Here is a 55,758-nt window from a genome sequence, read left to right as displayed (position 1 = left end):
TTCGTGTTCATGGCCTCCGACGCGGCGTCCTACGTCACCGGCCAGGTGCTGGCGGTCGACGGCGGCATGGTGATGTGATGACGCAGTCAGGTCGGGGACCGCTGGCCGGGATCACCGTCGTGACCCTCGAGCAGGCGGTGTCGGCGCCGATGTGCACGCGCACGCTGGCCGACTTCGGCGCCCGCGTCATCAAGGTGGAGCACCCCAACGGCGGCGACTTCGCCCGTCACTACGACGATGTGGTGAACGGTCTTGCGGCGCATTTCGTCTGGTGTAACCGCAACAAGGAATCGGTGGCGATCGACCTGAAAACCACCGAGGGGATAGACATCCTGCATCGGCTGCTGGATCGCGCCGACGTGCTGGTGTCCAACCTGGCGCCGGGTTCCACCGGCAGGCTCGGCATCACACCGACCGACATGGAGACCCGTCATCCCGGTGTGATCGCGGTCGAGATCGACGGGTACGGGCCGGGCGGCCCGTTGTCGCACAAGCGGGCCTACGACCTGCTGGTCCAGGCGGAGTCGGGCACCTGCGCGGTGACCGGCGGTGCGGGCGCGCCCGCCAAGCCGGGCCCGCCGGTCGCCGACGTGACCGCCGGACTGCAGTCGGCGCTGTCGATCATGGCCCTGCTCTATGCGCGCGACACCGCAGGCGATGACGCCGGGCCGCGAGCCGGAAACAGCGTGGCGGTCAGCCTGTTCGACACCATGATGGATGTGATGGGCTACCAACTGACCTACACCCAGCATTCCGGCGTCGACCAGGTGCCGCTGGGCATGAGCTCACCCGCGGTGGCGCCCTACGGCTCCTACCGCACCGCCGACGATCAGGTGGTGGTGTTGGGAACCACCAACGACCGGGAATGGCAGCGACTGGCCCGGGAGATCCTGCAGCGCGACGATCTGGCCGACGACGAACGCTTCGCCACCAACGCCTTACGGGTGGCCAACCGCGCCGAGCTGGACGAGGTGATCGCAAGCTGGTGCGCTCAACACGATCTCGCGCACGTGCAGAAGATCGCCGACGCGGCGGGAATCGGAAACTCGCGGTACAACCTGCCCAGCGAGGTGGTCGCCCACCCGCATCTGACCGCCCGGGACCGCTGGCGTGAGGTTCAGACGTCGCAGGGTCCGATCCAGGCGTTGCTGCCGGCGCCGGTCATCAAGGACTACGAACAGCCGATGCGCGCGGTTCCGGCGCTGGGTCAGCACACCGACGCGGTGCTGGCCGAGCTCGGATTGACCGAGGACGAGATCGCCCTGCTGCGCGGCCGAGGCGTGATCGGCGCGGCGCCGGCCTGATGACCGTGTCCGATCCGAAGGTGCTGTTGTCCGAAGACCGCGACGGTGTGCGGACCCTGACGCTGAACCGGCCCGAGCGCAAGAACGCGATCAGCCCCCGGTTATGGGAGGAGCTGGCCGACGCACTGCGCGCCGCCGCGGGTGACACCGACCTTCGGGCCTTGGTCATCACCGGCGCCGGTGGCGCCTTCTGCTCGGGCGCCGACATCGCCGTGCCCGAGGACATCCATCCCCAGCACAAGATGCGCAGGCTCACCGACGTCGCCCTGGGCCTGCACGAACTGGCGGTGCCCACGATCGCGAAGGTGACCGGCGTGGCCGTCGGCGCCGGCTGGAACCTGGCGCTGGGGTGTGACTTCGTGGTGGCCACCCCCGAATCGCGCTTCAGCCAGATCTTCGCCAAGCGGGGGCTGTCGGTCGACCTCGGCGGCTCGTGGCTGCTGCCGAAGCTGGTCGGTCTGCAGCAGGCCAAGCGACTGGTGCTGCTCGCCGACATGATCGACGCCGAGGAGGCGCACTCGCTCGGCCTGGTCACCTGGATCAAGGCGGCCGACGAGATCGACGGTTTCGTCGCCGATCTGGCGGCCCGGCTGGCCGCGGGCCCGCCCATCGCGCTGGCGCAGAGCAAGGCGCTGCTCAACGACGGCGCCGATGCGACGCTACGCGAGGCGCTGGCCAACGAGGCCCGCGCGCAACCGACCAATTTCGCCACGGCAGACTCGACGGAGGCGTACGCGGCGTTCGCCGAGAAGCGGGACCCGGAGTTCACCGGCCGCTGGGCCGTGCGCGCACAGGCGAGCAGCACAACAGGAACCAGATCGGAGAAAGACAATGCGTGAGACCGTGATCGTCGAGGCCGTGCGCACCCCCATCGGGAAACGCAACGGTGGGCTGGCCGAGGTGCACGCGGCCGACCTGTCCGCGATCGTGCTCAACGCGCTGGTCGAGCGGGCAGGAATCGACCCCGGCATCGTCGACGATGTGATCTGGGGCTGCGTGTCCCAGGTCGGCGACCAGTCCAGCAACATCGGCCGTTACTCGGTGCTCGCCGCCGGGTGGCCCGAACACATCCCCGGCACCACGGTCAACCGCGCCTGCGGGAGCAGCCAGCAGGCGCTGGACTTCGCGGTGCAGGCGGTCATGTCGGGTCAACAGGACGTCGTGGTGGCCGGCGGGGTCGAGGTGATGAGCCGGGTGCCGCTGGGCGCGGCTCGGGCCACGGGCATGCCGTTCGGGCCGAAGGTTCTCGACCGTTATCGGGACTTCTCGTTCAACCAGGGCATCTCGGCCGAACTGATCTCCGAGAAATGGGGGTTCTCCCGCACCCGGCTCGACGAGTACTCGGTGCGTTCACACGAACTGGCGGCCGCCGCACAGGACAGCGGCGCGTTCGAGACGCAGATCATGCCCGTGTTCACCGGCGCGGAGCCGGTGGTCGCCGACGAGGGGATACGGCGGGGGAGCACCGTGGAAAAGCTCGCCGGCCTCAAACCGGCGTTCAAGGACGACGGCGTCATCCATGCGGGCAACTCGTCGCAGATCTCCGACGGCGCCGCGGCCCTGCTGGTGATGACCGCGGAGAATGCGGTGACGATGGGGCTGCGGCCGATCGCGCGCTACCGCGCGGGGGCGGTGACCGGCGCCGACCCGGTGTTGATGTTGACCGGTCCGATACCGGCCACCGAGAAGGTGTTGAAGAAGGCCGGCGTCAAGCTCGACCAGGTCGGGGTGTTCGAGGTGAACGAGGCGTTCGCCCCGGTGCCGCTGGCGTGGCTTGCCGAGACGGGTGCCGACGAGGCGAAGCTCAATCCGCTGGGCGGGGCGATCGCAGTAGGCCATCCGCTCGGTGCCTCCGGGGCGCTGCTGATGACGCGCATGCTCAATCACATGCGGGACAACGGGATTCGTTACGGGCTGCAAACCATGTGTGAAGGTGGCGGCACCGCCAACGCCACGCTGGTCGAACTTGTCGCATAACCGGACCGAGGAGCCCACGATGCGCAGAGACCTGTTCACCGAAGATCATGAGGCATTTCGCGAACTGGCCCGCGACTTCGTCGAGAAGGAGGTGGTTCCGCACTATCCCGAGTGGGAGAAGGGCGGACGGATGCCGCGCGAGGTGTTCAAGCGGATGGGGTCGCTGGGCATGCTGGGCATGGCGATCCCCGAGGAGTACGGCGGGGGAGGCGCACCCGACTACCGCTACAACGTGGTGATGCAGGAGGAGGCGGCCCGAGCGTTGGTCACGCTGTCGACGGTGCGCACCCAACTCGAGGTGATCCTGCCGTACTTCCTGCACTACGCGAACGCCGAACAGCGCAAGCGCTGGTTTCCCGGCCTGGCCGCCGGCGAGTTGCTCACCGCGGTGGCGATGACCGAACCGGGCACCGGGTCTGATCTGGCGGGTATGCGCACCACCGCGGTGCGCGACGGCGACGACTGGATCCTCAACGGCGCCAAGACGTTCATCACCGGCGGGATGCAGGCCGATCTGGTGATAGTGGTGGCGCGCACCTCGACCCACCCGGACAACCGCCGCAAGGGGTTGACGCTGTTCGTCGTCGAGGACGGCATGCCCGGCTTCACCCGCGGCCGCGAGTTGGAGAAGATGGGCTGCAAGGTTCAGGACACCGCCGAGTTGTCGTTCGTCGACGTGCGGGTGCCGTCCGCCAACGTGCTCGGTGAGCTCGACGAGGCGTTCGGCTACCTCGGCCACAACCTGCCGCAGGAACGGCTGACCGTCGCGGTCGGGTCGGTATCGCAGGCCCGCTCGGCGATCGCCGCTGCGATCGACTACACCAAGAACCGCAAGGCGTTCGGCACCCCGGTCGCGTCGTTCCAGAACACCAAGTTCGAGTTGGCCGCTTGTTCGACCGAGGTCGAGGCCGCCCAGGCCATGGTGGACCGTGCCGTCATGCTGCACGTGGACGGTGACCTCTCGGCCGCCGACGCCGCCCGGGTCAAACTGTTCTGCACCGAGATGCAGGCCCGCGTCGTGGACCGGTGTCTGCAGTTGTTCGGCGGCTACGGCTACATGATGGAGTATCCGATCGCCCGGCTCTACACCGATGCTCGCGTCGCCCGCATCTACGCGGGGACCAGCGAGGTGATGAAGGTGATCATCGCCAAGTCGCTCGGCCTCTAGCGCCGGGTGTTTTCGGCGTGGCGGGTCGCGCTGAGCGCGACTGCGCACCCCGAAATCGCGACCTGAGCTGCGGTGTGACGGCAATCTAAACCCAATTTCGGTGAGACGCTTGTCACAGCGGCCAAACCTACCTACTGTGTGTTCACTAGGTTGGTTGAACGAAGGGTTTCGGTGTCCGAAATCGAACCGTCGCGTCCGTACGCGACGCTGCTTGCCAAGGGCGAAGATCGCCGTCAACGGATCCTGTCCGTTGCCGAGCGCCTGCTGGCGCGCAACGGCTGGCGCAACACCTCGCTGGCCCAGATCGCCAAGGAGGCCGGGGTGACCCCGGCCGGGCTGCTGCACCATTTCGAATCCAAGGAACAGTTGCTCAACGCGGTTCTCGACGCCCGCGACACCGACGACGAGGTGCACGCCGACTACCGCTCGGGTGACCTCGTCACCGAACTCTGCCGGGTTCCGGAGCGCTTCGATCGTGCGCCCGAACTGGTCGGCACGTTCACCGTGCTGCTGGTCGAGAACATCGCTCCCGATGCCCCTCTGCACAACCGCCTGCTCAAGCGCCAACGCGACGCGGTCGACATCATCACGTCGATCATCGAACGCGGTCGGCAGGACGGGAAGTACCGCCGGGATCTCGACTCGGTCAGCAAGGCCGTGGAAATACTCGCCTTCATCAATGGAATGGAGACCGCATGGTTACTCGATCCCTCGATACCGCTAACGGAAGTGTTCAAGGGGTACGCCGAGTCGCTGGCTCGCGACCTGGCGCCAAGGAGCGAGATATGAGATACCGGCTCGACGTCGTCGCGCCCTCCGTGCTCGACGCGGTGACCTATGCCGGCGGCTGGATCTACGACCGCGCGACGGCCGGCTGGGATGTCACCGTCCTGGTCGGCAGCCACGACGATCTGCGACCGCTGCAGATCCTGGGCGCCGACACATTGGATCTGGAGAGCGTCCTGGAGACCTGGGAGGCCAGGCCTCATCCGCAGACCGTCGCCGTCGCGGCGGCGCTCATGGACCGCGACCCGCGGGTGCTCTCGCACGTGCGCAACGCGCTCGATCAGGGGGCCACCGAGGTGACCCTGTGGGGCGAGTGTCTGCCCGCCGAACTCGACCACAGCGTCGATTCGGCCGAGCACCACCTGAGCGCGGCCGCGCGCGCGTTCAAGGCACGCGCCCTTGCGGCCGCCGCTGCCGGCGCCGCAGCCGTGAGCCGCACCGAGACATTCCGGTGCGGGATGATGGTGTCGGTGGCCGCGGATCTGGTGCGCGCGAGCTGATCTCGGGGCCCCTTTCCGTCCCGCGAGCAGACGCAAAAGTCGCCGACACGCCGCAGAATGTGCGGACTTTGCGTCTGCTCGCGCTAGGAAAGGGTCGCGCTAAGAAGGGCGGTAGTCGCTGGTCTCGGCGAGTTCGGCCGCCGAGCGCATCAACTCGACGATGATCGGCCCGTAGGCAAGCAGTTTCTCGTCGTCACCGGCGCGCTGATAGCCCTGCTCCAGCACGATCGCGAGCTTCCATTTGGCCAGCACCAGGTAGTAGTCGAGGTCGTCGACCTGGCGGCCGGACACTCGGCTGTAGTGCTCGACAACGGCGGTGCGCGAAGGCATTGCGCGCATGTCGACGTAGCTCATCTCCGACGGCCCCGGCGCGTCGGTGTCCTGCGGCCAACTCTGCACCATCCAGCCCAGGTCCAGCTTCGGATCGCCGACCGTGCCCATCTCCCAGTCCACGATCGCGGCCAGCCGTGCGGGCGCGCCGTGCCGGTACATGACGTTGGCGAACTGGTAGTCACCGTGCATCAGACCCGGAATGAAGTCCAGCGGTCGACGGTCGCGCAGCCACGCGGTGGCGACCTCGCGGCCCTCGATCTCGCGGCCCTTGATGCGGTCGAAGAAACCGGTCCACCGATCCACCTGACGCTCGTGGTAGCCGTCGGGACGGCCGAGATCAGCCAGGTCCTTAGCCTTCCAGTCCACCTTTGACAGCAGCGCGATGCCTTCGGCGAGTTGGTAGGCGAGCCCGGCGCGTTGCTCCAGATCGCTGTCGAACGGCTCGGGCCACCGGCGTTGCTCCAGATCCATCGGTGACCAGCCGTCGACGTACCCCATCAGATAGAAGGGCCGGCCGAGGACGGAGGCGTCCTGGCATACCGCGACCGCCGTGGTGTGTGGCACGTCGGTGCCGTCGAGCGCCTCGATGATCCGCCATTCCCGCAGAATTCCCTTGTCGCGGTCGGGCGGCGCGCCCGGCGGCGGCATGCGCAACACGCATTCCTCCTCGCCGCGACGAATCCGATAGATGACGTTCTGCGTGCCGCCGGACAGCAGGTTCGCCTGCAGCGGTTCGCCCTTGCCGGGCAGGGCGGCGTCATCCATCCACGCGGCGAGCTGTGCGGTGTCGAGGCCGGGTCCGCTCACAGGTTGCCCACCTCGTGGTCGAGGAACTCGGCGTACTTCGCCCGGGCGGCCTCGCGTTTGCGCGGCACCCATTCGGTGGGCCAGGTGTCCTCGGTGGGCTGATAGTCACGCAGCACCTGCTTGGCCACCGTCGCCTTGTGCACCTCGGTCGGGCCGTCGGCCAGCCCCATCACCGCGGCTCCAGTGACCATCCCGAGGAACGGCATCTCGTTGGTGACGCCCAGCGCACCGTGCACCTGCATTGCGCGCCAAGCGATGTCGTGCAGCACCGAGGGCATGGCCACCTTCACCGCGGCGATGTCCTTGCGCACCTTCTTGTAGTCGTTGTACTTGTCGATCTCCCACGCGGTGTAGAGCACCATCAGCCGGAACTGAAGCAGCTGGGCGTAGGAGTCGGCGATGTAGCCCTGCACGAACTGCTTGTCGGACAGACGGCTGCCTTGCGTCTCGCGACTCAACGCGCGCTCGCACATCATGTCCAGCGCCTTGCGGGCCAACCCGATGGTGCGCATGGCGTGGTGGATGCGGCCACCGCCGAGGCGGGTCTGCGCGATGACGAACGCCTGGCCCTCCCCGCCGAGCAGTGCGTCGGCGGGCACCCGCACGTTGTCGTAGTGGATCAGCGCATGCGAGCCGTGGCCCTCCGGTTCACCGTGCAACCCGATGTTGCGCACGATGTTGACCCCCGGCGTGTCGGTCGGCACCAGCAACATCGACATGCCCTGGTACGGGCTGACGTCGGGGTTGGTCACCACCATCACGATCAGGAAGGAGGCGGTACTGGCGTTGGAGGAGAAGAACTTCTGCCCGTTGATCACCCACTCGTCGCCGTCGCGCACCGCGGTGGTCTTGAACAGCGTCGGGTCGGCGCCGGCGTGCGGTTCGGTCATCGAGTAACACGAGAACAACTCACCGTCGAGCAGCGGCCGCAGATACCGTTGCTTCTGCTCCTCGGTGCCGTAGTGCGCGATGATCTCGGCGTTGCCGGTGTCGGGCGCCTGGCAGCCGAACACGATCGGTGCCCACTGCGAACGACCGAGGATCTCGTTGAGCAGCGCCAGCTTGAGTTGTCCGTAGCCCTGCCCACCGAGGTCGGCACCCAGGTGGGTGGCCCACAGCCCGCGACGGCGCACCTCCTGCTTGAGCGGCTCGACCGCGTCGCGGCGCTTACCCGCCAGCGGCACGTACTCCTGGTTCGGGAAGGCCAGGTCCAGCGGTTCGACCTCCTCGCGAACGAATTCGTCGGCCCAGTCCAGGATTTTCTGATACTCCGGATCGGTCTCGAAATCCCATGCCATGGCGGCGCTCCTCTCGGGTGGAAACGATGACGAACGTCATCGGCTTGCTCGCACGTTGTGGCCGGCGATCAGCGCGGCGATGTCGTCGGTGACGACCGTGGCGAACGACCGGTCGCCGAAAGCTCCACCGGCCCAACGGCGCACGCCCTCGCTGACATGCATCTGGGCCAGGCGGGACAGGTGGTCGACGTCGACTCCGGCCGCGATCTTGCCGTCGGCCTTGGCGCGGGTGAACAACTCACCGAACATGTCGGCGTCGGAGTCGTCGTGCTCGTCGGCGGCCAGTATCCGCTGCTCTTGCCGGTAGCCCTCGAGAACGGTCTCGAACACCAGATCGCGGGGGTTGCGGGCCATCGACCGCTCGAGGCTGCGCAGCGCCTCGGAAATCACCGCCTCGACGTCGTAGTCGGCGCTTCGCAACAACGACTGCACTCGCCGCTGCGCCGCGCGGGTGGACAGCACGCCGACCTCGAAGAGCACGTCCTCTTTGGCGGGGAAGTAGAAGTAGAACAGCGCCCGGGAGACACCTGCGGCCCGGCAGATGTCGGCGACGGTGGTTTTCGCGTAGCCGTTCGTGCGCCACAACGCCATCGCGGCCTGCACCAGACCGCGTTTGGTCTCGTGCGAGCGGGCCCGCTGAAACGACGCCCGCCGTTGACCACCGTCAGCAATGTCAGACGTGGTGGTCTTGCGCACAGCAGCACCGTAACAGCTGAACAGGCGCGTGCATATAGTTGACGGCCGTCTAACTAACTGTGGCTGAGTTCGTCCACGAGCGAGGCCACGAACTCCTGCGTGCGTCGTCGCGACGCCTGGCGCACCGCGGCGTCCTGACCCAGCGGAACCACCCGCACCGCAAGGTCGGTCACACCGGCGTCGCGGTAGCGACGCAATCGGGCCAGTACGGCCGATTCGTCGCCCGCCGCCATGGTGTCGCCGATGTCCTCGGCGTCGCCGTGTTCGAGCAACCGGACGTAGTTGGGGGAGAAGTCGGCGTGGCCGAGCACCTCGCTGGCGTAGGCCTGCGCGGCGGCCACCTCGCCCGGATTGCACAGCGCGACCGGAACTCCCGCGACTACGCGGGGTGCGGGACGGCCCGCGGCGTCCGCGGCCTGCCCGATGCGGGGGACGACGTAGTCGCCGATGGCCCGCTCATCGGCCATCCACAAGATGGTGCCCGCGGTGCGTTCGCCGGCAATCCGCAGCATCGCCGGGCCCAGTGCCGCGATCAGCACCTGCGGACCGGGCGCGTCGGTGACGTCGACCGGGCTGTGCACCCGATAGCTGTCGTTGTCCACCGCAACCGATCCCGGACCGGCACACGCCGCGTCGAGCACCTCCAGGTAGTCGCGCACCAGCGCCGCCAGCCGGTCGTAGGGCAGACCGAGTTGGTCGGCGATGATCCAGTGATGTGAGGGTCCCACGCCCAGGGTGAACCTGCCCGAGCAGGCGAGGTGGGTGGTCAGCGCCTGCTGGGCCATGATCATCGGATGGCGGGTCTGGATGGGCACGACCGCCGTCCCGATCTCGATGCGGTCGGTGACCTGCCCGAGCAGCGCGACCGATGTCATCGCGTCGAGATAGCCGGGCACCTGGGGCATCCAGAATGACGCGAAACCCTGACGCTCGGCGGCCTTTCCGTCGTCGAGCAGGCCGGCCAACCTGTCGGCGCGGGCGCGCTCCTTGTCGGAGCCGACCATCAACCCGATGCGCATTCATGCCTCCCGGGGCAGGTAGCGATTCCATTCGTGGGGCACCACGGGGTAGAACGGCGCGGCAAGCATCGGTTCGGTGCCGGCATCGGCCCACCTCTTCTCCAGCGCGGGCCGCAGCGCCTCGGCGGTGTCTACCGGGTCGGCGTCGAGAAAGCAGTACGAAAGCGTCTGGCCGGCGGTGGCGCTGGCGAGTCGGGCCTCGACATCCATCGCCGCTGCCGACCACACACCGGCGACACCGTCGACGTCGACCAAACCATCCGCTGACGTATCGCCGCGCTCGAGCAGAAGATAGACGCCGCGCACCGGCCACCACGGCAGCACGTCGGACCCGACTTTGACCCGCGGCGCCGCAGACCTGCGCTGCACTTGGTACACACCGCGTTCGACGGGCGGCAGCAGTGGGAGCTTGCGCTTGGCGCCGATGAGCGCCTTGGCCAGTTCGAGGAAGCCTTCCATGCCGGCGGCATCGGTGAAGAAATAGGTCATCACATGGTCGATGACGTCGTAGGGCGGTTGGCTCGCGGCGCGGGCGGCCCGGCAGGCCGGCGTCGACACCAGGCGCATCGAGGCGCGCACCGCCGACAACCGGTGCTGCTCCGGCCGATGGTCGAGGGTGTGCCAGCGCAGGTAGTCCGCGTCGGCGCCGTCGGGGTGGCGGGTCGCCATCGACACGAACAACGTGCTGATGTCTCCGCGCCCCGCCGCCAGCACCTCTGGCACCTCGTCGGATGGCGTGCCGGGCAGTTGCATCTCGGTTCCCTTCACGAAAATGGTTCGCTCAGTGTGATTTCGGGATGACGCGCCGCGATCATCCGCCGGAACCCGTCACGCCAGCCGACCTTGGTGCGGCCGAGCAACTCGTGCATCAGCGTGACGTCGGGCCACAGCGGGGTGTGCGCATCCGGCGTGTACTCGAAGATCGGCTCGACACCGACGAGTCGGCCCATGTAGGTGCAGTATTCCTCGGCGCTGACCGTTTCGCTGCCCGCCCAGTTCACCACGACCGGCCCGGTCGCGGCGATCTCCATTGCGCGGATTCCGAATTCGGCGTAGTCGTCTTCGTAGATGGGGTTGTAGTTGTTCGGCCGGTCGGGGTGGAGCCGGATGGGTCTGCGCGTCAGGATGCGCTCGAGCCGGTCGGCGGGAGCGCCGCCCTCGGGTCCGTAGGTCGAGCAGATCCGGATGATGGTCAGCGGGATGTCGTGTTTGTCGGCCACCCAGGTGCAGACGGCTTCGGCGGCAACCTTGGAGAAGCTGTAGGCCGATCGCGACGGCACACCCGGTGGATCGTCTTCGCGCAGCGGCCGCTGCCCCTGATAGCCGTAGACCGAACCGGTGGAACAGAACACGAAGCCCTTGGCCGCGCGGCAGTGGTACAACAACTCGCCGGAGTTGTGCGCGTTGGTCCGCAGGCAGCGCCGCCAGTCGCCGACGCCGGTGTCGACGGCCGCGTGGAAGACGTAGGTGAAATCGTCGGGCAGGTTCGACAGGTCAGCGGTGCTCATGTCGAGGGCGACCGGGGTGACGCCGGCGGCGGTCAGGCGGTCGCGATCCTGTTGATCTCGCAGTCGCGCGGCACCCCACACCTCGTTGTGCGGTGCGAGCGCGCGGGCAATCGGAAAGGCGATCTTGCCGGTCGCCCCGGTGATCAGGATCTTCTCGGAATCGAGCATTCCCTCAGTCATAGCGCACCCCGCCGCAAATGTTAAGTACTTGATATCGTCGGCGTGTGCAGCTGAGCTTCGATGCCGAGGTCGAGGCGTTCCGCGCGGAGTTCGTCGAGTTTCTCGACACGTATCTGCCGCCGGAGGCCGAGGCGCAGACGCAACGGTCGCAGTCGACAGCGGACATCCCGCCGTGGGCGCGGCGTTGGCAACGACTGCAGTTCGACCACGGCTGGCTGCTGCCGGGCAACCCGCCCGAGTACGGCGGGCGCAACGCCGGCGTGCTCGAGCAGTTCGTCCACCGTGAGGAGTTGGCGCGGCGGCGGCTCTATCACAGCTTCAACCCGCAGGGCGTGGGCATCGTCGCGGCGTCGCTGTTGTCGTTCGGCACCACCGAACAAAAGCACCGGTGGGCGGTGCCCATCCTGCGCGCGCAGCTGACGGCGTCGCTGGGGATGAGCGAGCCCGGCGCGGGCTCGGATCTGGCCGGGCTGCGCACCCGCGCCGAGCTGGTATCGGGCGTCGACGGTGACCATTTCGTGGTCAACGGCCACAAGATCTGGACCTCGGGCGCCCACGACGCCGACGTCCTGCTGACCTTTGTGCGGACCGACCCCGATGCGCCGAAGCACAAGGGGATCAGCGCGCTGCTCATCCGCACCGACACCGCGGGCGTCGAGCGGAGGCCGTTCGCTCCGGTGTACGACCGCGACGGCCGCGACTTCAACGAGGTGTTCTTCACCGACGTGCGCGTGCCCGCGGAGAACCTCGTCGGACCTCTGCACGAGGGATGGCGGGTCGCCAACGGCTCGCTTGGCCACGAACGCACGATGATGTGGTTGGCGTTCGCCAACCGGTTGCAGCAGTTGCTCGAGGACTTCCGGCCCGCCTGCGCCGTGGACCGCGACCGCTACGCCACCATCGCGATGGATTACCAGGCGTTGCGCCTGCTGGGGTCGGTGGCGCTGGGGCAGGCCGCGCGCGGCGAGCGCGACGTTCCCGGGGTGTCGGTGCTCAAGGTGCTGGGGTCGGAGGCCGAACAGCACGCCGCGCGGTGCGCGCTGGATGCCGCGGGCGCCGACGGGCTGCGGGATCCGGCCTTGACCGCGGCCCACAACCCTTACGCGCCAGATCTTTTCACCGGAAGCTGGTTCATGCGCTACATCGCGACCTATGCGGGCACCATCTCCGGCGGCACATCGGAGATCCAGCGCAACATCATCGCGCAGCGGGTGCTCGGGCTGCCTGCCACGCGGTGACACGCGCATGACTCAGCGGCCGGCGGGCCGTGGCACGGCCAGTTCGCGCAGCGCCGACATGAACAACTCGTCCATTCGCGGGCTCAGTTCGGCCAATGCCGCGGCGCCGGCGTGACTGGCCGAGCCGAAGACGCGTTCGAGCGCGTCGGTACCGGTGGCGGCGCCGAGCGACAGGCACAGGCAGCCGACTCCGTCGAGGCGAAGCTCTTCGAGCGCCCTGCGCGCGTCCGCCTCGGCGTAGGAGCCCTCGTAGCCGGTGTCGTAGGGGTGCCCGTCGGACAGCACGAGCAGCAGCCGGTTCGGGGTGCCCGACCGGGCCTTGAGGATTTCGCCGGCGCCCCGGATGGCGGCGCCGAGCCGGGTGTAGCCCGACGGTTGCAGTCGATTCAACCGGGCCCGGCCGGCCGCCCCGAAACGCTGGTCGAACGTCTTGACCGCCGGCAGGTGGACGGCGCGTCGGCCGTGAGAGGAGAAGGCGTACACCGCCACCCGGTCGCCGAGTTCTTCGAGCGTGGCGGCCAGCGTGGCCGCCGCCCGCCGTTGGTGGTCGTGTACGGCCAGCCCGTCGGGATCGGTGTCGGTCGACGAGCCCGAGGCGTCGAGCAGGATCAGCACCCCGAGGTTCCTGGCGATCTTGCGGTGCTCGGTGTAGATGTTCTCCGGCGGTGAGTAGCCGCAGCGCACGTCCACCGACAGGTCGACCAGCGCCTCGATGTCGAGGTCGTCGCCGTCGGCTCTGCGCCGCAACGCTTTCGGCCCCAGCCCGAGGCGGGTCAGCCGGCGGCGCAGTACCTCGTCGCCGGACACACCCGCTGCGGCGACGTCCGCGGGCACCGTCAGCGGATAGTCGATGACCCGGCACCAGTCGGGCCGGTAGCGGTCACGGAAGACGTCCCACTCGGGATGCAGCGCCCCACCCACCCCGACCGCCGCCCCCGGGTCGGCGGTGTCGATGAAATGGATGGGCGTGGGCAGCGGTCGCGCCTCGGGCCCGCCGGCGCGCACCCGCCTTATCGCACCGGCGCGCAGTTCGGCACCGGCGGTGTCGTTCTCCGACGACCTCGCGGTGCCGAGCAGTTTGCGCAGGAAGTCACCCACCGCTTGGGAGTTGAACAGCGGATTGTCGAAGAGCTTGAGGATCTTGCTTCCCTCCGAGGGCACTTCGTCGTCCCCGTCGTCCCCGTCGTCCCCGTCGTCTTCGTCGTCCTCGGTCGAGGTGACCACGTCATACCTCAGTTGCAGGTTCGTGTCGGAGGCGTGCGCGCCGTTGCCGGTGGGGGAACCGAGTAGCCGCGCCGGTTTGATGACGCCGAACCAGGCCGGCGGATCGTCGACTTTGCCTCGCCCCCTGGCGATTTCCAGTGAACCGTCGGCCGATGTCGAGTCGGCGGCGGGTTCGGGGTGCAGTGCGGCGGCCAGCGGCAGGCGCTCCGCGAGGTCGACGAGCACCCGGTGCCCCTCGATGGCCAGGTACCGGCGAGCAAGCACCGGCCGCGCCCGCAGGGGTCTGATCAGACTGGCGTCCAGGCTGCCCGCCCCCAGCAGGGCGCTCTGCAGCAGCACTTCGCGTCGATGCTGTTCGGGGGAGGCGCCTTTCGTCACGAACACGGTCTGCCCGGTGGTGTGCGAGGCCTGGCCGGCCTGCGCTTCGGCGACGTCGACCGATCGGCCCGCGACATAGGAGGCGAGGAACCGGAACCGTTCGGGTTCGACCGGGGCGCTCACGGGCGGGGCAGCACGGCGTCCACCAGTTCGCCGAGCGCGCGAATGACATCGCGATCGTCGGAAAGTGCCTCGACGACGGCGGCCTGAACCGCCCGGCGTAGGTCGAGTCCCTCGGCGGCGAGCCCGCCGGCCAGGACGAGCATCCGGGTCGACGACACCTCGCCCAACGGCGAACCGTCGATGCCGCGGATGGCCTGGCCCACCGTCACCAGGGCGCGCGCGGTCTCGACGTCGATGCCGGCCTCGTGTGCCACGATCTCCGTCTCCATCTCGGCGGACGGGAAGTCGAGTTCGATGGCGATGAACCGCTGCCGCGTCGACTCCTTGATGTTCTTCAGCACGCTCTGATAACCGGGGTTGTAGGAGATCACCAACTGAAAGCCGGGCGCGGCCGACAGCGTCGTGCCGAGTCGATCGACGGGAAGCTGCCTGCGGTGGTCGGCCAACGGGTGGATGACCACGGTGGTGTCCTGGCGCGCCTCGACGATCTCGTCCAGATAGCAGATCGCCCCGGCACGGACCGCCCGCGTCAACGGCCCGTCCACCCAGACGGTTTCGCCGCCCTTGAGCAGAAATCGGCCCACCAGGTCCGCCGAGGTCATGTCCTCATGGCCCGCGATGGTGATCAGGTCACGGCCGAGGTCGTGGGCCATCGCTTCGACGAATCGGGTCTTGCCGCAGCCGGTGGGGCCCTTGAGCAACACCGGCAGGCCGCGGCGCGCCGCCGCGCGAAACACCGCCACCTCGTCACCGACCGGGCGGTAGAACGGGGCGGGTGAGCGGTGACCGACCGTGGTCGACTGACTGTTGGCCGACACCTCGGTCACCGGCCTTCGTGCGGTACGACCGGCGGCATCTCCACACCGTCGGGCAGCACGAGGTCACCCTCGTTGTTGATGTAGCCGGAGTGCCGGGTGGGGATGGGCAGCGAGGGATCCGGGCACGGCCGGTCGGTGCCGTCGCCGCACAGATTGGAGGTGAAGTACGAGCGCTTCTGCACGTCCTCGGGCCACGGGTCGGCGTGGGTGGCCATGAACTGCGCGGGAATGATGTAGAAGACGAAGAACGACGCGCTGATGGCGGCGAAGATCGCCAGGAAGCGGACGAACTGCTGCGCGGCGAAACCGCCTCGCACGTCGTCCAATCCGCGCTCCACCACGGTGCGCCCACGATCGTCGGTGAAAAACCGCAGGCAGCACAGCGCGGCCTGCACGCCACCCCACATCAGCCCCTCATAGATCGGCCACTGGTAATAGGTGCCCGCGTTGATCGACAGGGATTGGATGGCGCCCGGGAACGTGTACATCCCCAGCGGCATCAGGATCAGGCCCTCCATCACGAAGTCGAAGAAGAACGCCCACACCGCCGCGACGGCGATCAGGCCCTTGGTGCCGAGGGAAGGCCAGCGATCCTTGGCCTTGCGCATCACCCAGCAGCCCAGAATCGTGCACAGCAGCACACCGAACGCGTAGCCCGAGACGTTGATCCCCAACGGTTCGGCCACCTGCGCGCCCGGGCGTTCGGGGGACAGCCATCCCGGCACGTGCGGGGCCCAGGAGCCCATGTTGAACGCCCACGCGTTGTAGGTGCACCAGGTGTTGATGTAGTTGAGCAGCGGGTCCTGGAAGAAGAACAGCCCGGTGGACACCATGATCATGCCGTCGAGCGTGATCCGCCGTTCGCGTCGCCACGGCCGGATGATGAACCACCAGATGGCGACCGGGAAGAGCGCCGGCGAGCCGATCTGCCACATCATCAGGGCGACCTTCATGAACGTCGGCGGGTCGGTGGGCCCGGGGTCGACGGGCGTGAAGTACGGGCCGGTGAGCCAGCGGATCCACACATAGATCTGCAGCGCCAGGATCAGTCCACCGGCCGTCGCCCAGATCTTGACCCGTCGCGACGGCCGTTGGGTGGGGCCACCCGCGGCGGGCACACCTGTAAGCGACTCGGTGACGGCGGGCTTCTTGTTCGACAGTTCGCTCACGATGTCTCCTCGGGCACGCGTCCGCATGCGCGAACCCGACGAAGATACCAACGGGTATCCGGGCATCTCAATAGATTCTTGAAACCTGTGTGGGAGACTTCCGTTTATGGCAGAGCGGTGGACGCGGGAGCGGCGCCTGGAGCACACGCGATCGCTGCTGCTCGACGCCGCGCAGGAGGTGTTCGCGGAAAAGGGCTTCACGTCAGCCACTCTCGACGACATCGCTTATGCGGCCGGTTACACGAAGGGCGCCATCTACAAGCACTTCGCCACCAAGGAAGACCTGTTCCTGGCGGTGAGCGACCGCTATTGGCGACGCTATTTCGACACCTTCGCCGAGGTGATGGCGGCCTCCAGGCAGATCGGTGCGCGCGAGCTCGACGAGATCGCCCTCCGCTGGCGAGAACTGAGCCGTGACCGCGGCGCCGAGCACGCCGCGTTGGGTCTCGAGTTCACCCTTTACCTGTTGCGCAACCCCGAGGCCAGACAGCGGGTGGCCGCCAAGCGCTCCGAGGTCGTCGAGGCGCTGGCGAAGTTCATCGTCGAGGGCATCGATCAACTCGGCGCGACCCTGCTGATCCCGCCGACGACCTTCGCCCACGTGCTCATCGCCACCAGTGACTCCGTCGTGCTGGCAAGCGAACTCGACGATATCGACCTGTACCGGCCGATCGTGGAGATGTACGTCTCGGCGATCAAGTTGGCCTGACGCCGGACGCGGCCGCACACGTCGCTACCTCAGTATCAACTACTTGCGATTAGAGGTCGGAGGAGATACGGTCGGCGCAACAGGCTCCCGACCGTGTGGACAGGAGAAACCCATGGCCCGTTTCCCCAAACCGCCCGAGGGCAGTTGGACCGAGCATTACCCGGATCTGGGCACCGCACCGGTCTCCTACGAGGACTCGATCGACCCGGAGTTCTACGAGAAGGAACGGCAGGCGATCTTCAAGCGTGCCTGGCTCAATGTCGGTCGCGTCGAACAGCTTCCACGCAAGGGCAGCTACTTCACCAAGGAACTCAAGGTCGCCAACACCTCGATCATCGTGGTGCGCACCACCTCCGGCGAGGTCAAGGCGTATCACAACATCTGTCGCCACCGGGGCAACAAGCTGGTGTGGAACGACATGCCGTTGGAGGAGACCAGCGGGGTGTGTCGGCAGTTCACCTGCAAGTACCACGCCTGGCGTTACGACCTGGACGGCAACCTCACCTTCGTGCAGCAGGAAGGGGAGTTCTTCGACCTCGACAAGAGTCGCTACGGCCTGGTCGGCGTGCACTGCGACGTCTGGGAGGGGTTCATCTTCGTCAACTTGGCGAAGCAACCCGAACAGACGCTGCGCGAATTCCTCGGCCCGATGATCACCGATCTCGAGGGTTACCCGTTCGACAAGATGACTTCGCGATTCACGTACCGCTCCGAGGTGAAGGCGAACTGGAAGCTCTACATGGACGCGTTCCAGGAGTTCTACCACGCCCCGGTGTTGCACGCGAACCAGTCGCCCACCGCCTACTCGAAGGCGGCCGCGGAGGCGGGCTTCGAGGCGCCCCACTACCGGATCGAGGGCCCGCACCGGCTGGTCAGCACCTCGGGGGTGCGGGCGTGGGAGATGGCCGAGGAGATGCGCAAGCCGATCGAGGACATCTGCCAGAGCGGACTGTTCGGGCCTTGGGACAAACCGGATCTCGGCGAGATGCCCGCGGGGCTCAACCCGGCCAAATGTGATCCGTGGGGGCTGGATTCGTTTCAGCTGTTCCCCAATTTCGTGATCCTGTTCTGGGGGCAGGGCTGGTATCTGACCTACCACTACTGGCCGACCTCGTACAACACCCACATTTTCGAGGGCAACCTGTACTTCCCGCAGCCGCGCACACCGCGCGAGCGTGTCGCGCAGGAACTGGCCGCAGTGTCGTTCAAGGAGTACGGCCTACAGGACGCGAACACCCTCGAGGCCACGCAGACGATGATCGAGTCCCGCGTACTCGACGACTTTCTGTTGTGCGATCAGGAAGTGCTCATTCGTCACCTGCACAGGGAGACCTCCGCGTGGGTCGACGACTACGAGCGCAAGACCGCGGGGGTCGGAGCCCGATGACCGCGAAGCTGCCCCCGGAATTCGCCGACCTGGAACCGTTTTCGGACTGGTGCCTGCCGACCGAGCCGCAACGCTACGCCAAGCGGTTGGCCAGCTCGATGCAGGAGATGCAGACGTTCTACGACGCGATCACCCAACGCGCCGAGGAGGCGCTGGCGTACTGCGACAAGTTCTCGCTGGATGACCTGCCCGAGGACGTGCTCAACCTGATGCACCTGCTGTACTCGATGATCATGGTGTCGTTCCCGGTCGAGTGCTGGAAGCAGCCCCGCGTTCCCGATTCCGGGGCGTCGACGCTGGATTGCGTCGCCGAACCGGTGCCGTGACCACCACCGCCGTCCTGCGCGCCGCGCGCTGGGCCGATGTGGGAGCCGGCCAGGTGCGCTCACCGGCGGTGTTGGTGATCGCCGACAACCGGATCGTCGACGTCAATCCCGTTGCGGTGCCAGACGATCCCGACGACGACATCGACCTCGGCGACGTCACGCTGCTGCCGGGTCTGATGGACATGGAGCTCAACCTGCTCATCGGCGGGCCGGGCGGACCTGAGGGCCTGCCCAGCCCGATGCACGGTGTGCAGGACGATCCCGCCTATCGCACGCTGCGGGGCGCGGTCAACGCCCGCACCACACTGGAGGCCGGCTTCACCACGGTGCGCAACCTCGGGCTGATGGTGAAGACGGGTGGGTATCTGCTCGACGTCGCGTTGCAGCGCGCGATCGAGGCGGGCTGGCACGTCGGCCCGCGGATCCATCCCGCCGGGCACGCGGTGACCCCGTACGGCGGACATCTGGACCCCACCGTGTTCCAACGGCTGGCTCCGGGGATCATGCCGCTGTCGGTCGCCGAGGGCATCGCCAACGGCGTCGACGACGTCCGCGCCTGCGTGCGCTACCAGATCCGGCACGGCGCGAAGCTGATCAAGGTGTCGGCCTCCGGTGGGGTGATGTCGCACAGCACTGCGCCCGGCGCCCAGCAGTACTCGGACGACGAGTTCGCCGCGATCGCCGACGAGGCGCATCGAGCCGGTGTGCGGGTTGCCGCGCATGCGGTGGGCGACAGTGCGATTCGAGCGTGTATTCGGGCCGGCATCGACTGCATCGAGCACGGGTTTCTGGCCTCTGACGACACCATCCAGATGATGGTGGACCACGGCACGTTCCTGGTGTCGACCACTTATCTCACCGAGGCGATGGCCGTCGACCGGATCGCCCCGGAACTGCGCAAGAAGGCCGAAGAAGTGTTCCCCCGCGCGCAGGCGATGCTGCCCAAGGCGATCGCCGCCGGGGTGCGGATAGCCTGTGGCACCGACGCACCCGCGATACCGCACGGGCAGAACGCCAAGGAGCTGTGCGCGCTGGTCTCGCGCGGGATGACCCCGATGCAGGCGTTGCGGGCCGCGACGGTCACCAGCGCCGAACTGATCGAGGCCGACCACGAGCTGGGCCGTCTGGCGCCCGGTTACCTCGCCGACATCGTCGCGGTGCCGGGGGATCCGTCGCGCGACATCGCCACCACGCTCGACGTGCGGTTCGTGATGAAGGACGGTCGCGTCTACAAGAACGAGCGGACACCCGGCAATGGCTGAGGACCTCGGTATGGAGTTGGGCGACAACATCCTCTGGCACCTCAAGCAGGCCTGGTACTTCGCGCTCACCGCCGTCAACGACGCCGTCAGCCAGCACGGCGTCAGCACCGCCCAGATCGGCGTGCTGCGTCAACTCGCCAACGAGCCGGGATTGTCCGGCGCCGAACTTGCGCGTCGACTGCTGATCACCCCGCAGGGCGTGCAACTCGCGCTCAAGGCCCTCGAGCAACGGGGCTTCGTCGAACGCAAACCCGATCCGCAGCACGCCCGCATCCTCAAGGTCTACCTGACCGACGAGGGCCGCAACGTGGCCACCGCGGTGGTCGGCGACGCGATCGCCGCCCACGAGGCCGTCTTCGGGGTGCTCACCGCCGAAGAGCAGCGCACGCTGCGTGACCTGTTGGCGCGGGTGGTCGAAAAGGGCACCGGAAACACCCTTTTCGACGATCACATCGGGGACTGACCCTCGGCCCTGCGTCCTCCTGACGAAAGCCACTGGTGCCTCGACGGCGCGACCCCACACTTGAAACCAATCACAAGTACTTGATATTGTCGAGGGGATGTCGGATCAGCTCACCGAGTTCGCGCCGTTGCGGATCAAACGCGTCGTGCGCGAGACCTGCGATGCGGTGTCGCTGGTGCTCGACGTGCCCGAGCATTGTTCACAGCGGTTCCGTTATGAGGCCGGTCAGTTTCTGACCCTGCGGGTGCAGATCGGCGCCGACCACCATCAACGGTGCTACTCGATGTCGTCGTCGCCGCATCTCGGCGAGGACCTGCGCATCACCGTCAAGCGCGATCCCGGCGGTGTGGTCTCGAACTGGTTGAACGACACCGCGGCCGAGGGCGGTGAGCTCCATGCCGCCCCGCCGGACGGGCGGTTCGTCCTCGGTGCGGATACCCGTGACATCGTCGCGTTCGCCGGCGGCAGCGGCATCACCCCGATCTTCTCGCTGATCGGATCGGCGCTGGCCGGGTGCGGACGGCGGGTGCGGTTGTTTTACGCCAACCGATCCCGTGACTCGGTGATCTTCGGCGAGTCGCTGAAGGCGCTGGCCGCGGCCAACGGCGACAAGCTGGCGGTGCGGCGTCATTTCGACGAAGAGTCCGGCGTGGTGACACCCGGTGCGATCGAAGCGTTCATCGGGGCCGCCCGCGACTCCGACGTCGACTACTACATCTGCGGGCCGAGCCCGTTCATGGACACCGTGACCGAGACGCTGCTCGGCATCGGTGTTCCGCGCCGCCGGTTGCACCTCGAACGGTTCGAGGTCACCGCTGCGCCCGTCGTCCCGGACGAGGCCGCAGCGCAGGGCACCGAGGAGATCGTCATCGACCTGGATCGCAAGACCACCACCGTGCCGTACCGGGCGCGCAATACGCTGCTGCAGACCGCCAGGATGGCGGGACTGCGCGCCCCGTCGTCCTGCGAAACCGGCTCCTGCGGAACGTGTATGGCCCGAATCGAGTCGGGCAGCGTCAGAATGCTCAACAATGACGCGCTTGACGACGACGAGGTGGCGCAGGGCTGGGTGCTGACCTGCCAGTCCCTGCCCACCAGCCGAACTGTCCACGTGGTTTACGAGTAGCCGGAGGCGTGATGGAGCCGAGCGATGGAGGCGGTCGGATGAGCCGGGTGGCGGTGGTCACCGGGGGTGCCTCCGGGATGGGCGAGGCGACCTGCCACGAGCTCGGCAGGCGGGGCCACAAGGTCGCCGTCCTCGACGTCAACGGCGAGGCCGCCCAGCGCGTTGCCGAACAGCTTCGCGCCCAGGGGGTCACCGCCCTGGGGACCGCCGCCGACGTCAGCGACCGCGCGGCAGTCGAAGAGGCGTTCGCGAAGGTGCGCACCGAACTGGGGCCGGTGCACATACTCGTCACCAGCGCAGGTGCGGTCGACTTCGCGCCGTTCACCGACATCACGATCGACGCCTGGCAGCGACTCATCGACGTCAACCTCACCGGAACGTTCCACTGCGCTCAGGTCGCGGTGCCCGACATGCTGGCGGTGGGGTGGGGCCGGATCGTGATGATCTCCTCGTCGAGCGCCCAACGGGGTTCGCCCGGCATGGCCCACTACGCCGCGTCCAAGGGCGCGCTGATCTCGCTGACGCGATCGCTGGCGCGTGAGTACGGGGCGGCCGGAGTCACGGTGAACAACGTGCCGCCGTCGGGCATCGAGACACCGATGCAGCATCAGTCGCAGGCCGCGGGGCACCTGCCCTCCAACGAGCAGATGGCGGCGAGCATTCCGGTCGGCCATCTCGGCACCGGCGACGACATCGCCGCGGCGGTCGGGTTTCTGTGCTCCGAGGAGGCCGGCTTCATCACCGGTCAGACCCTCGGCGTCAATGGCGGCGCGGTGATGTGATGACCGGCCCTCGTTTCGATCACCCACTACGACAAGGAGACCGGCATGGCCACGTGGCCTAAGCCCGCAGAGGGAAGTTGGACCGAGCACTATCCCGAACTGGGAACGGGCCCGATCTCGTTCCGCGACTCCACCTCGCCGGAGTTCTACGAACTCGAGCGCGAGGCGGTGTTCAAGCGCGCCTGGCTCAACGTCGGACGGGTGGAGGAGGTGCCGCGGGTGGGTAGCTACTTCACCAAGGAGGTCGACGTCGCGAACGTGTCGGTAATCGTGGTGAAGGGCAAGGACGAACAGATCCGGGCCTTTTACAACGTCTGCCGTCACCGGGGAAACAAGCTGGTGTGGAATGACTTTCCCGGTGATGAGGTCAAGGGCACCTGCAGGCAGTTCACCTGCAAGTACCACGGCTGGCGCTACGACCTCACCGGTGCGCTGACCTTCGTGCAGCAGGAAGGGGAGTTCTTCGACCTCGACACCGCGCAACGCGGGCTCAAGTCGGTGCACTGTGAGGTATGGAACGGGTTCATCTTCATCAACTTCGACCCCGAACCCCGCTGGACTCTGCGCGAGTACCTGGGGCCGATGATCACTGCGCTGGACGACTACCCGTTCGAGTTGATGACGGAGCGTTACGAATTCACGGCACACAACAACAGCAACTGGAAGATATTCGCCGACGCCTTCCAGGAGTACTACCACGTGCCGTCGCTGCACTCGCAGCAGGTGCCCAGCGCGGTGCGTCAACCCAACGCCACCTTCGAGTGCGGACATTTCCAGATCGACGGTCCACACCGGTTGGTGTCGACCGCGGGCACCAGGCGTTGGAAGTTGGCGCCCGAGTATATGTATCCCGTCGAGCGCGCGACACGCAGCGGGCTGGTGGGACCATGGCGAACACCCGAGACACATTTCTCCGCCGGGTTGAACCCGGGAGGTATCGAACCGTGGGGGATCACGAACTTCCAGATCTTCCCGAACATCGAAATCCTCATCTACCACGGCTGGTACCTGCTCTACCGGTACTGGCCGACCTCGCACAACACCCACAAGTTCGAGGCCTACACCGCATTTCATCCCGCGCGCACGGTGCGCGAGCGCATCGAACACGAGGTCGCCGCGGTGGTGCTCAAGGAGTTCGCGCTGCAGGACGCCGGCATGCTCGGCGGTACCCAGGCCGCGCTGGAATACGGCCTGGACGAGCCGATAGTCGACGAGTTCCCGCTCAGCGACCAGGAGATCCTGGTGCGTCATCTACACAAGGTGGCCGTCGACTGGGTCGAGCGATACAAGTCCGAGCGCCAACCGGTGGGGGTGTGACATGACCGAAGCCCGCTTGCCCAGTGCCTTCGCCGAGTTCGAGCGGTTTGCCGAGAAATGGTGTCTGGCAACAGAACCCGAACGATGGAACGCCCGCCTGGCCACCCCCATGGCCGAGATCCGGGAGTTCTACGACGCCTTCTCGCCGCGCTTCGAGGAGGCGATCGACTACTGCGACAAGTACCCCCTCGACGAAGTGCCCGACGATGCGCTGAACCTGTTGCATCTCGTCTACTCGATGATCATGGTCTCGATGGCCGTAGAGGTCTTCGGCACCCAGAAACCCACCGACTCCGCTGACGCCGAAATGCACCGGGTCAGCGCGCCGGTGCCCTGACCAGGACGGAACCGCCATGACCGTATTGACCATCAACAAGCTCACCGCATCGGTCGGCGCAGAGGTGCTCGACGTCGACGCCGAGTTGCTGGCCGTCGACGACACCCTCGGCCACGCGGTGCTCGAGGCGCTCGAAGACAATGGGGTGCTGGTGTTTCCGGGCCTGGGCCTGGCGCCGCAAGCCCAGGTGTCCTTCTGCAGGCGGTTGGGGGAGATCGACCACTCCTCAGACGGGCATCATCCGGTCGCAGGCATCTATCCCGTGACGCTCGACCCGTCGAAGAACTCCTCGGCGGCCTACCTGCGGGCGACCTTCGACTGGCACATCGACGGATGCACCCCGACCAACGACGAGTTCCCGCAGAAGGCCACCGTGCTCTCGGCGCTGCGGGTGGCCGACCGCGGCGGCGAGACCGAGTTCGCCAGTTCCTACGGCGCCTACGACGAGTTGACCGACGACGAGAAGCAGCGCTTCGCGTCGCTGCGGGTGGTGCACTCGCTGGAGGCCTCGCAGCGCCGCGTCACCCCCGATCCGACCCCGGAGCAGGTGGCCCGGTGGAGGTCGCGGCCCACTCACGAACATCCGCTGGTGTGGACGCACCGCAACGGACGCAGGTCGCTGGTGCTCGGGGCGTCGGCGGACTACGTCGTGGGCATGGACCGCGACGAGGGCCGCGCACTGCTCGCCGTCCTACTTGACCGCGCCACCGTCGCGGACAAGGTGTACAGCCACGACTGGTCGGTCGGCGACACGGTGATCTGGGACAACCGCGGGGTTCTGCACCGGGCCGCGCCGTACGACCCCGATTCGCCGCGGGAGATGCTGCGCACCACGGTGCTCGGTGACGAGCCGATCCAGTGAGCCCGCGTTGACGCCACCGACGCACTGTGGAAATGTAATGCTCAAGAATGAGAGTCACGTTCTCGTATGGCGAGATCGGTGAAACGGAGCAAGCATGTCGGAAGACCTCACCGCGGTCGACTTCTTTCGGGACAGCCGGCTGACGGACGATCCGTACCCCTTCTACCAGGCACTACGCGATAAGTGTCCGGTCAAGCGCGAAGGCCACTACGGCGTGACGATGGTGACCGGGTGGGAGGAGGCCGTCGAGGTCTACAACGACGCGGAGACCTTCTCCTCCTGCATCTCAGTGACTGGTCCGTTTCCGGGTTTCCCGGTGTCGCTGGAGGGTCTGGAGGACGGCGACATCACCGAGCTGATCGAAAAGCACCGCGACGAGATCCCGTTCAGTGACCAACTGCCCACGCTGGACCCCCCGACACACACCAACCACCGGGCACTGTTGATGCGGCTGATCACGCCTAAGCGCCTCAAGGAGAACGAGGATGCGATGTGGCAGCTCGCCGACGACATCCTCGACGACTTCCTCGCGCCCGGGCAGGGCGAATTCATCGCCGGCTTCGCGGGCCCGTTCACGCTGCGGGTGATCGCCGATCTGCTGGGCGTGCCCGACGAGGACCGTCCGGAGCTGCTGGAGCGGCTGGCCCGCGGCACGCACGGCAGCGGGCTGGGCAACGCCGACAAGACACTGGCCAAGACGCCACTGGAATACCTCTACGAGGTGTTCGCCGACTACGTCGAGGAGCGTCGGGCCAATCCCCGCGACGACGTGCTGACCGGGCTGGCCACCGCGACGTTCCCGGACGGCACCGTGCCGGAGGTCGGCGACGTCGTGCGAGTGGCCACCAACGTGTTCTCGGCCGGCCAGGAGACGACGGTGCGGCTGCTGGGCACCGCGCTGAAGGTGATCGGGGACAACCCCGACGTGCAGCGCAGGCTGCGCGACGACCGCAGTCTGCTGCCGAACTTCATCGAGGAATGCCTGCGCATCGAAAGCCCGGTCAAGGGCGACTTCCGGATGTCGCGGGTGCCGACGACGGTCGGGGAGGAGCGCCTCGGTGCGGGTGCGACGGTGATGGTGATCAACGGTGCGGCCAATCGCGATCCGCGGCGCTTCGAGGATCCCGACACCTTCGATCCGGAGCGCAAGAACGCCCGCCAGCACCTGGCGTTCGGCAGGGGCATCCACAGCTGCCCGGGTGCGCCGCTGGCGCGTGCGGAGACCCGCGTCGGCCTGGAGCGGCTACTGGACCGCACCACCGACATCCGCATCAGCGAGGCGCACCACGGCCCCACCGGTCAGCGCCGCTACTCCTACATCCCGACCTATATCCTGCGTGGGCTCACCGAGCTGCATCTCGAGTTCGATCTGGCGAAGAGCCCCGAGAAGGAGTCAGCCCGATGAAGGTCACCGTCGACGAAGACCGCTGTCGCGGCCACGGCATGTGCCTGACGCTGTGCCCGGAGGTCTTCAGCATGCACGACGACGGCTACGCCGTTGCCGACCCGGCCGACGTGCCCGCCGGGCGTGAAGACGCCGCCAAGGAAGCGATCGTCAACTGTCCGGAACAAGCCATCAGCGAAATCGACTGACATACAAGGAGTTCGAAATGGCCAAGGGATACGTCATCCTCACCGAGGACATCAAGGACCCGGCCGGAATGGCCGAGTACGCCAAGCTCGCTGCGCAGGCCATGACCGGCGCGACGATACTGGCCGTCGACCAGAACGCGCAGGTGCTCGAAGGCCAATGGCACGGCACGCAGACCGTGGTGCTGGAGTTCGAGTCGGTCGACGCGGCCCGGCAGTGGTACGAGTCCGAGGCGTATCAGAAGGCCGCGAAGATTCGCCAGTCCGCCGCCGACTGCAACGCGGCGATCATCTCCGGCTTCTGATCTCCTCGTCGCCCGCTGTTCCGCGCTCAGTGGGGTTGCAGCGGGCCGGTGGGTGCTGTCGTCGTGGCATGGACCAGCAACTCGGCCAGTTCGCGAGGCCTACTGAGAAACGGCGAATGCGACGAGTCGATGGTCAGTGGCTCCACGCCGAGCCGGTGGGCGACCGTATCGGCCAGCCACCGCGGCATCGAGCGGTCCTGTAGGCAGCGGATGAAGCTGCGGGGCAGATCGGCGGCCCAGAACCCGGGCACCGAAACGGGTGTGACCGTGGTGTCGCCGAAGCGTTCCGGGCCGAGCCGCTCGAACGCCCAGCGCGCCGTCGCCTCGTCGCAGTCGTGGTAGAAGTAGCTCCACGCCCCGTCGAAGTCGGCGAACCACATCGCGCCGTCGTCGTCGAACTTCAAATAGCCCAACATCTTTCCGACATCCGCGTCGAACTCGCCCTCGGTTAGGTCGCCGGAATCGCGCATCGCCATCGCCTCGGGGTAGGTCCGCCCCTCCCGGGGTAACGCGGCCGCGAGGTAGGTGATGTGGCCGACAAGTTCGGGCGCGGCATCAGCGGCCAGCGTGGCATCGAAGCCGCCCCCGGAGTGCCCCACCAGCACGTCGCCGGGTTGCAGCACCGACACGATGGCATCTGCCCGGTTGGCCAGAGTCGACTCCTCCGCGACGCGTGAACCGTGCCCGGGAAGGTCGACCGCCACGCCCTCATGCCCGAGTGCCTGCAGTTCGGCGATGGTCCGGTCCCAGCACCACGCGGCGTGAAATCCGCCGTGCACGAAGACGAACCGGGTCAATCCAGAACCCGCACGGGAACGTGCGACCAGCCCGCGACGTTCTGCATGGCCACCCGTTGGCAGTCGTCCCACATGACCTCGTAGCGCGGCATGAAGTCGAGCAGGCGCTCCAGCGCGATCGCGCTCTCCATGCGGGCCAGCGCCGCGCCCAGACAACTGTGCACGCCGTAGCCGAAGCCCAGGTTCTGTGCCTCGGTGCGGTCGCGGTCGACGTCGAAGCGGTCCGGGTCGGTAAACGCCTCGGGATCCCGGTTGGCCGAACCGCCAAGCAGGAACACGGGTTTGCCCTCGGGAATCGTGACGCCGTGCAACTGCACTTCGCGCATGGAGCGGCGCACGTTGTACTGCGCGGGTGCCTCGTAGCGAAGCAGTTCCTCCACCGCGGCGGGGATCTTGCTGCGGTCGTCGAGCAGCTTCTGCCACTGGTCGGGGTTGCGGGCGAAGGTGACGGCGGCGTTGCCGATCAGCTTGGTGACGGTCTCGGCGCCGGCACCACCCAACAGCGTGGCGAATCCGGCGATCTCGAAATCGTCGAGGCTGGTCATCTCGCCGTCCTCGCGCTCGATCTCCGCGGAGACCAACCGGCTGAACATGTCGTCGCGGGGTTCGACCCGACGCTCCTGGATCAGCTGGTAGTACAGCGCGAACGCTTCGCCGACGGCCTCCAGACCCTTTTGGGACATCTCGATCTGGCCGGGTTCACGCTGCAGCGAGGTGTCCACCCACTCGCGGACCTTCTGCCGGTACTCCTCCGGCACCCCGAGCATCTGGGTGATCACCTCGACGGGAAAGAGTGCGGAGAAATCCTGCACCACGTCGAAACGGGCAGGGTCGGCAGCCGAGATGAAGCGGTCGATGGTCTCGGTGACCATCGGCCGCATCGCCTCGATGGCGCGCGGGGTGAACACCTTGTTGATCAGGCTGCGCATCTGACGATGCTCGGGCGGGTCCATCAGGATGATCGCCTTGATCATCGGCGGCTCACCGGATTTGACCATCGCCAGATCCAGACCGTAGGCCGACGAGTAGGTTTCGAAGTCCTTGAACGCGGCGGCCACGTCCTCGTGCCGAGACAGGGCGTAGAAGTCGTGCTCTTCGTTGTAGTAGACCGGCGCCTCCTGCCGCATGCGCCGGTAGATCTCCCACGGCCCGTTGAAGAACTCCTCGGAGAACGGGTCGAAGACGACTTTGGACGTGGTCAACTGGACTCCTCTACTGACCGGGACACTGCCCGGATCACTGCCCGGAGGGAAATGGCCCTCATTCGTCGCGGATCGAAATGGCCTGCCGGGGGCACTGGCGAACGGCCTCGTTGATCTGGTGCTCGTTCTCCGGGGTCACTTCCTCTTTCAGGACGTGCAGGTAGTCCTGGTCGTCGAGGTGAAAGACCTCCGGGATGATGCCCATGCAGATCCCGTTGCTCTCACACAATCCGAAGTCGACTTCGATTTTTCTGGTCACTTCAACACCTTCACAGGGACGTGGTGGTAGCCGGCGACGTTCTGCATGTGCACGCGTTGCAGGCCGTCGAAGTCGACCTCGTAGCGCGGCATGAAGTCGAGCAGCTTCTCCAGTGCGATGGCGCTTTCCATCCGGGCGAGTGCGGCGCCCAGACAACTGTGGATGCCGTAGCCCAGGCCGAGGTTCTGCGCCTGCGCGCGATCGCGGGTGATGTCGAAGGTCTCGCCGTCGTCGAACGCACGCGGATCGCGGTTGGCCGAGGCGCCCATCAGGAACACGGGCTTGTACGCGGGAACGCTGCCGCTGGGCAGTTCGACGTCCTTGACGCTGTAGCGGACGTTGTACTGCACCGGTCCGACGTAACGCAGCAGTTCCTCGACCGCGTCGGGAATCAGGCTGCGGTCGTCGAGCAGCATCTGCCACTGGTCGGGATGGCGCGCGAACTCCACCACCGCGCTGCCGATCAGCTTGGTGACGGTTTCCGCACCCGCGCCACCCAGAAGCGTTGCGAAGCCGGTGATCTCGATGTCGTCGAGCTTGCGCATATTGCCGTCGTCGTCGGGAATCTCCGCGGCGATCAGCCGGCTGATCATGTCGTCTTGCGGGTTGGCCCTGCGCTCCTGGACCAGGCCGTAGTAGTAGACACCCGAGTCGATGTTGGCCTGCATGTTGCGTTCGCTGAGCTCGATCTGGCCCGGCTCCCGCGACAGGCTGATGTCGATCCAGTGCCGAACCTGCTGGCGGAATTCCTCGGGCACCCCGGCCATCCGGGTGATGACCTCGACCGGGAACGGCCCGGAGAAGTCCTGCACCACGTCGAAGTTGTCCGGATCGGCCTTCGACAGGTAGTGCTCGACGAGTTCGGTGACCGTCTCGCGCTGAGACTGGATCGCCCTGGGGGTGAACGCCTTGTTGAGCAGGCTGCGCATGTGCCGGTGCTCCGGCGGGTCCATGAAGATGATCGACGGATGCGGCGGTTCCTCCGAGCGCACCATCGCCAGGTCGCAGCCGCGCGCCGACGAGAACGCGTCGTGATCCTTGAAGGCCGCCGCCACATCGGAGTGCCGGGTCAGCGCGTAGAAGTCCTCTTGCTCGTCGTAGTAGACCGGGGCTTCGTCGCGCATCCGCCGGTAGATCTCGTACGGATTGTCGAAGTACTCCTTGGCCACCGGGTTGAACACCAATTTGGGCTTGGTCATGGTCTCCTCTTTCGCGGCGGGCTGGCGACCGCTTCCGTTACGCGAGACTGTAGATATGTAACGCTCATAGTATGCCTCACCAGGGGGCCTTCCAGTGGCCGAATCGCCTGTCTTCACGGCCCTATCCCGTTGTCGATCACGTCGTCGAGCAGACCCAGATCGGCGCCGAGTTCGGCGACTGTCTCCCGGACCACGGCGACGTCCTTGCCGATGAACTGACCGACCTCGTCGACGAACGCGGACACCGAACCGCGGGCGGAGACCATCTCGACGACCCGGCTCGTCCCACTGCCGTGAGGAAGCGCGCGCAGCGCGTCCGCTTCGGCCACCCCGAGACGCTCGGCGAGGGTGACCGTGGCCCGCAGCAGCCCGATCTGTGCGGCGAAAAGCGAGTTGTTGACCAGCTTCATGCTCTGCCCCGAGCCGACCGGGCCGACGTGCAGGATCGGGTCGCCGTAGCCGGCCAGTACGGGGCGTACCCGCGCGAACGCCTCGTCGGAGGCGCCCACGAACAGCGTGATCGCACCCGCGTCGATGTCGTGTGGGCCGCCGCTCACCGGCGCGTCGAGAACGTCGACGGAAAGGGCCCGACGGGCGATCTGCGCAGCGGTGCCGGGGCTACCGGTGGTGTGGAGCACCAGCGCTGTGCCCGGCGCCATCGCGGCCGTCAGCCCGTCGCTCAGGCAGACCTGCCGCACCTGTTCGTCGGTGAACACACAGACGATCACGACGTCGGCGCCCTCGGCCACCGCGCTCACCTCGGTGACGGCGTCGGCGCCGAGGTCGCGTACGGCGCCGCACTTGGCGTCGGAGCGTCCGTGCGCGCGCACCTGGTGGCCGGATTCGACGAGGCGGCGGATCATCGGCGCGCCCATGCGGCCCGCCCCGACGAAGCCGATGCGGCTCATCGTGGATGCTCCATCGCCGTCAACGCGGCATCCGCGGCCATGAACACCGTGCCCTCCGGCACCGACGCGTTCGCCGCGACGCTCGCCGCGTGCCGAACGTCCTTCTGCAGCAGGGCGCCGGCGACCGCGGCCAGTCCTTCGGCGGTGCCGCCGAACGTCGAGACGCTCGCCAACGCCTTGCTGGTCGCCGATCCGCCGGTGAGCACCTCGGCGAGCCGGGCCCGCGGGATGCCGAGCGACTCGCCCAGGTCCAGGGTGCTCAGCGCGGCGCCGAGGTTCGCGGTGAACAGCAGGTTGTTGAGGACCTTGGTGGTCTGGCCGCTGCCGAGCGGGCCGAGATGCACGATCGGGTCGGCGTAGGTGGCGAACACCGGACGGCACCGCTCGGCGATCTGTTCGTCGCCGCCGACCATGACCAGCAGCTTGCCCTCTTCCACGGCGGTCCCGCCGCCGCTCACCGGTGCATCGATCACCGAAACACCCTGTTCGGCAGCGGTTTGCGCGACCTCACGACATGTATCGGGGTGCACCGTGCTGTGAATGGCGATGATGGCGCCCGGCGCCAACCCGGCGAGTACGCCGCTCGGACCGCCGAGTACCTCGCGCACATCGTCGTCGCCGACCACGCACAGGCACACCAGATCGCTTGCGGCGGCCAACTCGGCGGGGGAGTCCGCGGTCCGTGCGGCGCTGTCGGCATACGGTTCCAGGCTGGCGGCTCTGCGCGCCCACAGTGTGGTCTCGAAACCGCCCTCGACGATCCGCCTGGCCATCGGGCCGCCCTGGCTGCCCAGTCCGATGAATCCGACGCGCATCAGCCCGCCTCCACCGTGCTGCTCGGGTGTCTGGACTGTTCGCCGCCTGCCTCGGCGATGCACTCGTCGACGAACGCCATCACGTTGCGGTGGTAGGCCTCGGCGTTGACCGACAGCGACATGTTGTGTCCGGTGCCCGCCTGTCGGTTCTGCACGAACCGGGGTGACGCCGCGAACAGTGCGGCGATCGCGGTCATCGCTTCGGCGTCGGTGCGCCACACCCGCTCGTGTTCGGCGACGCTGAACTGAACGGGTACCCGAACCTGCGCGGCCAGGTCCGGAAAGTCCTGCCGCGACCAGCTTCTGGTTGTTTCGACCTCGTAGGGTGCGCCGGTCGTCGCATTGGTCATCCCCGACAACACCTCGGGCGGATACAGTTCGGCGGGCTCCCACAACAATTCGCGCAAGCCGGTCGGGCGGCTTGTGGCGGTAGCCGCCTTCAGGATCTCGCGGGCGGCGTCGGCGTAGCGCAGCCCGGTGCCCCCAAGTTCCAGGCCGATCACGTCGGCGCGCGTGGGCGCAGCGGCCATCCGCAGCGCCATCTCGCAGCCCGCCGAGTGGCCGACGAGGAACACCCCGGCACCGCGGGGCTTGTCACCGAGCACCCTGTCGAGCGCGCCGTAGGCCAGCGCGACCCGCTGTTCGGGCCGGGCCATCACGTCCGGGTACGGCGCCGAACTGCCGTAGCCGGGCCGGTCCAACGCCACCACGGTATAGCCGGCCGCGGCGCCCGCGCGCAGAAGTGACAGCCGCGGATGGCCAGGACAGTCGAAATACGCTGCGGTGCTTGCCCCGCCGTGGAAAGCGGCGATCACGGCTTTCGGGTCGTCGGCCTCGGCGAGCAGACCGGACATCGGCACGGCGTCGACGAGCACGACGCGCGGACGCGGGGCGGGGTACGTCATGCGTCCGTCCGCATCAACATCACCCCGCTGGGGGTGAGGCCGCCGCTGCTGACCACCGCGACCTTCGCGTCGGGCACCTGGCGCTCACCTGCGTGACCGCGCAACTGGGTGACCGCCTCGTGAACCAGTCCCATGCCGTGGGTGCGCCCGTGCGAAAGCTGCCCACCGTGGGTGTTGAGCGGGATCTCACCGTCACGCGCGATGGCCTGGCCGCCGTCGAGGAAGTCCTTGGCCTCCCCGATACCGCAGAAGCCCAGCGCCTCCAGCCACGACAGACAGTTGAACGTGAAGCCGTCGTACAACTCGGCGACATCGACGTCCTTGGGCCGCAGCGATGTTCGTGTCCACAGGTGCGCCGATTGACCGAGCACCTGGGGCTCGTGCGTCAAGGTGCCCTGGCCCCAGTCGGTGCGTTCGACAACCTGGGTGCCGACCGCCTCGAACAGCACCGGCTTGTGCGGCATGTCGCGGGCCGCGTCGACGGCCGAAACCACCACGGCCACCGCGCCGTCGCAAGGGACGTCGCAGTCGTAGAGCCCGAACGGGGTGGTGATGGGCCTGGCGTTGAGGTAGTCGTCCATGCTCATCGGGTCGCGGTAGATGGCCGTCGGGTTCAGCGCGGCGTTGGCGCGCTGGTTCAACGCAATCCAGCCCAGCGTTTCCCGAGTGGTGCCGTAGCGATGGAAGTGCCGTTGAGCGTTGAGCGCCAGCGTGTGCGCGGCCGACATCGCCCCGAACGGCAGGTGCCAACTGGAGGTGCGCGCACCGCCCGGCGGCGAAGCCTTGCCCTCCTTCATCAGCTGTTGGAACGTCGCCTCCCACAGAGTGCGGAAGCACAGCACATGGCGGGCCATGCCGGTGGCGACGGCCATCATGGCGGCGATGATCGAACCCGCGGGACCGAACGTGTCCATGCCGCCGTTGATCCATGTCGGCCGGAGACCGAGCGCGTTTTCCAGTGCGGTGACCCCGCCCTCGCCCATACCGGCGACATCCAGTCCGGGATAGGTGGCCAGCCCGTCGATGTCGTCGAAGGTCAGGCCCGCATCGGTGACCGCGGCTTCACACGCCTCGACCGTCAGCGACAGTGGGGGCACCATCAGCCGGCGCCCGATCCGGGACATGCCGATTCCGGTGATCGCCGATCTGTCTTCGAACTTCTCCGTGGTCAGCGGTGGCCGCACGTGGCTGCTGTAGTCCTGCGGAGCGATCTCGTCTTCGGGCAGCGCACCGGTCCGCTCACCGGCCGACGGCCGAAACACCGGCAACCAGACGTCTTCGATCTTCTCGAAGTCCACCTCGACCACCTGGCCGAGTTCTAGATCGTCGGGATCGCAGTCGACGATGTTGGTGGTCAGTCGAACCCGCGCATCCTCGGCGACGGCCACCTCCGCCACCACGTAGGGCGGCGGCAGGCCGGGCAGGCCGAACCGGTGGTTGACCGTGAAGGCACTCAACGTGGCCTTGCCGGAGACGTCGCGCACCCCCATATCGCGGCTGCGGCAGTATCGACACACCGGCTGTGGGGGATGGATCAGCGCGTCGCACGCACGGCATTCCTGGATGCGAAGCACACCGTCGGCGCCCGCGGTCCAGAAGAACTCGTTCTGAAAACTGAGCTCGGGCAGTGGTCTTGTCACCGAACGAACTCCGAAATCGCCTCGCTGCCGTCGGTCTTCGGATGCGGCTCGAGTGACTCGCGTATCTCCGATGATGCGGCGGCGTCATCGGAGGGCCGGTGCTCGCCCAGGTAGATGATCGCGTGCGCGGGGCAGTCGTACAGCGCCCGCATCACCGCGTCGCGGTCCTCCTCGGGCACCGTCCCGTCTCCGATCAGCGACGCGTAGCCCCAGTCGTCGAGTGAGAAGTACCCCGGCGCGTGCTTGGCGCAGATGCCGAAGCCGTCACATAAGGTTCGGTCGAGCCGAATTCTCAAGCCGTCGCTCATGATCGGGCCACCGCCTCCACTTCATAGGGCCGTACGGTGTCGAATGTCGTCGTGCGGCACACCGGACAGTCGTTGGCGAGGTGACGCGCGACCACCTGTGGGAACTGTCGCAGCAGGCTGGCGGCGATATTCGTGGCGCCGTCCAGCGTGCCGCACGCGCCGCGGCCCCGCAGCACCACCGACCAGCGCTCCAATCGCGCCAGGTCCTCCTGCGTGGCGGCCCCGTCGCGCAGCGCGCACGCGACGGCGGCCATCGCGGCGGTGCCGTTGAAGCATGATCCGCACTGACCGGCGTTCTCGCGGTCGAAGTACGACAGCACCGAGGCGGCCACCGCCAGCGGGCAGTCATCGGTGAGAACGGAGATCGCGCCGCAGCCCAGTCCGCTGCCGAGACGACGAATCGTCTCGTGGTCCAGCGTCGCGTCGAGGACGTCGGTGTTGACCAGGCCCGCGAAGTATCCACCGAGCAATGCCCCGGTCACCGCGTCCGTGTCCACACCGTGCAACGTGAGCAGGTCGGAGAACGCCGCGCCGTGCGGAATCTCGTACAGCGCAGGGGGTTTTCCTGCGCCGGTGATGGTCGCGAGAAATGTACCCGGTGACATCGGCGTGCCGACGGCACGGTAGCTCTGCGCGCCGTGCTGGTGGATGAAGGGCAGGTTGGCCAGCGTCTCGACGTTGCTGACCATGGTCGGCAGGCCGGCTACGCCTTCCTCGAACGGGCGCGGCGGTTTGTCGGTCGGTTTGGCCGGGCCACCGTTGATGCGGCGCACCGCCGCGGTCTCCTCGCCCGCGACGTAGCCGGGGTCGACGGTGACGACGGTGACCGCTGTGCGACCGAAGATCTCGGAATCCAGTTCGCCCAGCGCGGCCGTGACCGCGATGGCCGCCCGGTCGTCGGAGACGTAGACATAGGCGCGGTCGGCGCCGATGACCGCGGCCGCCAGGCGCAATCCGTCGAGTACCAGGTGCGGTCGGTTGCGCAACAGCCAACGGTCCTTGACCGAGGCGGGTTCGCCCTCCTCGCCGTTGGCCACCACGATGGTGTCCGAACCGCGCCTGCCCGCGTCGCGCACGGCACGCAGTTTGGTCCCCAGCGGGAAAGCCGCACCGCCCCGGCCGAGCAGCCCCGACAGGTCGACCTGCTCGAGCAGCGCGTCGGGGTCGGTCAGCGGCCGGTAGCCGCCGGCCCTTGCATACTCGGCCTGCTCCTCGACCCCGTCCGACGACGGGCGTAGCAGCCGCGCTGTAGCGCTCGGCCAGGCGGCGACGGTGAGATCGGTTGTGGTGGAGTTCATCACTGCCTCTTTCCGCCCGCGGATAGGCTCACGGACATGAGGACCGCTGTGGTGCGTGTCGGTGTCGATCCGTCCGGGGCGCTGGCGCTGGCACAGTTAAGCGACGGCATGGCACGCCTTGCGGTGCTGGCCGAGTCGGCGGGGATCGAACTGGTGGACCGTGACGCCGCCGACCTGGCCAACCTGCCGCCGGCGCGACGCGAAGTCGAGTTGTTGATCGCCGGTGACGACGCCGCCGAACTCGAGAGGCGCGCGGTCGAGGTGTGCGTCCAGGCGTTCGGCGCCTTCGGTGTCACCCCGGTGGCCGGGGTGCTGACCTACATCAGCCGCGGGACCGACGACGACGCCCACGGCGTGCTGGCCGGGATGGGGTTGACCGCCGACGTCGAGCGGGTCGCAGGCGAAGACGGCTGGGATGTCGTGCACGTGACGCTGCGAAGATCCGATCTGAACCGGGTTCCGGAGAGCCGCGTGCACACCGCGCTGGAGGCCTCGCTGAACTGTGAAGTGCACATCCACGTCGAATCGACGTCGGATTAGATCGACCTGGCCCATCGCACTAGCCGTCCAGAAACTTCAAGATAGCGGGCGCGGCCTGCACCCAGGTGTCGAACATGTTGAAACGCTTCACCTTTCCTGAAGCGCGCGCTTCACCGGCGCGCTCCCAGGCGTCCTCGGGCCAGGGCGGGTCGATCAACTGTGAACCCTTGATCAGGCAGCTGACCTCCAGCGAGGTGCGCTTGGGATGGTCCAGGTCGTTCTCGCCGCCGCGGATGATCAGCGTCGGCACCGTGATGTTGTCGAACATCTCGTCCTCGACGCCGGGGATGGTCTGGCCCGGCTTGGGCACGAACGCGTTGAGCCAACGCAGCATCAACTTGAGGAACTCGTCGGGATCCATCGCGAGGAACCGGTCGCGGTTGGCCGGGTTCTCGGCGATGCGCTGCTTCCACTCGTCGACCCCGACAACGCCCTTCATCCCGGCTCCGCGCACCGCGAGAATGCTCGGCACGATGTAGTAGGAGCCCAGCACGAACGACCCGTACACCCCACCGACGATGTTCCACACCACCAGCTTTCGGGCGATCTCCGGGTAGAGCATCGTGGTCAGCATGGAATCCCTGGCACCGCCCGAACCGCCCGCGATGATGCAGGGCCCGATGCCCAGTCCGGTGATCAGCGCGTGCAGGGTCTCGGCGCGCATGTGGGATTCACTCTGGCCGTAGAACTGGACATCGGATTTGCCGCAATTCGGCCGGTCCCAGAGCAGTACCCGGTAGCCGCCCTCGACCAGCGCCTGCGCCAACGGGCGCAGGCCCTCGATGTCCTTGCTGAACCGCCCACCGGGGGTCAGCGCGATGTATTCGCCTTCGTCGCCCAGGATCTCGTAGACGACGTTGCCGCCGTTGATCTCGATGGTCTTCTCGCCGCCCTCGAGCTTGGGGCCGGCGGCCTCGGTGGTGGTCACTGGACGCCTCCGCGAACGTGCGCAAACTGCTGATTTTCCGCGGCGTGTCGTGTTCTAACACGCACGCTCGCGCTGAGAAATGGGGTGTTCATGCCTGGACCAGCACCTCGTTGCCGACCACCCGGACCGGATAGGTTCTGATGCTCCACTCCGGCTTGACGGCGGTGGTACCGGTGGCCAGTTCGAAACCCCACTGGTGCCAGGGGCAATAGATGAATTCGAGGTCGCGGACCATCACCGCGTCGCCGGGTACGTTCTCGTCGACCACGGTGCGTCCCCTGGCGCGACCCGAACACAGCGGACCGCCTTCGTGCGGACAGTAGTTCGCGATCGCGTAGAAGGTGCCGTTGACGTTGTAGACACCGACCCCGTGCCTACCGATGGGGACCAGTTTGTGTGTGCCGGGCGGAATCTCGTCGACGGTGGCAACGACGTGCTCCCGCCCCTGCGCCAATCTTTTCGGAACGGCCGGGGGCGTGTTCTTCTCGTCCAACTCAGAACACCCGCACCTGGCCCTCGAGGGCCGGAACCGTCTCGGGCAGATGATAGGTCGCGATGCCGTTGCGGAACATCACCGCTTCGCGGGCATGTTCGGGCAGGTGCTTGACCAGCCAGCGCGGATCGTCGAAGGTCCAGTGCGGGTAATCGCTGCTGTAGAGCAGGATCTTCTCGCACTCCATCCACTCGAACGCCCGGGTCAGTTCGGTCTTGTCCTCGGGGTAGTCCAGCGGTTGGGTGGTGAACTTGATGTGGTCCTTGACGTATTCGGAGGGCTTGCGCTTGATGTCCACCCACGACTTGCGGGCCTCATAGATCGCGTCCATCCGCCACATCAGCGGCAGGATCCAGGTGAACGCGTGCTCCACCAACACGATTCGCAGCGTCGGGAAGCGGTCGAAGACGCCGTCGAAGACCAGGCTCATCACCTGGTTGGCCGCCAGTAGCGAGTAGGTGACCATGAAATCGTGGTTGTAGCTGGGGAAACCTACCGGCGGGATCGGCAGTTCTTCGTGGTGGCTGCGCGACAGGTGACAGCTCACGGTGATGTCGTGTTTGGTCGCGGCCTCCCAGATCGGGTCGTACTTCGGGTCGCCCCACGCGGGACGCGGCTCGGCCTTGATGAGCACCTGGGCCATGTACGGATGGCCCGCCCAGCGCTCGATCTCGCGCGCGGAGTCCTCGGGCGCCTCGATCGCGGCGCAGATCGATCCGCGCCAACGCTCGTGCCAGTTGTTGTGGCTGTCCAGCCAGTGGTTGGCCTGCCATTCGTTGAGCGCGACGCTCATCGCGTGGTTGACCTCGGGGAAGCGCGCCGGATAGGCGGCGGGCTCGAGGATCGCGATGTCCGCGCCGGCCTCCATGATCAGCTGCTTGAACGCCAGGTCGGGGTCGCTGCCGGCGAACTCGCCGTCGGCCGGGAAGGTATCCACCCGCATCGCGTAGGCGTGCGCGTAGTCCGGTGCGTCGTAGTAGATCTGGTCGCCGATGCGGCGCGGCAGGAAATACTTGCTGCGCCACGGTTCGGGGATGTACTGCGCGAGCACCCCACTTTTGGGTACCGGGTGCACATCGGAGTCGACGCAGCGCACCGCGATGCGCTCGGCGGCGGGCTTTCGCTCTGTCACTGTCACGGTCATCGTGGTTCTCCCTTGATCGCCAAGTCTTCTACTACTGTGCGCCGACTGCGGCCCCGACGTCTATGCCATACAACTCCGCGGCGTTTCGCCAGCACAGTTTGTCGCGTTGTTCGGGGGAGTACGACGCGGGCACCGTGAGCTCGTTGAGTTGCCAGTGCGGATAGCTCGAGCCGTACATCACCATGTCGTCCTTGCCCGTGAAGCCGAACCACTCGCCGGCGAACTCGACATCCCCCGGCCCGTCCATCGCGCCCTGCACGAAGTAGGTGTGTCCGGGCAGGTAGTCGCTCGGCATCCGGGGCGCCCACGGCGTCTGCTCGAGATGCGGGCGGCCGAAGCAGTCCATCCGCCAGATGAACGGCGTCAACAGGTCCGCGGCGCCGTCGGCCCAGACGAACTTCAACGTCGGCATCCGTTCGAATACCCCTTCGACGATGAGGTTCATCAGGTGGTACAGGTAATTCAGCGCCATGAAGCTGACGTAGTTCTCATATGTCCGGGGCACTCCAGACGGCGTCGGCGCGAACGACACACCCGCGCCCACCTCGATGTGCACCGATACCGGAAGGTTCGCCTCGACGGCGGCCTCCCACAGCGGCCAGTACTGGGGCTTGCCGTAGAGCTCGCGCGACTGCAGCGGGATGCCGATCTGCACCACCCGCGGATGATCCTTGTACCTGGCGATCTCCCGCAGGGCGCCCGCGACGTCGTCGGGGTTGACCCTGATGGTGCCCCGGTACCGCTCGGCGTACGGATTGTCCTGCAGCCAGCGCGACACCAACATCTCGTTGTGGGCCGCCGCGATCGCGGTGCCCAGATGGCGGTCAGGCATGATGCCCCTGGTCATCGGGTGCAGAACCGCGAAATCCACGCCGCGGTCCTCGAACAGGTGCGCGCCGACGACGTCGGGGTCCGAGCCCGGATACTGCCGGTCGGGCCCCTCGGTCCTCGGGGCGTATTCACCACCGGGCGCGCCGTACCAGTCCATCTCGTAGTCCGGGAACCCGCGGCTCTTGAACGGCTCGCGCAAGAAGCTGCGCATGTCTTTGTTGTTCTTCGTGAAGATGTGCACGCTGGCATCGACAAGGGGCGTGCCGACGGGTTTGCCGGGCTGGGCCCCGTCCGGGTGTTGCATCAAGGCTGTCCTCCGATGTCATCCGTCGAGGGCGGGCGCAGGGGTCGCGCCCGGCGACGCCGGACATCCCCAGTGTAAAGCGTTGTTCTTCAATCGCAAGAATCTAGTTCTCAACAAATCGCTTACTTTCTCCCAGGTCAGCGAGTGCACTGGTCAACCCCTCGATGCGGCCGCCCCGGAACCCACTAGTCAATTACAGAGAACGGATACCGCAACAAACGAGAATGTTATTCTCGTGGCACCCACGCGTTGGGATTGCCTGCGCGTCGCACGTCCCCGGGAGGCCTGGTGTTACTCGAGTTCGACGCCGACCAGCGGCTATGGCAGGAAACCGTGCGGGACGCGGTGTCCAAGCAATGTCCGGCGACGCTGGTGCGCAGCATCGCCGAGGACGGCGCCGACCCCGATCCGCTGTGGAAGACCTACCTCGACGCGGGCTGGACGGAACTGACCGACCCGGAGAACACCGTCGAGTTGGCGATCGCGCTCGAGGAGTTGGGCCGGGCCACCGATCCGACGCCGTTTCTCGCGACGATGTCGCAGTACGCCCCGCTCGTCGGCGACCGGTTCGAACCGCAGCAGGCGGGCACCGCGATCTTCGGCGGGGTGGCGGCGCACCGCGACGCCGACGGTTGGGTGCTGCACGGCACCGCCCAGCACGTGCTCGACGGTGACCGCGCCGAACGATTCGCCGTCGTCACCGATGCGGGCGTGTTCGTCGTCGACGCAGGCCAGGTGGCCGCCCGGCGCACCCCGGTCTTCGACCCCGTGCTGCACATCGCCGAGGTGTCGTTGGTCGACGTGCACGTGCCGGACACCGACCGGGTGAAGACCGATGCCGAAGGGGCCCGCCATCTGGCGCTGACCGGCATGGCGATCAGTACCGTCGGGGCCTGTCAGCGGATCCTCGACCTGGTGCTCGAGCACGTCAAACAACGCCAGCAGTTCGGCGTGCCGATCGGTTCGTTTCAGGCGGTGCAGCACAAGGCCGTCGACATGCACGTCGCCATCGAACGCGCGCGTGCGCTGTCCTATTTCGCCGCCCTCACGATCGCCGAGGACGACCCGCGCAGACGCCTTGCGGCCGCGATGGCCAAGGCATCGGCGGGGGAGTGCCAGGCGCTGGTGTTCCGCCACGGCCTGCAACTGTTCGGCGCGATGGGCTTCACATGGGAGAACGACGTCCAGTTCGCGCTGAAACGGGCCAAAGCCGGTGACCTGTTGTTGGGCGGTGCGGCCGACCACCGCGCGATGATCGCCGCGGAGTTCAGGGGTTTCGATGCAGCTGACTTTTGATTCCGACGTCGAGGAGTTCCGTGCCGAATTCGCGGCGTTCCTCGACGAGAACCTGCCGCCGGAGGCCGCCACCCAGGAGCGGCCGCGGTCGGTGTCACACATGCCGCAGTGGGCGCGTGATTGGCAGCGGTTGCTGTTCGACAATGGTTGGTTGCTGCCCGCCCAGCCCCCGGAGTTCGGCGGCCGCAACGCCACGGTGCTGCAACAGTTCGTGCACCTCGACGAGCTGTGCCGACGCCGCATCTACCACAGCTTCAACCCGCAGGGCGTCAACATCGTTGCCGCGTCGCTGATTTCGTTCGGCTCCGACGAGCAGAAGCAGCGCTGGGCGGTGCCGGTGCTCAAGGGTGAATTGACTGCGTCGCTGGGCATGAGCGAGCCCAGCGCCGGATCCGACCTGGCGTCGCTGCGGACGTGCGCGGAGTTGGTCACCGGCGCGGACGGAGACCACTTCGTGGTCAACGGCCAGAAGGTGTGGACATCGGGTGCACACGACGCCGACTACCTTCTGACGTTCGTGCGCACCGATCCGGATGCGCCCAAGCACAAGGGCATCAGTGTGCTGATCGTGCCCACCGACACCCCGGGCGTGGTGTGTCGGCCGTTCGCCGACATGTGCGGTCAGGACAACCTCGACTTCAACGAGGTCTTCTTCACCGACGCCCGGGTGCCGGCGGAAAACCTCGTCGGACCCCTCAACGGCGGCTGGGGGGTGGCCAACGGCTCACTGGGACACGAGCGCACGATGATGTGGCTGGGTTTTGCCGACCGGATCGACAACATGATCGCCGACTTCCGGCCGCGCACCGACGTCGAACGCGACCAGTACGCCACCACGATCATGGACTACCAGGCGTTGCGGGCGATGGGGTCCGCGGCGCTGGCGCGCGCGGCGCGCGGTGAGATGGACACCGCCTCGGTGTCGGTGCTCAAGCTGTTCGGCTCGGAGGCCGAGCGCCAGGCGATGGAGAACGCACTGGCCGCAGCGGGCGCCGACGGGCTGAATCATCCCGCGCTGACCGGACCCTACGAACACATGAACCTCGACCACTACTACGCGAGCTGGTTCGAGCGCTACGCCCGCAGTTTCGGCGGCACCATCGCCGGCGGCACCTCGGAGATCCAGCGCAACATCATCGCCCAACAGGTGCTCGGTCTGCCGCGGCGCTGACTGTGACCCGAACACTGCGCACCGAGCGCCCGCACACCGGCGTGGTGGTGCTGCGGCTCAACCGGCCCGCTCAGCTCAACGCCATCAACGAACAGATGCGCGACGAGCTGATCGACACCCTCGGTGCCGTCGGCGCCGACGGTTCGGTCAACGCGGTCGTGCTGACCGGGCAGGGCCGCGGATTCTGCTCGGGCATCGACGTGCGCGATTTCGGGCCCGCAACGGTCGAGGCGTCGGCGCCCGCAGCGGATCGACTGCGATTTCAGCAGGCGATGGCCGCACTGCCCCAGGCGATCTGGGATCTGCCGCAGCCGGTGATCGCGGCGGTGAACGGGCCCTGCGTGGGCGCGGGTTTCGCGCTGTGCCTGGCCGCCGACATCCGGATCTGCTCGGCGGCGGCCACCTTCGGCAACGGCGCCATCCTGCTCGGCTTGTCCGGGGCGGAGATGGGCATGAGCTACCACCTGCCGCGCATCGTGGGCACCAGCGTGGCCGCCGACTGGATGATGACGGGGCGCACGGTGTCGGCGGCGGAAGCCGATCGGCGCGGTCTGGTGAGCGAACTCGTCGAACCCCACCACCTCGAGCGGCGGGCGTTGGAACTGGCCGGCGCCATCGCGGGCCTGCCCGCATTCGGTGTGCAGTTGACCAAGCGGGCCCTGCAGGTGAACACCGACGCCGCGGGACTGGGCCCCGCGCTGGAGTTGGAGAACCGCAACCAGGTGCTCAGCCACGCCACCGAAGAGGCTGCGGCCAGGTGGCGGCGCCGCTGAGCCCCGACGAAAGGACGACGATGTCCTGTGACGGCAAGGTCGCCCTGGTGACCGGCAGCAGCCGGGGACTGGGCAAGGCGATCGCGCAGCGGCTGGCCCAAGACGGTGCGACGGTCGCGCTCACCGCGCGCACCATGGAGCCGGACCCGAAATATCAAGGCTCGCTTCGGCAGACGCTCGACGAGATCCACGACGCTGGTGGATCGGCGATCGCGATCGGTGCCGACCTGTCCAGGCCCGAGGAGCGCGAACGGCTCTTCGCCGACGTCGCGGCCAGGGTCGGCGCGCCGGACATCCTGGTCAACAACGCCGCCGTGACGTTCCTGCGGCCGCTCGACGAGTTCCCCGACCGGCGGGTGCGGCTGATGATGGAGATGCACGTGATGGCCCCGCTGCATCTGACACAACTGGCGATCCCGGCGATGCGGGAGCGTGGCCGTGGCTGGGTGCTCAACGTGACCTCGGTGGGCGGGGACCTGCCGGACGGCCCGCCGTTCTCCGACTTCGACCGCAGCGCCGGGTTCGGCGTCTACGGCACGGTGAAGGCGGCGCTGAACCGCTTGACCAAAAGCCTTGCCGCCGAACTCTACGACGACGGGATCGCGGTGAACGCCGCGGCGCCGTCCAACCCCGTCGCCACCCCGGGCGCGGGCACACTGGACCTGGCCAAGACCGACACCGAGGACATCTCACTGATCACCGAGACGGCGTTGGTGCTCTGCACCGGCGATCCGAAGACGCTGACCGGGCGCGTCGCCCACACCCAGCCCTTCCTGCGTGAGATCGGCCGGCTTTAGTGCGAGTCCAACCCGCCGCCTATCTGCGCACCACCCTGCCGCTGGACCTGTCCCGGCTGGACGACCTCGACAGCGGTCGCTACCACTCGATCTGGCTGCCCGACCACATGGTCAGCTTTTGGCCGGACTCGATATGGACGCCTGAATTCACCGATCTGGCAACGGTTTCGCCCTCACCGCACCGTCACCTCGACGCCATGGCGGTCGCGGCCGCGGCCGCGGTGCTGACGAAGAACGTGCCGCTGGTGACCAGCGTGGTCGACACGGTGCGCAGGCATCCGGCACTGCTGGCCCAGGGCGCGCTGACCATCGACCACCTGGCCCGCGGGCGGTTCGTCCTCGGCCTCGGCAGCGGCGAGACCGAGAACACCGTGCCCTACGGCTTCGACTTCGCCAGGCCCGTCAGCCGGTTGGCGGAGGCGCTCGAGGTCATCCGGTTGCTCTGGGACAGCGAGGGGCCCGTCGACTTCGACGGACGGTTCTACCGCCTGCGCGGGGCCCGACTCGACACCGAACCCTACGAAGGCAGACCGCCACAGATCTGGCTGGCCGGAAGTGGGCCGCGCACACTGGAACTGGTCGGCCGCTACGCCGACGGGTGGTGGCCGACCGGGGCGTGGACGCCCGAGGACTACGCCGAAAAGCTCACCGCGGTGCGGGCATCGGCGGACCGGGCCGGCCGCGACCCGATGGCGATCACGCCGTGCTACATCCAGGTGTGCCTGATCGCGCGCGACGACGCGGAACTCGCCGAGATACTGCAGGCGCCGCTGGTCAAGGCGTTTCTGTTGCAGGTGTCGGCCGAACTGCTGCGCGACCTCGGCCACGAGCACCCGATGGGGGAGAACTGGCGCGGATACCAGGACATCGACCCGACGGTGCTGACCCGCGAGCGCATCGTGGACTTCCTCGACCGGGTCGAACCCGAGGCCATCCTCGCCGTCGTCCCGCACGGCACGCCGGCACAGGTGGCGCGCGTGGTCGCCGAATACGTCGAAGCCGGCCTGCGGGTACCCAAGATCCTCGATTATGGCGGGATGGCGGGACTTTCATACTCCGCGGCGTCGGCCGAACACGTGCGCAGCGCCGAAGACGAATTGCTGCGACTGTGCGGTGACGTGCGATGACCAAAGATCTGAACGCCGCGGACATGTTGGCCCTGGCCGAGTCCGAGACCGGTCTGCGCGACTACGGCGATCCGTCCCTTCCGCAGCGGTTCGCGCTGACCGTCGATCATCTCAACGGCCTCGGGATGGACGCCGAGGGCAGGCGGCGCGCCGCCGAGGTGTGTCACTGGCTGCTCACGTCGCGTCTGGAGTTCGTCGAGGACCGCAGGCGATACCCGGTCGGCGACGAGATCATCGAGCGGCCGATGTTCGTCACCGGTGAACCGCGGTCGGGCACCACGCTGATGCACGCGCTGATGTCGGTCGATCCGGCCGCGAGGGCGCTACGGTTCTGGGAGGTGATGTACCCCTCGCCGCCACCGGGCACTGTTGCGTCGCATGACGATCCGCGCCGCGCCCGTGCCGACGCCGACTGGCACGAGATCAACGCCAAACTACCGAAATGGCTGCACAGCCATCCCTACAACGACATGCTCGGTGACGGCCTGCCCGAAGACGAACGCACCTGGGCGTTCGACTTCCGGGCGCTCACCCCGACCGCGTGGTGGCGGGTGCCGATGCAGACCGTCGTCGGCGGCCTGCCCACCGATGCCGCGGCGCAGTACCGCCTCCACAAGGCGATGCTGCAGCAGTTTCAGTACCGGCGGCCGGCCAGACACTGGGTGCTCAAGGGATTTCACGGATTCCGGCTGCGCGAACTCTTCGAGGCCTACCCCGACGCGAGCCTGATCTGGCTGCACCGCGACCCCGTGCAGGTGGCGGCGTCTCGCACGATGATGATGGCCGACATCCTCGAAGGCATCGTCGGCCAGGTGGACTTGCGGGCCGCGGCCAAGATGCACCTGGAGTTGACGCGCGAGAGCATCGCCAACACGATGGCCAACCCGTTGGTCGACGATCCCCGGATCATGCACGTGCGCTACACCGACTTCGTCGCCGACCAGGTCGGCACGGTGCGTCGCTACTACGCGTTCCGTGGCCGCGAGTTGTCCGCGCAGGCCGAGGCGGCCATGCGCAGCTATCTGGCGGCCAATCCCGGTGACCGGCACGGCAAGTTCCGGTACTCGACCACGTTGCTGACCGACATCGGCGAGGACCTCGACGCCCTGCACGAGGAATTCCGGCCGTTTCGTGAGCGGTTCGGCGTCGAGCGCGAGAACCGGAACTGAGGTCGAGGTGCACCGGCGGCTCTCGGTCCACAGCGTGACGTTCATGGGCGCCACACCGGCGCAACTGCATTCGTCTTGGCAGGCACTCGGCCTGACGCGGCTGAGCCTGATCGACACGCAGGTCATCGAACCGGAACTGGCGCGCATCGTCGCCGACAACGACTACACGGTCGACACGGTCTACCACCTGTTCGCCGGCGCCGGCGGGCTGTGCCGCGTCATCGACGCCGCCGCGGCCATGGGCGCCGACACCATCTACATGCTGACCGGCGGCCGCGGCGACCTGAACTGGGAACGGGCCGCCGAACGGTTCTGCGCGGCGGTCGGCCCGGGCGCGCAACACGCCGAGCGAAGCGGCGTGGCGCTGGCGATCGAGAACGCCTCCCCGCTCTACGCCGACCTCCACATCGCACACACCCTGCGCGACACGATCACGCTCGCCGAAATGGCCGACCTGGGGATCTGCATCGACCTGTTTCACTGCTGGGCCGAGGCCGGCCTCGCCGATCTGGTCGCACGGGCGCTGCCGCGCACCCGTCAGATCCAGCTCAGCGACTACGTGCTCGGTGACCGAGCGCTGCCCGCGCGCGCCGTTCCCGGCGACGGCGCGATCCCGATCGAGCCGTTCGTCGCGCAGGTCCTCGACGGCGGCTACCCGCACGGTTTCGATCTCGAGTTGATCGGTCCGCGCATCGAGCGCGAGGGCGCCTTCGAGGCGGCGCGTCGCGCGGGTGCGACGATCACGGCACTGTTGCACAGGCTCAACGCGTAGGGGAGCGGATGGCATTCGGGGACGGCCCACATGACGCGGCCCTGCACGCCGCGTGGAACGCGTTCTGCGACCGGCTGAAGGCGGCGGGCGAGCAGGTGTTCAAAGACCACAACCCCGCCTCCGGACTGCACCGCGCCGACGGGTTCCGGTTCCTCACCCAGAACCTCGGCCAGGCCTTCGATCTGGCGCTGGAGACCCGCGACACCCGTTACCCGCTGATCCACACCTTCTGTAATCCGACGCGAAAACTCGGTGGTGACTGCGCGGACTTCGTCTACCAGCAGGCGTGGATCGACGGCGCCAGCACATACCGGGTCGTCGGGGAACGCGGCACCGCGCGCTTTCTCAACATCACCGTGCAGGGGCCGCGGCGCGACGGGCCCGGGGTGCTGCACGAGCCATTCGGCGACATCCCCGAGGCGAACCTGTCCGGCGATGTGCTGGTCACCGAACCCGACGGTTCTTTCGAGATCTTCGTCGGCGGACCGCCGCGCGACGCCAACTGGCTGCCGACCACCGCCGGTTCCCGCAAGCTGTTCTTCCGGCAGGGCTTCGATTCCTGGGCCGAGCGGCCCGCGCGCATGCGCATCGAACGGGTCGACATGGACGCGCCCAAGCCGGCGCCGACGCCGGCATCACTGATCGAGGCGATGGACTGGGCGGGTGACTTCGTGGCCGGCCTGATGGCCGACTGGCCCGAATTCCCGTTCGGGCACGGCGGCGTCGACGCCGAGAACCCCAACCGCTTCCCCGATCTGGCGACCAGTGACGCCGACACCAAACGCGGTCGCGCGGCGGTGAACATGCACTGGCAGCTGGCACCCGACGAGGCGCTCGTGGTCGAGTTCGACGCGCACGACGGCCTGTGGTCGGTGACGAACATGGGGCCGTTCTTCACCAGCATGGACTTCCTCTACCGCCCGGTGAGCTACACGCCGAGCCGCACCGCGGTCGACGCCGACGGCAAGGTGCGCCTGGTGCTGTCACACGACGACCCCGGCTGTCACAACTGGCTGGACACCCAGGGCTTCGAACGCGGCAACATCACCTACCGCCACATGCTCGAGGGCCGGCCGGTGCCGCTGCGCACCCGACTGGTCAGCCGGGCTGACCTGGCCGGGGTGTTGCCGCCGGACACCCGAACCGTGACCGCCGACGAGCGGATCGCGCAGATGTGGGCCCGGTTCAACGGGATCCGGCAACGCTACGATCTGTGAGACGGCTACGGTCCGAGCATGTCCGATATCGCCCTGCAGCCCGCCCACGTCCTCGCCGACGCCATCCGGCGTCGCGAGGTGTCCAGCCGCGAGTTGCTCGAACACCACCTTGCCCGGGTCGAGCGGCTCAACCCGGCGCTGAACGCCGTCGTGACGCTGGATCCCGACGGCGCGCGCGAGGCCGCCGAGGCAGCCGACGAGGCGCTGGCCCGCGGTGCGGGCGTCGGTGCGCTGCACGGCGTGCCGATGACGATCAAGGACACCTACCAGACCGCCCGTATGCGTACCACCTGCGGGCACCCCGGGTGGGACCACGTGCCCGAGCACGACGCCGAGGCGGTGCGGCGGATCCGGGCTGCGGGCGCGGTGATCTTCGGTAAGACCAACTCCCCGTCCCACGCCGCCGACTGGCAGACCTTCAACTCGATCTTCGGCACCACCAACAACCCGTGGGACACCACGCGCTCACCGGGCGGGTCGTCCGGCGGCGCGGCCGCCGCGCTCGCCACCGGCATGACCCCGCTCGAACTCGGCAGCGATCTCGCGGGATCCATTCGGTTGCCCGCGAACTGGTGCGGCGTGTCCGGCCACAAGCCGAGCTGGGGGATCGTGCCGCAGCGCGGTCACCTGCCGCCGCCGCCGGGCGCGCTGACCGAAAGCGATCTCGGGGTGATGGGCCCGATGGCACGCACCGTGGCCGATCTGGAACTGGCGCTCGACATCCTCGCGGGACCCTCGGAGCTGTCCGCCGTCGGCTGGCGACTCGAACTGCCCGCCGCGCGCGCGACGACGCTGCCGCGGATGCGGTTGGCGACATGGCTCGACGACCCGGCGTTCCCGGTGCAGGCCGACGTGCGCTCGGTGCTGGAATCGGCTCTCGCCGCACTGGTCGACGCCGGTGCGCACGTCGTCGACGCGGCGCCGCCCACCAAACTGGAGGAGACCGTCGGGCTGCACCAGGTGCTGCTGCACCCGCTGATGGACACCGCGTCGAACATGACTCACCGGCAGTGGTTGTCGGCCAACGAACGCCGCCAGCAGTTACGCGTCAAGATGGCCGACTATTTTCGCGACGTCGACGCGCTGCTGATGCCGGTCGCCGTCGTGCCCGCGGTCACACACGACCACAGCGAGCCGTTCAGCGACCGGGCCCTCCCGCACGGCGACGAAACCCGCTCCTACATCGACCTTTTCGGATGGGTCGGGCTCGCGACGGTGGCCTACCTACCCGCCACGGTGGTTCCCGTCGGCCGTACTGTGGACGGCCTGCCGGTCGGCGTGCAGATCGTCGGACCTTACCTCGAGGACCGCACCACCCTGGCCGTGGCGCGCGCGGTCGAGCAGGTGCTCGGCGGGTTCGTCGCGCCGCCGGGCGTCTGATCCGGCTACAGCCGCTGCAGCAGGAACGTCCAGAACTGGGTGCCTGGCGGGCCGTTGAAGCAGCCGACGTCGTAGACCGATTCGATCGTTCCGGCGAGCGAGACCTCGTTCCACCGATAGGTCTCGCGGGTGGGCATCACATGGCCGGGGCACTGCAATCCGTCGGGCACGTCGACGGTCAGCGTGTACTCGCCGTCCTTCAGATATGCCCAGCCCTCGTAGTATGCGTAGAACTTCAGCCGTGGGCGCGCGTTGATCGACATGCAGTCGGGATGCTTGTCCGGATAGCAGGGCGTGACGAACCAGACCCAGGAGGCCCGGTTGTACCTGTTGGTCTGCAGGTCGTAGTTGCCCATCTGCATCACGGCCTCGGCGGGCGGGGCGACCAGCGTCGCGGCCGCGGCCAGCGCAATCGCCGCGATCACCGCCTTCAGGGGATTCACCAGTGTCCCTCCGTTCGGTCTCACCCTCTGCTGCATCAAACCATCCGGCACCGACGCCGGCCGGGGTTTCAGTCGATGACGGCCGCTTCCTTGCGTTCGGTGATCGGGCGCGCGAGTTCCTGTTCGTCGCAGATCCGTTGGAGTTTGTCCAGCGTCTCGTCCAGGCCCGGACCGAGTCGGGGACCCGGAGTGAAGGCGGCGGGCAGGTGCTGCATGCCCTGGATGACGCCGATGGTCTCGTAGTGCACGGTGCCTGCGGGGTCGCACACGTAGTCGGGCATCCGGTCGAGCACCGCGGTCAGCATCGACTTGAACACCGTGCGTGCGACGTTGGACCCCACGCAGCGGTGCACCCCGATGCCGAAGCTGAAGTGCCGGTTGCCCTTACGGTCCAGTACCACCTTGTTGGGCTCGGGGAAGACGGTCGCGTCACGGTTGGCCATCGCCCACGAGATCCACAGCCGCTCACCTTCTTTGAAGCGAGTGCCGTCGAACTCCACATCGGCGGAGAAGGTGCGCCCGTCGCCCGGTGCGGGGGTGAAGAACCGCAGGAATTCCTCGGTCGCGGCGTGCAGCAGGCTGGCGCGCTGGGTGCTGAGACGGTCACGCTCGTCGGGGTGCTCGCCGAGCCATTCGAGCGCATGTGCGGTGAGCGCGGTGGTGGTGTCGAATCCGCCGCCGATGATGAGCCCGAGGTTTCCGAGGATCTCCATGTCGGGTGCGGGTTCCCCGTCGATGCGCAACTGCATCAGCGCGTTCACCAGTCCCGGCCGCGGATTGTCGCGGATCTCCATCATGTTGTTGATGAGATCGATGCCCATCTCGCGGTGCTGGGCGTTGATCTTCTCCCGGTCGGGGGAGTGCTCGGGGGTGTAGACCGAGGCGTGCGTGGGCTCGCTGTAGAGGTTCCATTTCTTCAGTTCGATGCCCATCATCGCCAGCGTGAACACCGCGGGCACGACGTTGGCCAGATGGTCGACGAAGTCGATCTGTCCGGACTCGATATGGTCATCGATTGCAGCCCTGGTGATCTCGTCGACGAACGGCTCCCACCGCTTGATCGCCGCCGGCGACAGGTAGGGATTCAGCGCCCCGCGATAGGTGCCGTGCTCGGGTTCGTCCATCTCCAGGATGCCGCCGCGGACCGCGGTCGCGCGACTGGCCTTGGGGATGGTGATGCCCTGATACGGCGTCTGGCCGGTCAGGTCGTGATGATTCGACACCGCCGGGCACCGGGCGAGTTCGAAAACGGCCTCGCTGCTCGCCGCGACCCAGTGACCGTTGTAGGTGTCGGTCCAGGCGACCGGGCACTTGGCGTGCATCTCCTCGGTGACCTTCTCGAACTTCTCCCGGTAGTCCGGGGTGTGCCGGTCGAAGTGATACCGATTCTTCTTGCGGTCGCTGTCGTCACTGTCGGCTACGACGTCGTCGACGGTGCTCACGGCCTTTTCTCCCTTGGCTTTCCGTGCTGTCTCGGGTCACTGCTCATTCTTCGATCGAGATCGCCTGCTCGGGGCACGACTGCGCGGCCTCGCGGACCGCATCCTGCTGCTCGGCTGGAACGATTTCGTTCACCGGCGAGGAGGTGCCGTCGATGTCGCTGAGTTCGAAGGAATCCGGGGCGATCATCGCGCACAGCGTGTGCCCCTGGCAGCGTTGCGAGTCGACAAATACCTTCATTTCGGTTCTTCCTCTCCGCCCCGCCTAGACGTGGTAGTCGTACCACTTGAGATAGCCGCCGGCGTCGACGCGCTGCTGGGTGCCGGTGATGTAGCGGGCCTCGTCGGAGGCCAGGAACAGCACCATGTTGCTGATGTCCTCCGGCTCGACCCACGGGATCTTCATGGCCTGCTGGACGTAGAAGACCGGTTCGGCATCGGCCTGGGTCGGCGTCTCCAGGTCGGGCCGGAACGAGCGGTACATCGGTTCGCTCTGCAGCATCGGGGTGTTGGTGTTGGTCGGATGCACGACGTTGGCCCGGATGCCGCGGGGCGCCAACTCGGCGGCCAGGTTGTGGACGTACTGGGACAGTAACCGCTTGGAGTGCAGATACGCCGCGCCGCCCGGGTCGGTGCCGGGATTGTCGTTCTTCGCGACGTCCATCAGTGCCGCGGTGGACCCGGTCGCGACGATCGAGGCGCCTTCGCGCAGGTGCGGAAGCGCGACGTGGATGGCGTTGATGGTGCCGAGCAGGTTGGTGTTCATCACGTCGATCCAGCCCTGCATGTCGCCGGATCCCTTCATGCCCGCGATCCCGGCGGTGGTGACGACGATGTCGAGGTGGCCGAACTGCGAGATGCCTTCCTCGAGCGCGGCTTTCAGCTGGCCCGCCTCGGCCACATCGGCCTGCGCCGTGTACACGCCGCGCCCGGTCTTCTCAACCAGCTTGGCGGTTTCCTCGAGATCCTCCGGCGACGCCATCGGGTAGCCGATCGTCGCGAAGTCGCGGCAGATGTCCACGGCGATGATGTCGGCGCCTTCCTCGGCCAACCGGACCGCGTGACTGCGGCCCTGCCCGCGGCCGGCGCCGGTGACGAACGCGACCTTTCCCTGTACTCGTCCCACTGCAGAGTCCTTTCGTATCTGTTCGATCGCTACGTGTTTCGGCCGCCGTTGACGCCCAAGATCTGGCCGGTGATGTAGCCGGCCTCCTCCGAGACCAGAAACGCGCACGCCGCGGCGATGTCTTCGGGGCGCCCGATGCGACGCACCGGCGTCGAATCGATGCTGGCCTGCACCTCGACGTAACCGCGTTCCTCGGATTTGCGCAGCATCGGTGTGTCGATGAAGCCGGGCGGCACCGCGTTCACGGTGATGCCCGCGGGGCCGAATTCCAGTGCCAGCGATTTGGTCAGACCGTTGACCGCCGACTTGGCCGCCACGTAGGGCGCCATATAGGGCTGGCCCGAATGGGTGCTCGACGAGGAGATGTTGACGATGCGCCCCCAACCGGCCTCGACCATGTCCGGCAGCACCGCCTGGACGCAGTGGAACACACCGTTGAGGTTCACGTCGACCACCCGCTGCCACTCCGCGAACGACAGGTCGGTGAAGCGTTTGAACTTCTCCAGGCCTGCGGCGTTGACCAGCACGGTGACCGGACCGAGCTTGGCGCGCACGGCCGCGAGCGCCTCGTCGACCTGCGCGCGGTCGGTGACGTCCGCGGTGAACGCGAACTCGTCGTCGGAGGCGTTGAGATCCAGCGTCGCGACGTGCATGCCGTCGGCGCGCAGTCGGTGCGCCACCGCCCGACCGATCCCGGAGCCGCCACCGGTCACCACCGCGTTCTTCATGACCGGCCCTCGCTACAACCCATCAAGAATCGTCCTTCCGATTATGAGAACCGTACTCTCGACATGTGCAAAATCGCAAGACAACCCGGGGCTGCGGTTCGCACTGGTGAGACGCTTGCGTGCCGAGTGTCGCACCGTTTGTCGCAGGCAGACGAAGCTTCGTCGGATTTGTTGAGTTCTCGTATGGCGAATGTATGATTCGCCGGTGATGAGAATGAAATTTCCATCACATTCACGCAGGCCTGAGGGAGGACGATGCAGGAAGCACCCACGATCACGGCCGACGGGGCCACCGCCGATCCGGCGGCCCGGCGCGCCGACCGGCGACTGCTGATCGACGGACAACTGGTCGAGACCGAGCGGACGTTTCCCTCCCGCAACCCCGCGACCGACGAGATCCTCGGATACGCGCCCGACGCGACGGTGGCCGATGCCCAGACGGCAGTGGCCGCGGCGCGGCGCGCGTTCGATCAGACCGACTGGGCGACGAACACCGATCTGCGCGTGCGCTGCCTCGAGCAGTTGCATCAGGCGCTGGTCGCTCACCGCGACGAGTTGGCGGCGCTGACCATCGCCGAGGTCGGGGCGACCGAAGCCCTGTGTCAGGGCGCGCAACTGGACTCGCCGATCGAGATCGTGCGCTACTACACCGACCTGTTGAAGAGCTATCCGATGACCGAGGATCTCGGCAACATCGAGAGCCGCGGCATGCTGCACCACCGGTGGGTGGAGAAGGAAGCGGCCGGGGTGGTGGCCGCGATCATCGCCTACAACTATCCGAACCAACTCGCCCTGGCCAAGCTCGCGCCCGCGCTGGCGGCCGGGTGCACCGTCGTGCTCAAGGCCGCGCCCGACACCCCGTTGATCACCTTGGCGCTCGGTGAGCTGATCGCCGATCACACCGACATCCCCGCCGGGGTGGTCAACGTGCTCAGCGGTGCGGACCCCGAGGTGGGTGCCGCGTTGACCACAAGCTCCGACGTCGACATGGTCACCTTCACCGGTTCGACCCCGACCGGTCGCCGGATCATGGCCGCCGCCAGCGAGACGCTCAAGAAGGTGTTCCTCGAACTCGGCGGCAAGTCCGCGGCGATCGTGCTCGACGACGGCGACTTCAACATGGCCGCGCTGTTCACCGCGTTCAGCATGGTGACCCATGCCGGTCAGGGTTGTGCGCTGACCTCGCGGCTGCTGGTACCCCGAAAACACCACGACGAGATCGTCGAGATGGTGAAGAACAACTTCGGGTTGGTGCGCTACGGCGACCCCGCCGACCCCGGCACCTACATGGGGCCGCTGATCAGCGAGAAGCAGCGCGACAAGGTCGACGCCATGGTGAAGCGGGCGGTCGCCGCGGGCGCGACGCTGGTCACCGGCGGTGAGAAGGTCGACCCGGGCTACTTCTACACGCCGACGCTGCTGACCGACGTGGCGCCCGACAGCGAGATCGCCCAGGAGGAGGTGTTCGGCCCGGTCCTTGTGGTCATCGCCTACGACGACGACGACCACGCCGTGCGGATCGCCAACGACTCCATCTACGGCCTGTCCGGCGCGGTGTTCGGCAGCACCGAGCGGGCGCGGGCGGTGGCCCGTCGCATCCGGACCGGGACGTTCTCGCTCAACGGCGGCATGTATTTCGCGCCGGACAGCCCGTTCGGCGGTTACAAGCAATCCGGCATCGGACGCGAGATGGGCGTCGCCGGACTCGAGGAATTCCTGGAGTCCAAGACGTTCGCCGAGGTCGTTCCCGGGGAGCC

60 protein-coding genes (1 of these 60 only partly in view) are annotated in these 55,758 nt (G+C 67.4%); 32 read left to right on the top strand and 28 right to left on the bottom strand.

Annotated features, from left to right (window positions below; genetic code table 11):
* From ABQE89_RS21020 to ABQE89_RS20990, 7 genes are all read left to right on the top strand, one after another.
* On the top strand, positions 1-78 hold the 3' end of the coding sequence (locus ABQE89_RS21020) for an SDR family NAD(P)-dependent oxidoreductase (RefSeq protein WP_448420183.1). Its footprint begins 678 nt before the window's first position; only the last 78 of its 756 coding nucleotides appear in the window; the start codon falls outside the window, past its left edge; the stop codon is at positions 76-78.
* A complete protein-coding gene (locus ABQE89_RS21015) occupies positions 78-1,304 on the top strand; it encodes a CaiB/BaiF CoA transferase family protein (RefSeq protein ID WP_448420181.1) in 1,227 nt (408 codons plus the stop codon). The genes ABQE89_RS21020 and ABQE89_RS21015 overlap by 1 nt, the downstream gene beginning before the upstream one ends.
* Positions 1,304-2,143, top strand: coding sequence for an enoyl-CoA hydratase/isomerase family protein (locus ABQE89_RS21010; RefSeq protein ID WP_448420179.1), 840 nt, complete (start codon positions 1,304-1,306; stop codon positions 2,141-2,143). The genes ABQE89_RS21015 and ABQE89_RS21010 overlap by 1 nt, the downstream gene beginning before the upstream one ends.
* Positions 2,136-3,281 carry a thiolase family protein gene (locus ABQE89_RS21005; RefSeq protein WP_448420177.1) on the top strand — a complete coding sequence of 382 codons (1,146 nt, stop codon included), beginning with the start codon at positions 2,136-2,138 and terminating at the stop codon, positions 3,279-3,281. Before ABQE89_RS21010 ends, ABQE89_RS21005 begins: the two co-directional genes overlap by 8 nt.
* 19 nt (positions 3,282-3,300) lie before the next feature.
* The gene (locus ABQE89_RS21000) at positions 3,301-4,449 is read left to right on the top strand and encodes an acyl-CoA dehydrogenase family protein (protein WP_448420176.1); all 1,149 of its coding nucleotides are present in this window, start codon (positions 3,301-3,303) and stop codon (positions 4,447-4,449) included.
* 171 nt (positions 4,450-4,620) lie between these two features.
* Entirely contained in the window at positions 4,621-5,238 is a 618-nt protein-coding gene (locus ABQE89_RS20995) for a TetR/AcrR family transcriptional regulator (protein WP_448420174.1), read from the top strand.
* On the top strand, positions 5,235-5,735 hold the full coding sequence (locus ABQE89_RS20990) for a hypothetical protein (protein ID WP_448420172.1): 501 nt from the start codon (positions 5,235-5,237) through the stop codon (positions 5,733-5,735). The genes ABQE89_RS20995 and ABQE89_RS20990 overlap by 4 nt, the downstream gene beginning before the upstream one ends.
* A 99-nt stretch (positions 5,736-5,834) precedes the next feature.
* Here ABQE89_RS20990 and ABQE89_RS20985 read toward each other — a convergent pair whose 3' ends face one another.
* Genes ABQE89_RS20985 through ABQE89_RS20960 form a run of 6 tightly spaced genes read right to left on the bottom strand, consistent with a single transcriptional unit; the run spans position 5,835 to position 11,576 of the window.
* Positions 5,835-6,833 carry a phosphotransferase family protein gene (locus tag ABQE89_RS20985; RefSeq protein WP_448420301.1) on the bottom strand — a complete coding sequence of 333 codons (999 nt, stop codon included), beginning with the start codon at positions 6,831-6,833 and terminating at the stop codon, positions 5,835-5,837.
* 38 nt (positions 6,834-6,871) lie between these two features.
* Positions 6,872-8,173 (bottom strand): acyl-CoA dehydrogenase family protein, encoded by a 1,302-nt coding sequence (locus ABQE89_RS20980; RefSeq protein ID WP_448420170.1) that lies wholly within the window; start codon positions 8,171-8,173, stop codon positions 6,872-6,874.
* A 36-nt stretch (positions 8,174-8,209) separates the two neighbouring features.
* Positions 8,210-8,869, bottom strand: a complete 660-nt coding sequence (locus tag ABQE89_RS20975; protein WP_448420168.1) for a TetR/AcrR family transcriptional regulator — start codon at positions 8,867-8,869, stop codon at positions 8,210-8,212.
* A 53-nt stretch (positions 8,870-8,922) separates the two neighbouring features.
* Positions 8,923-9,888 (bottom strand): TIGR03564 family F420-dependent LLM class oxidoreductase, encoded by a 966-nt coding sequence (locus ABQE89_RS20970; protein WP_448420166.1) that lies wholly within the window; start codon positions 9,886-9,888, stop codon positions 8,923-8,925.
* Positions 9,889-10,641 carry a hypothetical protein gene (locus tag ABQE89_RS20965; protein WP_448420164.1) on the bottom strand — a complete coding sequence of 251 codons (753 nt, stop codon included), beginning with the start codon at positions 10,639-10,641 and terminating at the stop codon, positions 9,889-9,891.
* 11 nt (positions 10,642-10,652) lie between these two features.
* Positions 10,653-11,576, bottom strand: coding sequence for an NAD-dependent epimerase/dehydratase family protein (locus ABQE89_RS20960; RefSeq protein ID WP_448420162.1), 924 nt, complete (start codon positions 11,574-11,576; stop codon positions 10,653-10,655).
* Between the two features lie 44 nt (positions 11,577-11,620).
* Here ABQE89_RS20960 and ABQE89_RS20955 point away from each other — a divergent pair, with 44 nt between their 5' ends.
* Entirely contained in the window at positions 11,621-12,814 is a 1,194-nt protein-coding gene (locus ABQE89_RS20955; RefSeq protein WP_448420160.1) for an acyl-CoA dehydrogenase family protein, read from the top strand.
* Positions 12,815-12,826: 12 nt separating this feature from the next.
* Here the strand turns inward: ABQE89_RS20955 and ABQE89_RS20950 are convergent, their stop codons facing one another.
* From ABQE89_RS20950 to ABQE89_RS20940, 3 genes are read right to left on the bottom strand one after another with little or no spacing between them, the layout of a single operon-like run.
* Positions 12,827-14,539 carry a nitric oxide reductase activation protein NorD gene (locus ABQE89_RS20950; RefSeq protein WP_448420159.1) on the bottom strand — a complete coding sequence of 571 codons (1,713 nt, stop codon included), beginning with the start codon at positions 14,537-14,539 and terminating at the stop codon, positions 12,827-12,829.
* Positions 14,536-15,357 carry a CbbQ/NirQ/NorQ/GpvN family protein gene (locus ABQE89_RS20945; RefSeq protein ID WP_448420299.1) on the bottom strand — a complete coding sequence of 274 codons (822 nt, stop codon included), beginning with the start codon at positions 15,355-15,357 and terminating at the stop codon, positions 14,536-14,538. The genes ABQE89_RS20950 and ABQE89_RS20945 overlap by 4 nt, the downstream gene beginning before the upstream one ends.
* 5 nt (positions 15,358-15,362) lie before the next feature.
* Entirely contained in the window at positions 15,363-16,526 is a 1,164-nt protein-coding gene (locus tag ABQE89_RS20940; RefSeq protein WP_448420157.1) for a spirocyclase AveC family protein, read from the bottom strand.
* Between the two features lie 106 nt (positions 16,527-16,632).
* On the opposite strand from ABQE89_RS20940, the gene ABQE89_RS20935 reads away from it, so the two are divergent.
* From ABQE89_RS20935 to ABQE89_RS20875, 13 genes are all read left to right on the top strand, one after another.
* A complete protein-coding gene (locus ABQE89_RS20935) occupies positions 16,633-17,235 on the top strand; it encodes a TetR/AcrR family transcriptional regulator (RefSeq protein WP_448420155.1) in 603 nt (200 codons plus the stop codon).
* Between the two features lie 112 nt (positions 17,236-17,347).
* Positions 17,348-18,622, top strand: a complete 1,275-nt coding sequence (locus ABQE89_RS20930) for an aromatic ring-hydroxylating oxygenase subunit alpha (RefSeq protein WP_448420153.1) — start codon at positions 17,348-17,350, stop codon at positions 18,620-18,622.
* Positions 18,619-18,948 carry a hypothetical protein gene (locus tag ABQE89_RS20925; protein ID WP_448420151.1) on the top strand — a complete coding sequence of 110 codons (330 nt, stop codon included), beginning with the start codon at positions 18,619-18,621 and terminating at the stop codon, positions 18,946-18,948. The genes ABQE89_RS20930 and ABQE89_RS20925 overlap by 4 nt, the downstream gene beginning before the upstream one ends.
* On the top strand, positions 18,945-20,210 hold the full coding sequence (locus ABQE89_RS20920) for a metal-dependent hydrolase family protein (RefSeq protein ID WP_448420149.1): 1,266 nt from the start codon (positions 18,945-18,947) through the stop codon (positions 20,208-20,210). The genes ABQE89_RS20925 and ABQE89_RS20920 overlap by 4 nt, the downstream gene beginning before the upstream one ends.
* 10 nt (positions 20,211-20,220) lie before the next feature.
* Positions 20,221-20,673 carry a MarR family winged helix-turn-helix transcriptional regulator gene (locus ABQE89_RS20915; RefSeq protein WP_448420297.1) on the top strand — a complete coding sequence of 151 codons (453 nt, stop codon included), beginning with the start codon at positions 20,221-20,223 and terminating at the stop codon, positions 20,671-20,673.
* A 97-nt stretch (positions 20,674-20,770) separates the two neighbouring features.
* Complete coding sequence (locus tag ABQE89_RS20910) at positions 20,771-21,799, top strand: 2Fe-2S iron-sulfur cluster-binding protein (protein WP_448420147.1); 1,029 nt, start codon at positions 20,771-20,773, stop codon at positions 21,797-21,799.
* Positions 21,800-21,837: 38 nt separating this feature from the next.
* Positions 21,838-22,581, top strand: a complete 744-nt coding sequence (locus tag ABQE89_RS20905; protein ID WP_448420145.1) for an SDR family NAD(P)-dependent oxidoreductase — start codon at positions 21,838-21,840, stop codon at positions 22,579-22,581.
* 45 nt (positions 22,582-22,626) lie between these two features.
* Positions 22,627-23,898 (top strand): aromatic ring-hydroxylating oxygenase subunit alpha, encoded by a 1,272-nt coding sequence (locus ABQE89_RS20900; RefSeq protein WP_448420143.1) that lies wholly within the window; start codon positions 22,627-22,629, stop codon positions 23,896-23,898.
* 1 nt (position 23,899) lies between these two features.
* On the top strand, positions 23,900-24,235 hold the full coding sequence (locus tag ABQE89_RS20895; RefSeq protein ID WP_448420141.1) for a hypothetical protein: 336 nt from the start codon (positions 23,900-23,902) through the stop codon (positions 24,233-24,235).
* Positions 24,236-24,251: 16 nt separating this feature from the next.
* The gene (locus ABQE89_RS20890) at positions 24,252-25,097 is read left to right on the top strand and encodes a TauD/TfdA dioxygenase family protein (RefSeq protein ID WP_448420139.1); all 846 of its coding nucleotides are present in this window, start codon (positions 24,252-24,254) and stop codon (positions 25,095-25,097) included.
* Between the two features lie 94 nt (positions 25,098-25,191).
* Positions 25,192-26,502 (top strand): cytochrome P450, encoded by a 1,311-nt coding sequence (locus tag ABQE89_RS20885; protein ID WP_448420137.1) that lies wholly within the window; start codon positions 25,192-25,194, stop codon positions 26,500-26,502.
* Complete coding sequence (locus tag ABQE89_RS20880; RefSeq protein WP_448420135.1) at positions 26,499-26,690, top strand: ferredoxin; 192 nt, start codon at positions 26,499-26,501, stop codon at positions 26,688-26,690. The genes ABQE89_RS20885 and ABQE89_RS20880 overlap by 4 nt, the downstream gene beginning before the upstream one ends.
* A 17-nt stretch (positions 26,691-26,707) precedes the next feature.
* Positions 26,708-26,992, top strand: coding sequence for a DUF1330 domain-containing protein (locus ABQE89_RS20875; protein WP_448420133.1), 285 nt, complete (start codon positions 26,708-26,710; stop codon positions 26,990-26,992).
* A 26-nt stretch (positions 26,993-27,018) separates the two neighbouring features.
* Here ABQE89_RS20875 and ABQE89_RS20870 read toward each other — a convergent pair whose 3' ends face one another.
* The 10 genes from ABQE89_RS20870 to ABQE89_RS20825 form a co-directional block, all read right to left on the bottom strand.
* A complete protein-coding gene (locus ABQE89_RS20870; RefSeq protein WP_448420132.1) occupies positions 27,019-27,789 on the bottom strand; it encodes an alpha/beta fold hydrolase in 771 nt (256 codons plus the stop codon).
* On the bottom strand, positions 27,786-28,991 hold the full coding sequence (locus tag ABQE89_RS20865) for a cytochrome P450 (protein ID WP_448420130.1): 1,206 nt from the start codon (positions 28,989-28,991) through the stop codon (positions 27,786-27,788). Before ABQE89_RS20865 ends, ABQE89_RS20870 begins: the two co-directional genes overlap by 4 nt.
* Positions 28,992-29,049: 58 nt before the next feature.
* Positions 29,050-29,250 carry a ferredoxin gene (locus ABQE89_RS20860; RefSeq protein WP_448420128.1) on the bottom strand — a complete coding sequence of 67 codons (201 nt, stop codon included), beginning with the start codon at positions 29,248-29,250 and terminating at the stop codon, positions 29,050-29,052.
* A complete protein-coding gene (locus ABQE89_RS20855; RefSeq protein ID WP_448420126.1) occupies positions 29,247-30,449 on the bottom strand; it encodes a cytochrome P450 in 1,203 nt (400 codons plus the stop codon). Before ABQE89_RS20855 ends, ABQE89_RS20860 begins: the two co-directional genes overlap by 4 nt.
* Before the next feature lie 113 nt (positions 30,450-30,562).
* Positions 30,563-31,357, bottom strand: a complete 795-nt coding sequence (locus tag ABQE89_RS20850; RefSeq protein WP_448420125.1) for an NAD(P)-dependent oxidoreductase — start codon at positions 31,355-31,357, stop codon at positions 30,563-30,565.
* Positions 31,354-32,172 carry an NAD(P)-dependent oxidoreductase gene (locus ABQE89_RS20845; protein ID WP_448420123.1) on the bottom strand — a complete coding sequence of 273 codons (819 nt, stop codon included), beginning with the start codon at positions 32,170-32,172 and terminating at the stop codon, positions 31,354-31,356. The genes ABQE89_RS20850 and ABQE89_RS20845 overlap by 4 nt, the downstream gene beginning before the upstream one ends.
* Positions 32,172-33,077 carry an alpha/beta hydrolase gene (locus ABQE89_RS20840; protein ID WP_448420121.1) on the bottom strand — a complete coding sequence of 302 codons (906 nt, stop codon included), beginning with the start codon at positions 33,075-33,077 and terminating at the stop codon, positions 32,172-32,174. Before ABQE89_RS20840 ends, ABQE89_RS20845 begins: the two co-directional genes overlap by 1 nt.
* The gene (locus ABQE89_RS20835; RefSeq protein ID WP_448420119.1) at positions 33,074-34,717 is read right to left on the bottom strand and encodes a thiolase C-terminal domain-containing protein; all 1,644 of its coding nucleotides are present in this window, start codon (positions 34,715-34,717) and stop codon (positions 33,074-33,076) included. The genes ABQE89_RS20840 and ABQE89_RS20835 overlap by 4 nt, the downstream gene beginning before the upstream one ends.
* A complete protein-coding gene (locus tag ABQE89_RS20830) occupies positions 34,714-35,025 on the bottom strand; it encodes a ferredoxin (RefSeq protein WP_448420117.1) in 312 nt (103 codons plus the stop codon). The genes ABQE89_RS20835 and ABQE89_RS20830 overlap by 4 nt, the downstream gene beginning before the upstream one ends.
* A complete protein-coding gene (locus ABQE89_RS20825) occupies positions 35,022-36,323 on the bottom strand; it encodes an NADH-ubiquinone oxidoreductase-F iron-sulfur binding region domain-containing protein (RefSeq protein WP_448420115.1) in 1,302 nt (433 codons plus the stop codon). The genes ABQE89_RS20830 and ABQE89_RS20825 overlap by 4 nt, the downstream gene beginning before the upstream one ends.
* A gap of 36 nt (positions 36,324-36,359) precedes the next feature.
* Between ABQE89_RS20825 and ABQE89_RS20820 the strand changes: the two genes are divergently transcribed.
* Positions 36,360-36,863, top strand: a complete 504-nt coding sequence (locus ABQE89_RS20820; RefSeq protein WP_448420113.1) for a hypothetical protein — start codon at positions 36,360-36,362, stop codon at positions 36,861-36,863.
* A gap of 19 nt (positions 36,864-36,882) precedes the next feature.
* Here the strand turns inward: ABQE89_RS20820 and ABQE89_RS20815 are convergent, their stop codons facing one another.
* The 4 genes from ABQE89_RS20815 to ABQE89_RS20800 form a co-directional block, all read right to left on the bottom strand.
* On the bottom strand, positions 36,883-37,791 hold the full coding sequence (locus tag ABQE89_RS20815; RefSeq protein ID WP_448420111.1) for an alpha/beta fold hydrolase: 909 nt from the start codon (positions 37,789-37,791) through the stop codon (positions 36,883-36,885).
* 88 nt (positions 37,792-37,879) lie between these two features.
* Entirely contained in the window at positions 37,880-38,284 is a 405-nt protein-coding gene (locus ABQE89_RS20810) for a Rieske (2Fe-2S) protein (protein WP_448420109.1), read from the bottom strand.
* Between the two features lies 1 nt (position 38,285).
* Positions 38,286-39,428 carry an amidohydrolase family protein gene (locus ABQE89_RS20805; RefSeq protein ID WP_448420107.1) on the bottom strand — a complete coding sequence of 381 codons (1,143 nt, stop codon included), beginning with the start codon at positions 39,426-39,428 and terminating at the stop codon, positions 38,286-38,288.
* Positions 39,429-39,459: 31 nt separating this feature from the next.
* The gene (locus ABQE89_RS20800; protein ID WP_448420105.1) at positions 39,460-40,563 is read right to left on the bottom strand and encodes an amidohydrolase family protein; all 1,104 of its coding nucleotides are present in this window, start codon (positions 40,561-40,563) and stop codon (positions 39,460-39,462) included.
* 288 nt (positions 40,564-40,851) lie between these two features.
* On the opposite strand from ABQE89_RS20800, the gene ABQE89_RS20795 reads away from it, so the two are divergent.
* From ABQE89_RS20795 to ABQE89_RS20755, 9 genes are read left to right on the top strand one after another with little or no spacing between them, the layout of a single operon-like run.
* A complete protein-coding gene (locus ABQE89_RS20795; RefSeq protein ID WP_448420103.1) occupies positions 40,852-41,859 on the top strand; it encodes an acyl-CoA dehydrogenase family protein in 1,008 nt (335 codons plus the stop codon).
* On the top strand, positions 41,843-43,030 hold the full coding sequence (locus tag ABQE89_RS20790) for an acyl-CoA dehydrogenase family protein (RefSeq protein WP_448420101.1): 1,188 nt from the start codon (positions 41,843-41,845) through the stop codon (positions 43,028-43,030). The genes ABQE89_RS20795 and ABQE89_RS20790 overlap by 17 nt, the downstream gene beginning before the upstream one ends.
* Positions 43,027-43,803: an enoyl-CoA hydratase/isomerase family protein gene (locus tag ABQE89_RS20785; protein WP_448420295.1), complete on the top strand. Its 777-nt coding sequence runs from the start codon at positions 43,027-43,029 to the stop codon at positions 43,801-43,803. Before ABQE89_RS20790 ends, ABQE89_RS20785 begins: the two co-directional genes overlap by 4 nt.
* Before the next feature lie 20 nt (positions 43,804-43,823).
* Entirely contained in the window at positions 43,824-44,600 is a 777-nt protein-coding gene (locus tag ABQE89_RS20780) for an SDR family NAD(P)-dependent oxidoreductase (RefSeq protein ID WP_448420293.1), read from the top strand.
* Positions 44,600-45,727, top strand: a complete 1,128-nt coding sequence (locus ABQE89_RS20775) for an LLM class flavin-dependent oxidoreductase (RefSeq protein WP_448420099.1) — start codon at positions 44,600-44,602, stop codon at positions 45,725-45,727. Before ABQE89_RS20780 ends, ABQE89_RS20775 begins: the two co-directional genes overlap by 1 nt.
* Positions 45,724-46,896, top strand: a complete 1,173-nt coding sequence (locus tag ABQE89_RS20770; protein ID WP_448420097.1) for a sulfotransferase family protein — start codon at positions 45,724-45,726, stop codon at positions 46,894-46,896. Before ABQE89_RS20775 ends, ABQE89_RS20770 begins: the two co-directional genes overlap by 4 nt.
* A gap of 43 nt (positions 46,897-46,939) precedes the next feature.
* Positions 46,940-47,668: a sugar phosphate isomerase/epimerase family protein gene (locus ABQE89_RS20765; RefSeq protein ID WP_448420095.1), complete on the top strand. Its 729-nt coding sequence runs from the start codon at positions 46,940-46,942 to the stop codon at positions 47,666-47,668.
* A gap of 8 nt (positions 47,669-47,676) precedes the next feature.
* A complete protein-coding gene (locus tag ABQE89_RS20760) occupies positions 47,677-48,885 on the top strand; it encodes a DUF1214 domain-containing protein (RefSeq protein WP_448420093.1) in 1,209 nt (402 codons plus the stop codon).
* Positions 48,886-48,903: 18 nt separating this feature from the next.
* Positions 48,904-50,265 (top strand): amidase family protein, encoded by a 1,362-nt coding sequence (locus ABQE89_RS20755; protein ID WP_448420091.1) that lies wholly within the window; start codon positions 48,904-48,906, stop codon positions 50,263-50,265.
* 5 nt (positions 50,266-50,270) lie between these two features.
* Here ABQE89_RS20755 and ABQE89_RS20750 read toward each other — a convergent pair whose 3' ends face one another.
* From ABQE89_RS20750 to ABQE89_RS20730, 5 genes are read right to left on the bottom strand one after another with little or no spacing between them, the layout of a single operon-like run.
* Positions 50,271-50,744 (bottom strand): hypothetical protein, encoded by a 474-nt coding sequence (locus tag ABQE89_RS20750; RefSeq protein ID WP_448420089.1) that lies wholly within the window; start codon positions 50,742-50,744, stop codon positions 50,271-50,273.
* A 32-nt stretch (positions 50,745-50,776) separates the two neighbouring features.
* Positions 50,777-52,150 (bottom strand): cytochrome P450, encoded by a 1,374-nt coding sequence (locus tag ABQE89_RS20745; protein WP_448420087.1) that lies wholly within the window; start codon positions 52,148-52,150, stop codon positions 50,777-50,779.
* Positions 52,151-52,193: 43 nt separating this feature from the next.
* Positions 52,194-52,388, bottom strand: a complete 195-nt coding sequence (locus ABQE89_RS20740) for a ferredoxin (RefSeq protein WP_448420085.1) — start codon at positions 52,386-52,388, stop codon at positions 52,194-52,196.
* A 24-nt stretch (positions 52,389-52,412) separates the two neighbouring features.
* Positions 52,413-53,273 (bottom strand): mycofactocin-coupled SDR family oxidoreductase, encoded by an 861-nt coding sequence (locus ABQE89_RS20735; protein WP_448420083.1) that lies wholly within the window; start codon positions 53,271-53,273, stop codon positions 52,413-52,415.
* A gap of 29 nt (positions 53,274-53,302) precedes the next feature.
* The gene (locus tag ABQE89_RS20730; RefSeq protein ID WP_448420081.1) at positions 53,303-54,001 is read right to left on the bottom strand and encodes an SDR family NAD(P)-dependent oxidoreductase; all 699 of its coding nucleotides are present in this window, start codon (positions 53,999-54,001) and stop codon (positions 53,303-53,305) included.
* 255 nt (positions 54,002-54,256) lie between these two features.
* On the opposite strand from ABQE89_RS20730, the gene ABQE89_RS20725 reads away from it, so the two are divergent.
* On the top strand, positions 54,257-55,758 hold a 1,502-nt coding region (locus tag ABQE89_RS20725), incomplete at its 3' end, for an aldehyde dehydrogenase family protein (protein ID WP_448420079.1).

It is taken from the genome of Mycolicibacterium sp. XJ1819 (assembly GCF_053483675.1).
Note: the sequence above shows the minus strand (reverse complement) of the source record. Positions and strands in the feature narration are given on the sequence as shown.

Excerpts from the sequence above, each read along its gene's own strand:
- ABQE89_RS20825 (WP_448420115.1), bottom strand. The coding sequence starts at position 36,323 with ATGAACTCCACCACAACCGATCTCACCGTCGCCGCCTGGCCGAGCGCT.
- ABQE89_RS20885 (WP_448420137.1), top strand. The coding sequence starts at position 25,192 with ATGTCGGAAGACCTCACCGCGGTCGACTTCTTTCGGGACAGCCGGCTG.
- ABQE89_RS20900 (WP_448420143.1), top strand. The coding sequence starts at position 22,627 with ATGGCCACGTGGCCTAAGCCCGCAGAGGGAAGTTGGACCGAGCACTAT.
- ABQE89_RS20890 (WP_448420139.1), top strand. The coding sequence starts at position 24,252 with ATGACCGTATTGACCATCAACAAGCTCACCGCATCGGTCGGCGCAGAG.
- ABQE89_RS21000 (WP_448420176.1), top strand. The coding sequence starts at position 3,301 with ATGCGCAGAGACCTGTTCACCGAAGATCATGAGGCATTTCGCGAACTG.
- ABQE89_RS20730 (WP_448420081.1), bottom strand. The coding sequence starts at position 54,001 with ATGAAGAACGCGGTGGTGACCGGTGGCGGCTCCGGGATCGGTCGGGCG.
- ABQE89_RS20845 (WP_448420123.1), bottom strand. The coding sequence starts at position 32,172 with ATGCGCGTCGGATTCATCGGACTGGGCAGCCAGGGCGGCCCGATGGCC.
- ABQE89_RS20970 (WP_448420166.1), bottom strand. The coding sequence starts at position 9,888 with ATGCGCATCGGGTTGATGGTCGGCTCCGACAAGGAGCGCGCCCGCGCC.
- ABQE89_RS20960 (WP_448420162.1), bottom strand. The coding sequence starts at position 11,576 with ATGACTGAGGGAATGCTCGATTCCGAGAAGATCCTGATCACCGGGGCG.
- ABQE89_RS20780 (WP_448420293.1), top strand. The coding sequence starts at position 43,824 with ATGTCCTGTGACGGCAAGGTCGCCCTGGTGACCGGCAGCAGCCGGGGA.
- ABQE89_RS20750 (WP_448420089.1), bottom strand. The coding sequence starts at position 50,744 with ATGCAGCAGAGGGTGAGACCGAACGGAGGGACACTGGTGAATCCCCTG.
- ABQE89_RS20790 (WP_448420101.1), top strand. The coding sequence starts at position 41,843 with ATGCAGCTGACTTTTGATTCCGACGTCGAGGAGTTCCGTGCCGAATTC.
- ABQE89_RS20805 (WP_448420107.1), bottom strand. The coding sequence starts at position 39,428 with ATGACCGTGACAGTGACAGAGCGAAAGCCCGCCGCCGAGCGCATCGCG.
- ABQE89_RS20930 (WP_448420153.1), top strand. The coding sequence starts at position 17,348 with ATGGCCCGTTTCCCCAAACCGCCCGAGGGCAGTTGGACCGAGCATTAC.
- ABQE89_RS20905 (WP_448420145.1), top strand. The coding sequence starts at position 21,838 with ATGAGCCGGGTGGCGGTGGTCACCGGGGGTGCCTCCGGGATGGGCGAG.
- ABQE89_RS20910 (WP_448420147.1), top strand. The coding sequence starts at position 20,771 with ATGTCGGATCAGCTCACCGAGTTCGCGCCGTTGCGGATCAAACGCGTC.
- ABQE89_RS20800 (WP_448420105.1), bottom strand. The coding sequence starts at position 40,563 with ATGCAACACCCGGACGGGGCCCAGCCCGGCAAACCCGTCGGCACGCCC.
- ABQE89_RS20770 (WP_448420097.1), top strand. The coding sequence starts at position 45,724 with ATGACCAAAGATCTGAACGCCGCGGACATGTTGGCCCTGGCCGAGTCC.
- ABQE89_RS20880 (WP_448420135.1), top strand. The coding sequence starts at position 26,499 with ATGAAGGTCACCGTCGACGAAGACCGCTGTCGCGGCCACGGCATGTGC.
- ABQE89_RS20935 (WP_448420155.1), top strand. The coding sequence starts at position 16,633 with ATGGCAGAGCGGTGGACGCGGGAGCGGCGCCTGGAGCACACGCGATCG.
- ABQE89_RS20830 (WP_448420117.1), bottom strand. The coding sequence starts at position 35,025 with ATGAGCGACGGCTTGAGAATTCGGCTCGACCGAACCTTATGTGACGGC.
- ABQE89_RS20980 (WP_448420170.1), bottom strand. The coding sequence starts at position 8,173 with ATGGCATGGGATTTCGAGACCGATCCGGAGTATCAGAAAATCCTGGAC.
- ABQE89_RS20760 (WP_448420093.1), top strand. The coding sequence starts at position 47,677 with ATGGCATTCGGGGACGGCCCACATGACGCGGCCCTGCACGCCGCGTGG.
- ABQE89_RS20895 (WP_448420141.1), top strand. The coding sequence starts at position 23,900 with ATGACCGAAGCCCGCTTGCCCAGTGCCTTCGCCGAGTTCGAGCGGTTT.
- ABQE89_RS20985 (WP_448420301.1), bottom strand. The coding sequence starts at position 6,833 with ATGGATGACGCCGCCCTGCCCGGCAAGGGCGAACCGCTGCAGGCGAAC.
- ABQE89_RS20925 (WP_448420151.1), top strand. The coding sequence starts at position 18,619 with ATGACCGCGAAGCTGCCCCCGGAATTCGCCGACCTGGAACCGTTTTCG.
- ABQE89_RS20850 (WP_448420125.1), bottom strand. The coding sequence starts at position 31,357 with ATGAGCCGCATCGGCTTCGTCGGGGCGGGCCGCATGGGCGCGCCGATG.
- ABQE89_RS20840 (WP_448420121.1), bottom strand. The coding sequence starts at position 33,077 with ATGACGTACCCCGCCCCGCGTCCGCGCGTCGTGCTCGTCGACGCCGTG.
- ABQE89_RS20875 (WP_448420133.1), top strand. The coding sequence starts at position 26,708 with ATGGCCAAGGGATACGTCATCCTCACCGAGGACATCAAGGACCCGGCC.
- ABQE89_RS20855 (WP_448420126.1), bottom strand. The coding sequence starts at position 30,449 with ATGACCAAGCCCAAATTGGTGTTCAACCCGGTGGCCAAGGAGTACTTC.
- ABQE89_RS20765 (WP_448420095.1), top strand. The coding sequence starts at position 46,940 with ATGGGCGCCACACCGGCGCAACTGCATTCGTCTTGGCAGGCACTCGGC.
- ABQE89_RS20755 (WP_448420091.1), top strand. The coding sequence starts at position 48,904 with ATGTCCGATATCGCCCTGCAGCCCGCCCACGTCCTCGCCGACGCCATC.
- ABQE89_RS21005 (WP_448420177.1), top strand. The coding sequence starts at position 2,136 with ATGCGTGAGACCGTGATCGTCGAGGCCGTGCGCACCCCCATCGGGAAA.
- ABQE89_RS20820 (WP_448420113.1), top strand. The coding sequence starts at position 36,360 with ATGAGGACCGCTGTGGTGCGTGTCGGTGTCGATCCGTCCGGGGCGCTG.
- ABQE89_RS20965 (WP_448420164.1), bottom strand. The coding sequence starts at position 10,641 with ATGCAACTGCCCGGCACGCCATCCGACGAGGTGCCAGAGGTGCTGGCG.
- ABQE89_RS20915 (WP_448420297.1), top strand. The coding sequence starts at position 20,221 with ATGGAGTTGGGCGACAACATCCTCTGGCACCTCAAGCAGGCCTGGTAC.
- ABQE89_RS20990 (WP_448420172.1), top strand. The coding sequence starts at position 5,235 with ATGAGATACCGGCTCGACGTCGTCGCGCCCTCCGTGCTCGACGCGGTG.
- ABQE89_RS21015 (WP_448420181.1), top strand. The coding sequence starts at position 78 with ATGACGCAGTCAGGTCGGGGACCGCTGGCCGGGATCACCGTCGTGACC.
- ABQE89_RS20740 (WP_448420085.1), bottom strand. The coding sequence starts at position 52,388 with ATGAAGGTATTTGTCGACTCGCAACGCTGCCAGGGGCACACGCTGTGC.
- ABQE89_RS21010 (WP_448420179.1), top strand. The coding sequence starts at position 1,304 with ATGACCGTGTCCGATCCGAAGGTGCTGTTGTCCGAAGACCGCGACGGT.